56 protein-coding genes, 1 pseudogene and 1 riboswitch (2 of these 58 cut by a window edge) are annotated in these 55,835 nt (G+C 71.6%); of the genes and pseudogenes, 25 read left to right on the forward strand and 32 right to left on the reverse strand.

Features of this window, described 5'->3' with window-relative positions; all coding sequences use genetic code 11:
- The 3 genes in view from ACFZB3_RS11525 to ACFZB3_RS11535 are tightly spaced (at most 30 nt apart) and all read right to left on the reverse strand, a layout consistent with a single transcriptional unit that may run on beyond the window.
- Positions 1-464: the beginning of an AMP-binding protein gene (locus tag ACFZB3_RS11525; protein ID WP_391373223.1), read on the reverse strand. 1,045 nt of this gene lie to the left of the window's left edge; only the first 464 of its 1,509 coding nucleotides appear in the window; its start codon is at positions 462-464; its stop codon lies beyond the left edge, outside the window.
- Entirely contained in the window at positions 461-2,800 is a 2,340-nt protein-coding gene (gene pabB, locus ACFZB3_RS11530) for an aminodeoxychorismate synthase component I (RefSeq protein WP_391373226.1), read from the reverse strand. The genes ACFZB3_RS11525 and pabB overlap by 4 nt, the downstream gene beginning before the upstream one ends.
- A 30-nt stretch (positions 2,801-2,830) precedes the next feature.
- Positions 2,831-3,418: a hypothetical protein gene (locus tag ACFZB3_RS11535; RefSeq protein ID WP_391373229.1), complete on the reverse strand. Its 588-nt coding sequence runs from the start codon at positions 3,416-3,418 to the stop codon at positions 2,831-2,833.
- A 296-nt stretch (positions 3,419-3,714) separates the two neighbouring features.
- Between ACFZB3_RS11535 and ACFZB3_RS11540 the strand changes: the two genes are divergently transcribed.
- A complete protein-coding gene (locus ACFZB3_RS11540) occupies positions 3,715-4,416 on the forward strand; it encodes a DUF3050 domain-containing protein (protein WP_391373232.1) in 702 nt (233 codons plus the stop codon).
- A gap of 70 nt (positions 4,417-4,486) precedes the next feature.
- Here the strand turns inward: ACFZB3_RS11540 and ACFZB3_RS11545 are convergent, their stop codons facing one another.
- Positions 4,487-5,356, reverse strand: a complete 870-nt coding sequence (locus ACFZB3_RS11545; RefSeq protein WP_391373235.1) for an alpha/beta fold hydrolase — start codon at positions 5,354-5,356, stop codon at positions 4,487-4,489.
- Positions 5,357-5,501: 145 nt separating this feature from the next.
- On the opposite strand from ACFZB3_RS11545, the gene ACFZB3_RS11550 reads away from it, so the two are divergent.
- On the forward strand, positions 5,502-6,017 hold the full coding sequence (locus tag ACFZB3_RS11550) for a CGNR zinc finger domain-containing protein (RefSeq protein WP_391373238.1): 516 nt from the start codon (positions 5,502-5,504) through the stop codon (positions 6,015-6,017).
- Positions 6,018-6,189: 172 nt separating this feature from the next.
- Here the strand turns inward: ACFZB3_RS11550 and ACFZB3_RS11555 are convergent, their stop codons facing one another.
- Both ACFZB3_RS11555 and ACFZB3_RS11560 read right to left on the reverse strand, forming a co-directional pair.
- Positions 6,190-7,017, reverse strand: a complete 828-nt coding sequence (locus ACFZB3_RS11555) for a DMT family transporter (RefSeq protein ID WP_391374034.1) — start codon at positions 7,015-7,017, stop codon at positions 6,190-6,192.
- Positions 7,018-7,150: 133 nt separating this feature from the next.
- Positions 7,151-8,089, reverse strand: a pseudogene (locus ACFZB3_RS11560) (hydrolase); the annotation flags it as partial.
- A gap of 310 nt (positions 8,090-8,399) precedes the next feature.
- On the opposite strand from ACFZB3_RS11560, the gene ACFZB3_RS11565 reads away from it, so the two are divergent.
- Complete coding sequence (locus ACFZB3_RS11565) at positions 8,400-8,744, forward strand: hypothetical protein (protein WP_391373240.1); 345 nt, start codon at positions 8,400-8,402, stop codon at positions 8,742-8,744.
- 7 nt (positions 8,745-8,751) lie between these two features.
- Positions 8,752-9,936 carry a glutathionylspermidine synthase family protein gene (locus tag ACFZB3_RS11570; RefSeq protein ID WP_391373242.1) on the forward strand — a complete coding sequence of 395 codons (1,185 nt, stop codon included), beginning with the start codon at positions 8,752-8,754 and terminating at the stop codon, positions 9,934-9,936.
- Positions 9,937-9,958: 22 nt separating this feature from the next.
- On the opposite strand, the gene rocD is transcribed toward ACFZB3_RS11570, so the two are convergent.
- Positions 9,959-11,164, reverse strand: coding sequence for an ornithine--oxo-acid transaminase (rocD, locus tag ACFZB3_RS11575; RefSeq protein ID WP_391373244.1), 1,206 nt, complete (start codon positions 11,162-11,164; stop codon positions 9,959-9,961).
- 104 nt (positions 11,165-11,268) lie between these two features.
- Positions 11,269-11,359, forward strand: a riboswitch (ZMP/ZTP riboswitch).
- A 32-nt stretch (positions 11,360-11,391) separates the two neighbouring features.
- On the opposite strand from rocD, the gene ACFZB3_RS11580 reads away from it, so the two are divergent.
- From ACFZB3_RS11580 to ACFZB3_RS11590, 3 genes are all read left to right on the forward strand, one after another.
- Entirely contained in the window at positions 11,392-12,846 is a 1,455-nt protein-coding gene (locus ACFZB3_RS11580; protein ID WP_391373247.1) for a glycine hydroxymethyltransferase, read from the forward strand.
- 118 nt (positions 12,847-12,964) lie between these two features.
- Positions 12,965-13,978 carry a tryptophan--tRNA ligase gene (gene trpS, locus ACFZB3_RS11585; RefSeq protein WP_391373249.1) on the forward strand — a complete coding sequence of 338 codons (1,014 nt, stop codon included), beginning with the start codon at positions 12,965-12,967 and terminating at the stop codon, positions 13,976-13,978.
- 140 nt (positions 13,979-14,118) lie between these two features.
- Entirely contained in the window at positions 14,119-14,697 is a 579-nt protein-coding gene (locus ACFZB3_RS11590; RefSeq protein WP_391373252.1) for a 2'-5' RNA ligase family protein, read from the forward strand.
- Positions 14,698-14,705: 8 nt separating this feature from the next.
- Here ACFZB3_RS11590 and ACFZB3_RS11595 read toward each other — a convergent pair whose 3' ends face one another.
- Positions 14,706-15,461, reverse strand: a complete 756-nt coding sequence (locus tag ACFZB3_RS11595; protein WP_391373255.1) for a decaprenylphospho-beta-D-erythro-pentofuranosid-2-ulose 2-reductase — start codon at positions 15,459-15,461, stop codon at positions 14,706-14,708.
- A 16-nt stretch (positions 15,462-15,477) separates the two neighbouring features.
- Positions 15,478-16,869: an FAD-binding protein gene (locus tag ACFZB3_RS11600; RefSeq protein WP_391373258.1), complete on the reverse strand. Its 1,392-nt coding sequence runs from the start codon at positions 16,867-16,869 to the stop codon at positions 15,478-15,480.
- Positions 16,870-17,019: 150 nt separating this feature from the next.
- Here ACFZB3_RS11600 and ACFZB3_RS11605 point away from each other — a divergent pair, with 150 nt between their 5' ends.
- The 4 genes from ACFZB3_RS11605 (at position 17,020) to ACFZB3_RS11620 (ending at position 19,857) form a co-directional block, all read left to right on the forward strand.
- Entirely contained in the window at positions 17,020-17,517 is a 498-nt protein-coding gene (locus ACFZB3_RS11605; protein ID WP_391373260.1) for a phosphatase PAP2 family protein, read from the forward strand.
- 80 nt (positions 17,518-17,597) lie between these two features.
- Positions 17,598-18,542, forward strand: coding sequence for a decaprenyl-phosphate phosphoribosyltransferase (locus ACFZB3_RS11610; protein ID WP_391374037.1), 945 nt, complete (start codon positions 17,598-17,600; stop codon positions 18,540-18,542).
- On the forward strand, positions 18,539-18,964 hold the full coding sequence (locus ACFZB3_RS11615) for a GtrA family protein (protein WP_391373263.1): 426 nt from the start codon (positions 18,539-18,541) through the stop codon (positions 18,962-18,964). Before ACFZB3_RS11610 ends, ACFZB3_RS11615 begins: the two co-directional genes overlap by 4 nt.
- Positions 18,952-19,857 carry a YhjD/YihY/BrkB family envelope integrity protein gene (locus tag ACFZB3_RS11620; protein ID WP_391373265.1) on the forward strand — a complete coding sequence of 302 codons (906 nt, stop codon included), beginning with the start codon at positions 18,952-18,954 and terminating at the stop codon, positions 19,855-19,857. The genes ACFZB3_RS11615 and ACFZB3_RS11620 overlap by 13 nt, the downstream gene beginning before the upstream one ends.
- Here the strand turns inward: ACFZB3_RS11620 and ACFZB3_RS11625 are convergent.
- On the reverse strand, positions 19,805-21,067 hold the full coding sequence (locus ACFZB3_RS11625; protein ID WP_391373268.1) for a D-alanyl-D-alanine carboxypeptidase family protein: 1,263 nt from the start codon (positions 21,065-21,067) through the stop codon (positions 19,805-19,807). The genes ACFZB3_RS11620 and ACFZB3_RS11625 overlap by 53 nt on opposite strands.
- A 91-nt stretch (positions 21,068-21,158) precedes the next feature.
- Here ACFZB3_RS11625 and ACFZB3_RS11630 point away from each other — a divergent pair, with 91 nt between their 5' ends.
- The 4 genes from ACFZB3_RS11630 to ACFZB3_RS11645 all read left to right on the forward strand — a co-directional run bounded on the left by ACFZB3_RS11630 (position 21,159) and on the right by ACFZB3_RS11645 (position 24,947).
- A complete protein-coding gene (locus ACFZB3_RS11630) occupies positions 21,159-21,398 on the forward strand; it encodes an SCO4848 family membrane protein (RefSeq protein WP_391373271.1) in 240 nt (79 codons plus the stop codon).
- Between the two features lie 28 nt (positions 21,399-21,426).
- Entirely contained in the window at positions 21,427-22,719 is a 1,293-nt protein-coding gene (locus ACFZB3_RS11635) for a metallophosphoesterase (protein WP_391373274.1), read from the forward strand.
- Between the two features lie 210 nt (positions 22,720-22,929).
- Positions 22,930-24,486 carry an ABC transporter substrate-binding protein gene (locus ACFZB3_RS11640; RefSeq protein ID WP_391373276.1) on the forward strand — a complete coding sequence of 519 codons (1,557 nt, stop codon included), beginning with the start codon at positions 22,930-22,932 and terminating at the stop codon, positions 24,484-24,486.
- Between the two features lie 59 nt (positions 24,487-24,545).
- On the forward strand, positions 24,546-24,947 hold the full coding sequence (locus ACFZB3_RS11645; RefSeq protein WP_391373279.1) for an ATP-binding protein: 402 nt from the start codon (positions 24,546-24,548) through the stop codon (positions 24,945-24,947).
- Between the two features lie 130 nt (positions 24,948-25,077).
- On the opposite strand, the gene ACFZB3_RS11650 is transcribed toward ACFZB3_RS11645, so the two are convergent.
- Together ACFZB3_RS11650 and ACFZB3_RS11655 are read right to left on the reverse strand one after the other, a co-directional pair.
- On the reverse strand, positions 25,078-26,511 hold the full coding sequence (locus ACFZB3_RS11650; protein ID WP_391373281.1) for an ATP-binding protein: 1,434 nt from the start codon (positions 26,509-26,511) through the stop codon (positions 25,078-25,080).
- Positions 26,508-27,197 (reverse strand): winged helix-turn-helix domain-containing protein, encoded by a 690-nt coding sequence (locus ACFZB3_RS11655; protein ID WP_391373284.1) that lies wholly within the window; start codon positions 27,195-27,197, stop codon positions 26,508-26,510. Before ACFZB3_RS11655 ends, ACFZB3_RS11650 begins: the two co-directional genes overlap by 4 nt.
- 175 nt (positions 27,198-27,372) lie before the next feature.
- Here ACFZB3_RS11655 and ACFZB3_RS11660 point away from each other — a divergent pair, with 175 nt between their 5' ends.
- The gene (locus ACFZB3_RS11660) at positions 27,373-29,784 is read left to right on the forward strand and encodes an MMPL family transporter (protein WP_391374040.1); all 2,412 of its coding nucleotides are present in this window, start codon (positions 27,373-27,375) and stop codon (positions 29,782-29,784) included.
- Here the strand turns inward: ACFZB3_RS11660 and ACFZB3_RS11665 are convergent.
- The 5 genes from ACFZB3_RS11665 to ACFZB3_RS11685 all read right to left on the reverse strand — a co-directional run bounded on the left by ACFZB3_RS11665 (position 29,777) and on the right by ACFZB3_RS11685 (position 32,638).
- Complete coding sequence (locus ACFZB3_RS11665; RefSeq protein WP_391373286.1) at positions 29,777-30,391, reverse strand: Uma2 family endonuclease; 615 nt, start codon at positions 30,389-30,391, stop codon at positions 29,777-29,779. The genes ACFZB3_RS11660 and ACFZB3_RS11665 overlap by 8 nt on opposite strands.
- A gap of 90 nt (positions 30,392-30,481) precedes the next feature.
- The gene (locus ACFZB3_RS11670) at positions 30,482-31,225 is read right to left on the reverse strand and encodes a TetR family transcriptional regulator (protein WP_391373289.1); all 744 of its coding nucleotides are present in this window, start codon (positions 31,223-31,225) and stop codon (positions 30,482-30,484) included.
- A 9-nt stretch (positions 31,226-31,234) separates the two neighbouring features.
- A complete protein-coding gene (locus ACFZB3_RS11675; protein ID WP_391373292.1) occupies positions 31,235-31,729 on the reverse strand; it encodes a DCC1-like thiol-disulfide oxidoreductase family protein in 495 nt (164 codons plus the stop codon).
- Positions 31,726-32,133, reverse strand: coding sequence for a hypothetical protein (locus ACFZB3_RS11680; RefSeq protein WP_384029594.1), 408 nt, complete (start codon positions 32,131-32,133; stop codon positions 31,726-31,728). The genes ACFZB3_RS11675 and ACFZB3_RS11680 overlap by 4 nt, the downstream gene beginning before the upstream one ends.
- 94 nt (positions 32,134-32,227) lie before the next feature.
- Positions 32,228-32,638 (reverse strand): VOC family protein, encoded by a 411-nt coding sequence (locus ACFZB3_RS11685; protein ID WP_351714978.1) that lies wholly within the window; start codon positions 32,636-32,638, stop codon positions 32,228-32,230.
- A 131-nt stretch (positions 32,639-32,769) separates the two neighbouring features.
- On the opposite strand from ACFZB3_RS11685, the gene ACFZB3_RS11690 reads away from it, so the two are divergent.
- Positions 32,770-33,210, forward strand: a complete 441-nt coding sequence (locus tag ACFZB3_RS11690) for a hypothetical protein (RefSeq protein ID WP_391373296.1) — start codon at positions 32,770-32,772, stop codon at positions 33,208-33,210.
- A 63-nt stretch (positions 33,211-33,273) separates the two neighbouring features.
- Complete coding sequence (locus tag ACFZB3_RS11695) at positions 33,274-34,176, forward strand: hypothetical protein (protein WP_391373298.1); 903 nt, start codon at positions 33,274-33,276, stop codon at positions 34,174-34,176.
- Here the strand turns inward: ACFZB3_RS11695 and ACFZB3_RS11700 are convergent.
- From ACFZB3_RS11700 to ACFZB3_RS11735, 8 genes are all read right to left on the reverse strand, one after another.
- Entirely contained in the window at positions 34,138-34,773 is a 636-nt protein-coding gene (locus ACFZB3_RS11700; RefSeq protein WP_391373301.1) for a hypothetical protein, read from the reverse strand. The two genes, ACFZB3_RS11695 and ACFZB3_RS11700, sit on opposite strands and share 39 nt — an antisense overlap.
- A 147-nt stretch (positions 34,774-34,920) precedes the next feature.
- Positions 34,921-35,232: a hypothetical protein gene (locus ACFZB3_RS11705; protein WP_391373304.1), complete on the reverse strand. Its 312-nt coding sequence runs from the start codon at positions 35,230-35,232 to the stop codon at positions 34,921-34,923.
- Complete coding sequence (locus ACFZB3_RS11710; protein ID WP_391373307.1) at positions 35,229-35,858, reverse strand: hypothetical protein; 630 nt, start codon at positions 35,856-35,858, stop codon at positions 35,229-35,231. The genes ACFZB3_RS11705 and ACFZB3_RS11710 overlap by 4 nt, the downstream gene beginning before the upstream one ends.
- A gap of 208 nt (positions 35,859-36,066) precedes the next feature.
- Positions 36,067-36,831 (reverse strand): succinate dehydrogenase iron-sulfur subunit, encoded by a 765-nt coding sequence (locus ACFZB3_RS11715; protein ID WP_361283262.1) that lies wholly within the window; start codon positions 36,829-36,831, stop codon positions 36,067-36,069.
- The gene (gene sdhA, locus ACFZB3_RS11720) at positions 36,831-38,585 is read right to left on the reverse strand and encodes a succinate dehydrogenase flavoprotein subunit (protein WP_391373310.1); all 1,755 of its coding nucleotides are present in this window, start codon (positions 38,583-38,585) and stop codon (positions 36,831-36,833) included. The genes ACFZB3_RS11715 and sdhA overlap by 1 nt, the downstream gene beginning before the upstream one ends.
- A 19-nt stretch (positions 38,586-38,604) precedes the next feature.
- Entirely contained in the window at positions 38,605-39,084 is a 480-nt protein-coding gene (locus ACFZB3_RS11725) for a succinate dehydrogenase hydrophobic membrane anchor subunit (protein ID WP_351714984.1), read from the reverse strand.
- 5 nt (positions 39,085-39,089) lie between these two features.
- Entirely contained in the window at positions 39,090-39,470 is a 381-nt protein-coding gene (sdhC, locus tag ACFZB3_RS11730; protein WP_071659649.1) for a succinate dehydrogenase, cytochrome b556 subunit, read from the reverse strand.
- A 193-nt stretch (positions 39,471-39,663) separates the two neighbouring features.
- Positions 39,664-40,212, reverse strand: a complete 549-nt coding sequence (locus ACFZB3_RS11735) for a 2-oxo-4-hydroxy-4-carboxy-5-ureidoimidazoline decarboxylase (RefSeq protein WP_391373315.1) — start codon at positions 40,210-40,212, stop codon at positions 39,664-39,666.
- Positions 40,213-40,376: 164 nt separating this feature from the next.
- Here ACFZB3_RS11735 and ACFZB3_RS11740 point away from each other — a divergent pair, with 164 nt between their 5' ends.
- The 5 genes from ACFZB3_RS11740 (at position 40,377) to ACFZB3_RS11760 (ending at position 45,795) form a co-directional block, all read left to right on the forward strand.
- Complete coding sequence (locus tag ACFZB3_RS11740) at positions 40,377-42,050, forward strand: family 20 glycosylhydrolase (RefSeq protein ID WP_391373318.1); 1,674 nt, start codon at positions 40,377-40,379, stop codon at positions 42,048-42,050.
- A gap of 126 nt (positions 42,051-42,176) precedes the next feature.
- Entirely contained in the window at positions 42,177-42,944 is a 768-nt protein-coding gene (locus ACFZB3_RS11745; RefSeq protein ID WP_391373321.1) for a DUF4328 domain-containing protein, read from the forward strand.
- Between the two features lie 166 nt (positions 42,945-43,110).
- Entirely contained in the window at positions 43,111-43,680 is a 570-nt protein-coding gene (locus ACFZB3_RS11750) for a hypothetical protein (protein WP_391373324.1), read from the forward strand.
- A 221-nt stretch (positions 43,681-43,901) separates the two neighbouring features.
- Positions 43,902-44,210 carry a hypothetical protein gene (locus ACFZB3_RS11755; protein WP_391374043.1) on the forward strand — a complete coding sequence of 103 codons (309 nt, stop codon included), beginning with the start codon at positions 43,902-43,904 and terminating at the stop codon, positions 44,208-44,210.
- Positions 44,211-44,322: 112 nt separating this feature from the next.
- On the forward strand, positions 44,323-45,795 hold the full coding sequence (locus tag ACFZB3_RS11760) for a DHA2 family efflux MFS transporter permease subunit (protein ID WP_391373327.1): 1,473 nt from the start codon (positions 44,323-44,325) through the stop codon (positions 45,793-45,795).
- Positions 45,796-45,852: 57 nt separating this feature from the next.
- Here the strand turns inward: ACFZB3_RS11760 and ACFZB3_RS11765 are convergent, their stop codons facing one another.
- On the reverse strand, positions 45,853-46,794 hold the full coding sequence (locus tag ACFZB3_RS11765) for a LysR substrate-binding domain-containing protein (protein WP_391373330.1): 942 nt from the start codon (positions 46,792-46,794) through the stop codon (positions 45,853-45,855).
- A gap of 72 nt (positions 46,795-46,866) precedes the next feature.
- Between ACFZB3_RS11765 and ACFZB3_RS11770 the strand changes: the two genes are divergently transcribed.
- Positions 46,867-47,808, forward strand: a complete 942-nt coding sequence (locus ACFZB3_RS11770; protein WP_391373333.1) for an EamA family transporter — start codon at positions 46,867-46,869, stop codon at positions 47,806-47,808.
- 18 nt (positions 47,809-47,826) lie between these two features.
- On the opposite strand, the gene ACFZB3_RS11775 is transcribed toward ACFZB3_RS11770, so the two are convergent.
- Positions 47,827-48,438, reverse strand: coding sequence for an LmbU family transcriptional regulator (locus ACFZB3_RS11775; protein WP_391373336.1), 612 nt, complete (start codon positions 48,436-48,438; stop codon positions 47,827-47,829).
- 660 nt (positions 48,439-49,098) lie between these two features.
- On the opposite strand from ACFZB3_RS11775, the gene ACFZB3_RS11780 reads away from it, so the two are divergent.
- Positions 49,099-49,857, forward strand: coding sequence for a LuxR C-terminal-related transcriptional regulator (locus ACFZB3_RS11780; protein ID WP_391373339.1), 759 nt, complete (start codon positions 49,099-49,101; stop codon positions 49,855-49,857).
- Between the two features lie 49 nt (positions 49,858-49,906).
- Here ACFZB3_RS11780 and ACFZB3_RS11785 read toward each other — a convergent pair whose 3' ends face one another.
- The 5 genes from ACFZB3_RS11785 to ACFZB3_RS11805 all read right to left on the reverse strand — a co-directional run.
- A complete protein-coding gene (locus ACFZB3_RS11785; protein WP_391373342.1) occupies positions 49,907-51,217 on the reverse strand; it encodes an ATP-grasp domain-containing protein in 1,311 nt (436 codons plus the stop codon).
- A gap of 10 nt (positions 51,218-51,227) precedes the next feature.
- The gene (locus ACFZB3_RS11790) at positions 51,228-52,550 is read right to left on the reverse strand and encodes an MFS transporter (RefSeq protein ID WP_391373345.1); all 1,323 of its coding nucleotides are present in this window, start codon (positions 52,548-52,550) and stop codon (positions 51,228-51,230) included.
- Complete coding sequence (locus ACFZB3_RS11795; protein ID WP_391373348.1) at positions 52,547-53,647, reverse strand: GNAT family N-acetyltransferase; 1,101 nt, start codon at positions 53,645-53,647, stop codon at positions 52,547-52,549. The genes ACFZB3_RS11790 and ACFZB3_RS11795 overlap by 4 nt, the downstream gene beginning before the upstream one ends.
- Positions 53,648-53,718: 71 nt before the next feature.
- Positions 53,719-54,693 (reverse strand): aspartyl/asparaginyl beta-hydroxylase domain-containing protein, encoded by a 975-nt coding sequence (locus ACFZB3_RS11800; RefSeq protein WP_391373351.1) that lies wholly within the window; start codon positions 54,691-54,693, stop codon positions 53,719-53,721.
- Positions 54,690-55,835, reverse strand: the 3' portion of a protein-coding gene (locus tag ACFZB3_RS11805; RefSeq protein WP_391373354.1) for a diaminopimelate decarboxylase. It continues 183 nt past the right edge of the window; the window shows 1,146 of its 1,329 coding nt (coding positions 184-1,329); the start codon falls outside the window, past its right edge; it ends in the stop codon at positions 54,690-54,692. Before ACFZB3_RS11805 ends, ACFZB3_RS11800 begins: the two co-directional genes overlap by 4 nt.

The following is a 55,835-nucleotide window of genomic DNA, read 5'->3' on the forward strand; positions in this document are numbered from 1 at the left end:
GGGCTGTCCGCGTCCACCGGGTGGGCGGGGGCCGGTGCGGCGGCGGGGGCGAGCGCGAGCAGCTGGTCGGCGCCGAGGCGGACCTGTCTGGCGAAGCGGTCCTCCAGACCGGGGCCGGTCAGGCACAGCACCGCCTCCGTGTCGGAGGCCATGAACGCGTGGTCGGCCGTGGGGAGTTCCGGGTTGACCGGGACGGCCACCGCGCCGAGCCGGGCGAGGGCGAGAAAGGCCACCACCCAGGCGATCGAGTCGGGCAGCGCGAGCACCACCCGGTCGCCGGGGCCGACGCCGTGCCCGGCGAGGACCGTCGCGGTCCGTGCCCCGAGGTCGTGCACCTCGCCGTGGGTCCAGGCACGGTGGCCCTGGTGGAAGGCGGGGCGGTCGTGCCAGCCCTGCCGCTCGGCGAGGCCGGCGAGACGGGACGCGAGGTTCTCGGTCGCCGTGACGGCGGGGGCCTGGGTCATCGGGCGGCCTCCTCGACGGCGTCCGCCGCGGCCGGCGCCGTGTGCTCCCGCAGCGCCCGCATCTGCGCGGCCGTCTTCAGGAGCATCTCGTCGTACTCGGCGGCCGGGTCGGAGTCCAGGACGATCGCCCCGCCCGCGCCCAGCCGCATCCGGCCGCCCGCCATCACGGCCGTGCGGATGACGATGTTCAGGTCCGCGCCGCCGCTGCACCCGAGGTAGCCGAGCGCCCCCGAGTAGACGCCCCGGGCCTCGGTCTCCAGACCGTCGATGATCTCCATCGTGCGCAGCTTCGGCGCGCCGGTCATCGACCCGCCCGGGAAGCAGGCCCGCACGCAGTCCACGGCGTCCGTCCCGGCCCGCAGCCGCCCGGTCACGGTGGAGACCAGCTGGTGCACGGTCGCGTACGACTCGGTGGCCATCAGGCGGGGGACCCGGACGGTTCCGGTACGGCAGACCTTGCCCAGGTCGTTGCGGAGCAGGTCGACGATCATCAGGTTCTCGGCGCGGGTCTTGGCGTCCGCCGCCAGCGCGTCCCGCAGCCGGTCGTCCTCGAAGGGGGTCGCCCCGCGCGGCGCGGTCCCCTTGATGGGTTTCGCCTCGGCCACCCCGTCCCGGGTGATCCGCAGGAACCGCTCCGGGGAGGAACCGGCCACGTCCAGGTCGCCGAAGCGCAGGAAGGCCGCGTACGGCGCCGGGTTGACGCGGCGCAGCTCCCGGTAGAAGGCGTACGGGTCGGGCGGGGCGGGCAGCCGGGCCGCGTCGGTCAGGCAGATCTCGTAGCTGGTGCCGGCCCGCAACTCCCGTTGGCAGGCCTCGATGTCGGCGAGGTAGGCGGCCCGGTCGCGCACCAGCCAGGGCTCGGCGGCCGTCAGGTCCGGCCCCGCGCTGGCGGGCGGGGCCGGCCGGGGCGCGGCCGGGGCCAGGAAGCTGAGCTGGGCCAGCGTGTCCGTCAGCCACTCCTCGGCGGCCCGCGCGGCCTGCGGGGAGTTCTCCGCCAGGCAGACCGCGTAGGTGGCGTCCGCCTCGTGGTCCACGGCGATCAGCCGGTCCGCGAACAGCCAGCAGGCGTCCGGGGTGTCGGCCCGGTGCCGGTTCGGGGAACCGCAGTCGGCCTTGGCCTCGTAGCCGAAGTAGCCGACATAGCCGCCGGTGAAGTCGAAGGGCAGCCCGTCGGCGTCCACCCGGCGGCTGCTCAACTGCCGCTTCAGGTAGTCGAAGACGCTCGCGGACACCTTCCGCGGCGGCCGTCCGGCCCGCTCGACCGCACACCGGCCGGCCGTCACGTCGTACCGCACGAACTCGGCGAGCGGGCCGCTGTCGTCGCCCAGGAAGGAGAAGCGCGCGCGGCCCTCCTCGACGAGCGAGCTGTCCAGCCAGAACGCGCGGGGCGAGGCGGCGAAGAGGCGGGTGAAGGCGGCCTCCGTGTCGACGGCGCCGGCGATCTGGCGGGTGTGCAGGCGGTAGCCGGGCACGTCGCCGGAGCGGGGGCGGGGGACGGCCGTGCGGGACCCGGGCGTGGACCCGGACCCGGGCGTGGACCCCGACCCGGGCGTGGACCCCGGCGTGGACCCGGACCGGGCCTGCGCCGTCCGCGCGGCGTGCCTCGAACGGGAGGCGACGGCCGGGAGGGCGAACCCCGCCGTGCCCGCCGCCTCCGCACCGGCGGTGCCCGCCGCGCCCGCCGCACCCGTCGCGGCCCGCGGCCGGGGGATCGCCGCCTCGGTCGGCGGGACGGCGGTGTTCTTGGTACGCGCTCTGCGGGCCCGGCGGGCGGTCAGGTTGCGGAAGTTCACGAGCATGCGGTGGCCGTACTCGGTGAGCACCGACTCCGGGTGGAACTGCACGCCCCACAACGGCCGTTCGCGGTGCCGCAGCCCCATCAGGACGCCGTCCTCGGCCCAGGCGGTGGCCTCCAGGGCGGCGGGCAGCGGCTCGTGCACCGCGAGGGAGTGGTAGCGGACGGCGGTGAAGCCCTGGGTCAGCCCCTCGAAGAGGTCCCGCCCGTCGTGCCGCACCCGGGTCAGGTGCCCGTGCCGGGGCTGCGGGGCGGGTGCCACCCGGGCCCGCTCCCCGAGCGCGATGCCCTGGTGGCCCAGGCACACCCCGAGCACGGGGACCGTGGCCTCGGCGATCAGCCGGGCGCTGATGCCGAAGTCACGGCCGTCGCCCGGGTGTCCGGGCCCCGGCGACACCACCACGTTGTCGAACTCCGCGAGAGCGGGCGGCGCCGGCTCGTCATTGCGGATCACCACCGGTTCCTCGCCGTTGACCTCGGCGATCAGCTGGAACAGGTTGTAGGTGTACGAGTCGTAATTGTCGATGAGCAGGGTCTTCACCCGCCCACCTCCCTCGGGTCGTTCCCGGGCCTATGCGGCCCGTCGTTTGTGCCGCCCGCGCAGCGCCTGGAGCGGGGGATACAGCCATTTCTTGAAGAAACGCTGAAGTCGCGGCATGAGAATCCACGTGACAAGCGCTGTCACGCAGAGGCAGAGCACCAGAGTGCGAATGAGCGGATTGACGCCGCCGAGATAGGGCAGCACGACGATGTTGAACAGCAGGACCGGCGGAAACACCGCGCTCATGTTGATGAACCACAGTTTCCATTTCGCCGGCGGGGCGGGTGGCGGCGTTGCGGGCGACGGCCCGGTCAGCGAGTCGAACCACTCCTTCGACCCCCGTACGCTACGCCGCCCGGTGGGCCGGGCGATGCCGTCCGCGCGGGTCTCCCACTCGCCGCGGTCTGAGGAGTTCTCCCAGGCCAGCGCCGAGTCCTCGGTGGCGAAGCGATACACGACATGCCATTCCGTCTCCTGGTCGACTAGGACGCCACCGCCGAGGAACCCCGGCCGGCGGGCGCTCGCGCCCAGCATGGCCCACCCCCACGAGTGGAAGTCGGCCTCGCGACCCGGCATCACGTGATAGGCCACGGTGACGGTGACGGGATTACTGGTCACGGTGTCCTTTACGGAACGGACACAACTCGCGTTCAAAGATTCAACGAGTTTTTTGGTTGTCCGGATCGTAACTTTTTATAGCGCTTTCTGTGCGCTTGCTGTGTTCTGCCGCCCGCTACTTCTGGTAACTCCACCGTAATTCTGGAAAGTGCTTGCCCGCCCGGCTGTGAAAGTTGCACGATCGCCGTCCCAGAACGAAGGAGGACGCCATGTCGAGGTACGTCTGGAATTTGACCGAAGAGGGTCGACAGGCAATCGATCAGGCGCGTTCCGTGATCGAACCGGCGCGAAAAGAAGTGACCGCGCACCCGCTTTACCAGCGCATATCCGACCGGGCGCACCTGGCCGCCTTCATGGCCCACCACGTGTTCGCCGTCTGGGACTTCATGTCCCTGCTCAAGTCGCTCCAGCAGGAGCTGACCTGCGTCGACGTCCCCTGGGTGCCGCGCGGTTCCGCGGTGGCCCGCAGGCTCGTCAACGACATCGTGCTGGTCGAGGAGAGCGACGCCCTGAACGGCGGCTTCACCAGCCACTTCGAGCTGTACCGCGCCGCCATGACGGAGGCGGACGCCGACACCGCCCCCGTCGACACCTTCGTCGCCCTCCTCGCCGAGGGCCACGACGTGCCGGCGGCCCTGCGGGTGGCGCAGGTCCCCGCCCCGGCCGCCGAGTTCGTGCGCACCACCTTCGGCATCATCACCGACCGCCCGCTGCACTGCCGGGCCGCCGCCTTCGCCTTCTCCCGCGAGGACCTGATCCCGGACATGTTCGACCAGGTCCTCAGGGAGGAGGGCACCGGCGGTTTCCCGCTCTTCCGGGACTACCTCGCCCGGCACATCGAGGTCGACGGCGAGGAGCACACCCCCATGGCCCTCCAGATGGTCGCCGACCTGTGCGGCACCGACGACGCCCGCTGGCACGAGGCCACCGAGACCGTTCTCGTCGCGCTGGAGGCCAGGTCCCGGCTGTGGGACGGGATCACGGCCGCGATGGGGTGAGCGCGTCGGCGGGGCGCGTCAGCCGGGCGGGTCGGTCGAGCGCGTCGGCCGGCCGTGTCGGCCGGGCGGGTCAGCCGAAGGTGCGGCCGAGGAAGCCGCGGATGTGCTCGGTGATGACGCCGAGGTGGCTCTCCAGGGCGAAGTGGCCGGCGTCGAGGAGGTGGATCTCGGCGTCGGGCAGGTCCTGGCGGAACGCCTCCGCGCCCGCGGGGCCGAAGATCTCGTCGCCCGCGCCCCAGACCGCCAGCAGCGGGACCCGTGAGTCGCGGAAGTACTCGTGCACCTTCGGGTAGAGGTCCACGTTGGTGGGGTAGTCGCGGAAGAGCCGGAGCTGGATCTCGTCGTTGCCCGGCCGGTCGAGGAGCGCCTGGTCGTGGACCCAGTTGTCGGGGCTGACCAGGCTCGGGTCGGCGACCCCGTTGAGGTACTGCCAGCGGGTGCTCTCCAGGGTCAGCGCGCCCCGCATCGGGGCCTCCGTGTCCGGCCCCGGATGGGTGGCGTAGGCGAAGACGCCGTCCCAGAACGGCTTCACGAAGCCCTCTTCGTAGGCGTTGCCGTTCTGGGTGATGATCGCGCCGACCCGGTCCGGCTCCCGGAGGGCGAGCCGCCAGCCGATGGGGGCGCCGTAGTCCTGGACGTACATCGCGAACCGGGCGACGCCCAGGTGCCGGAGCAGGCCCGAGGTGATGTCGGTGAGGGCGTCGAAGGTGTAGGGGAAGTCCGCCGGGGCGGGCATCGCCGACTGGCCGAACCCGATGTGGTCGGGGGCGATCACGCGGTAGCGGTCGGCGAGCGCCGGGACGAGGTTGCGGAACATGTGCGAGCTGGTCGGGAAGCCGTGCAGCAGGACGACCGTGGGTGCCTCCGGGTCGCCGGCCTCCCGGTAGAAGACCTCAAGGCCGTCGACGGTGGCGGTGCGGTGGTGGACTGCGGGTGCCATCTCCCTAACCCTTCTGCCGAACTTGAGTGGTTACCCGGCCAGTCGAGCACGGGCTGTCTAACCTGTCAAGCTGAATGAGGCGGTTAGGTGTACGCGTCGCTCGGGTAACCTGTCCAATGCGTCGATTCGGTTAGGAGGGGTGGCGGTGGCGGACCGGGAACAGCAGGAGGCGCTGCTGCTGGAGCTCCTCAACAGCACACCCGTGGTCAACGGGGTCGCCCAGGACCTGCTGGCGGACCCGGAGGCGGCGCGGTCCTGGCAGCGGGCGCACGGCGGCAGCGGAACCGCGGCCGAACTGCGCGGTCTCGTGGCGGCCCGCGACGCCCTTCAGGAGGTGGTGCGCGGCAGCCGGCCCGCCACCTCGCTGGCCCCGCTCCTGGCGGACGTCACCTCCAGCCCTCGGCTCTCGCCCGCGGGTGTGTCGTGGCAGCTGGACGCCCCCGCGGAGCGCCGGATGGCGGCGGAGGCGGTCATGGCGTGGAGCGGCGTGCAGCAGACGCTGCCCGGCCGGCTGCGGCCGTGCGCCAACCCGGACTGCCGGCTGTTCCTCATCGACCGCAGCAGGACCAACAAGGCCCGCTGGTGCTCGATGGCCGTGTGCGGCAACCGGATGAAGGCGCGACGCCACTACCAGCGCACCCGCGACGCCGTGACCGAATGACGGCGGGCGCCCGCGGGCGGGCGGATGCCAGCGTGCGGATGACGGCGTGCGGACGGCTGCCGGCGGGCGGGCGGAGGCCGGCGGGCGGGCGGATGCCAGCGTGCGGGCGGATGCCAGCGGGCGGAGGCCGGCGTGCGGACGGCTGTCGGCGGGCGGACGCCGCCGGGCGGGCTCACCCCTCCTCGGCCGTGACTGGCGCCTCCCCGAACCGGCCCAGTGCCAGCGCCCCCGCCACGGCCACCGCGAAGCCGAGCACCGCGAGCCAGGCCAGCCCGTCCCGCGTGCGGTCCCCGAGCCACACCACCCCCACCGTCGCCGGGCCGATCGTCTCCCCGATGACCATGCCGGCCGTCGCCGTGGTCACCGAGCCGCGCTGCAGGGCGGAGGTCAGCAGCATGAAGGCGCCGCCGCCCCCGACCAGCAGCGCGTAGGTCGCGGGGTTGGTGAGCAGCCCGGCCGGCCGCAGGGTGTCGATCAGCCGTACCGACACCTCCACCACCCCGAACCCGAACCCGGCCCCGAGGCCGAGGACCAGCGCCCGCCCCCGCCCGGTCAGCCGCCCGCCGGCCAGGCCGAGCAGCAGCACCCCCACCGCGGTCCCGAGCATCACCCACTTCAACGCCGTGGACCCGGCCCGGTCCCCCTCCGGCCCCGACGCCAGCCCCAGCATCGCGAGCCCGGCGCACACCACCGCCACCGCGGCCCACTCCACCCCGCTCAACCGCACCCGCAGCAGCCGCGCCGCGACCACCGCGGTCACCGCGAGCGACGACGCCAGGGCCGCGCTCACCGCGTAGATGGGGAGCGCGCGCAGCGCCAGGATCTGGAACACGAACCCGAGCCCGTCCAGCCCCAGTCCGACGACGTACCGCCACTGCCGCACCGCCCGCAGCAGCAGCGCGGCCTCGCCGCCGGCACCGTCACCGGCCGCCCGCGCGGCCATCGCCTGCAGGACCGTCGCCGTACCGAAGCAGATCGCCGCCGCGAGGGCACACACCATTCCGAAGAGCACAAAGGGACTGTAGGGGAACCGCGGGAGAGGGGAGCGCGCGGTGATCGGGAGGAGAGTAAGAAGCGGGAGGAGCGGGCCCGGGTGCCCCCGGACCCGCTCCTTTCCTGTCCGTGCGGCGTCAGCTGGCGCCGGCCAGCCAGGCGGTGGCGTTGAGGGCGAGGGCGGCGTTGGTGGCGCCGGTGTCGTTCCAGCCGTCGTACAGCGTGTTGCCGGACTGGCCGGTGCCGTCGTCGATCGGGGAGCTGTCGCCCCAGAAGGCGACCCGGCCGCTGCCGAAGGTGCTGGTGGCGAAGAACGCGCCGGTGTTGCCGGAGTAACCGCTGCGGTACACCAGGCCCTTGACGTTGGAGTTGTCGGAGGGCTTGAGGGTCGCCGTCGTCCCGTCGGCGATCAGGCTCTTGGTGACCGTGCCGAAGTCGCCGTTCAGGACGGCGTTGCTGCTGTCGCTGATGGCCTTCGGGTAGCCGGAGCCGATGTCGAGGGAGTCGATGGAGAAGCCGAACGGGTCGGTCGAGTCCACGCTGTTGTTGGTCATCAGGTCGTTGAGGATCTCGACCGCGTCGTAGCCGTCGCTGTTGCGGTCGGCGCCGGTGTGGTCGGAGATCATGAACAGCCCGCCGCCGGCCTTCACGAAGTTCATGATCGCCGTCTTCTCGGCGGTGGTGAACTTGGTGTTGGGCTCGGGCAGCACCAGCGCGTTGAACTTCGACAGGTCGGTCGTCGACGAACCCCCGTACGTGAGGGCGCTCGTCGCGGTCTTCAGGCTGTAGTCGCCGGTCTTCTGCAGGGCGATGCCCCACGACGACAACGCGCCCGTCCAGTCCTTGTCGGAGGACGGGGAGGAGTCCTGGGCGAGCGGGTCGGGCTTGCTGGTGGAGATGATCCAGTCCGCGTTGCCGGCCTCCTCGGCGTGGCCGTCGTCGAACAGGACCTTGTAGGTGGTGGCCGCGTGGGCGGGGGTCGCGGCGCTGGTGGCCTGGACGGCGGCACCGGCGGTGAGCAGGCCGAGCACGGCCAGGGCCGTGGTCAGTTTGCGGCGCGGGATGGCGAAGCCGGGCATCTGTCATTCCTCCATCGGTGGGGGTGCGAGAGGGATGGCGGTGCGGGTGGTGCGTCACGAGTCGTTCTGCGCGCGTAGAGAGAACCGCGGTTCCGGGGGCGGGACCTGGTCTGCGCGCGTAGAGTCCGAAGTTGATCGTTCACCTAGGGACAGCTGGACGGTACCGGCGGGGCGTGGCGCGCCGACAGGGGGCCGGCCACTTCACATGATTTTCTTACCTGTGCATGACAAGTCTGCGCGCTCCGGCGATGGCCGGAAACCGCTCGTCTAAGCTGTCGCCGAACATCGCATCGCACGGGGGAGCACGAACATGGCAGACGCGCGCCGGCAACTGCGCTCGGGCACGGTCGTCCTCGGCGGCATGGGCCTGCTGGCCGCCGCCCTGACCGCCTGCTCCTCCGACCCCGACAAGCGCTGCGTCGACCGCGACAGCTACACCGCGGCCAAGGGCTACCGGGTCGTCTCCGACAAGAACTGCTCCTCCGCCAAGTCCGCGGTCGGCGCGGGCTACTACTACGGCGGCAAGAAGAAGGGCGGCTGGGTCAGCGGCGGCTCCTTCACCAGGCCGCGCGGCGGTTCGGGCGGCTCCTCCGGCGGTGGCCACAGCGTCGAGCGGGGCGGCTTCGGCAGCGGCCACGGCAGCTCCGGCGGCTGACCCCGCCGTGGAACGCCGTACGACCGAACCCCGCCCCGGCTGGCAGCGCACCGTCGAGGAACAGGGGCTGATCTACCCCCTCACCCGGCACCCCGACGGCACCCTGCGCCCGTACGGGGACGAGAGTGCCTACTACGCCTTCACCCTCGACGAGGTGGAGGCGCTGGAGGAGGCCGTCGAGGAACTGCACGCGATGTGCCTGGCGGCGGCGGACCGCATCGTCGCGGAGAAACGCTTCGCCGACCTGGGCATCACCGACCCGCGGGTGGTGGCGGCCGTCACCGAGTCCTGGCACCGCCGCGCCGAACTCCCCTCCCTCTACGGCCGCTTCGACCTCCGCTACGACGGCACGGGCCCGGCGAAACTCCTGGAGTACAACGCCGACACCCCCACCTCCCTGGTGGAGGCCGCCTCGGCGCAGTGGTTCTGGATGGCGGACCGCTTCCCGGGCGCCGACCAGTGGAACAGCCTCCACGAACGCCTGGTCGCCGCCTGGCGGAGACAGGCCCCCCTCCTGCCGCCCGGCGCCCCGCTGCACTTCGCCCACTCGTCCGCCGACGAACTCGGCGAGGACCTGATGACGGTCGCGTACCTCAAGGAGACGGCGGAGCAGGCGGGCCTCGCCACCGACTGGATCCCCATGGAGGAGATCGGCTGGGACACCCTCTCCGGCCGCTTCGTCGACAACCGGCTCCGGTTCATCCGCAGCTGCTTCAAGCTCTACCCGTGGGAGTGGCTCACCACCGACGCCTTCGCCGGCCACGTCCTCGACACCCTGGACAACGGCGGCGGCACCGGCACCACCATGTGGGTGGAGCCCGCCTGGAAGATGCTGCTCAGCAACAAGGCCCTGCTGGCGATCCTGTGGGAGCTGTATCCCGGCCACCCGAACCTCCTCCCGGCCTACGTCGACGGACCGCGCGAACTCGCGACCGGACGCGGGTACGTCAGCAAGCCCCTGCTGGGCCGGGAGGGCGCGGGCGTCCTCGTCCACCCGCCGGGCGCGGAACCCGTCGTCCGCGAAGAGCCCTGCTGCTACCAGGAACTGGCCCCGCTCCCCGACTTCGACGGCAACCACGTGGTGCTGGGCGCCTGGGTGGTGGGAGAGGAGGCGGCGGGCCTGGGCCTCCGCGAGTCACAGGGCCTGGTGACGGACGACTACGCCCGCTTCCTGCCGCACGTGATCCTCTGAACGCCCCGCACCGGTCCGCCCGCTACGCACTCAGCACCTCCCACAACTGCTCCACCCCCCACTCCAGGTCCTCCTCCGCCACCACCAGCGGCGGGGCCACCCGCACCGTCACCCCGTGCGTGTCCTTCACCAGTACCCCCCGCTCCATCAGCCGCTCCGACACCAGCCGTCCCGAGCCCACCGCCGGGTCCACGTCCACCCCGGCCCACAGCCCCCGCCCCCGTACGGCCGTCACCCGCCCGCTTCCGGTCATCTCCGCCAGCCGCCGGTGCAGCAGTTCCCCCAGCTCGGCCGCCCGCTCCTGGAACTCGCCGGTCCGCAGCATCGCGATCACCTCCAGCGCCACCGCGCAGGCCAGCGGGTTGCCCCCGAAGGTCGACCCGTGCTCGCCGGGCCGGAACACCCCGAGCACCTCCGCGTTCGCCACCACCGCGGACACCGGCAGCACCCCGCCGCCCAGCGCCTTCCCGAGGACGTACACATCCGGTACGACCCCCTCGTGCTCGCACGCGAACGTGCGCCCGGTCCGCCCCAGCCCCGACTGGATCTCGTCCGCGACGAACAGCACGTCCCGCTCCCGGGTCAGCTCCCGCACCCCGGTCAGATAGCCCTCCGGCGGCACGATCACCCCGGACTCGCCCTGGACCGGCTCCAGCAGCACCGCGACCGTGTTCTCGGTCACCGCGGCCCGCATCGCGGTCAGGTCGCCGTACGGCACGATCTCGAAGCCCGGGGTGTACGGCCCGTAGTCCGCCCGGGCCTCCGGATCCGTGGAGAAGCTGATCACGGTCGTCGTACGGCCGTGGAAGTTCCCGCCCGCCACCACGATCTTCGCCCTCCCGGCCGGCACGCCCTTGACCCGGTACCCCCACTTCCGGGCGGTCTTCAGCGCCGTCTCCACGGCCTCCACGCCCGTGTTCATCGGCAGCACCGTCTCCATCCCGCACAGCTCGGCCAGCTGGGTGCAGAATGCGGCGAACCGGTCGTGGTGGAACGCCCGCGACGTCAGCGTCACCCGCTCCAGCTGGGCCTTCGCCGCCGCGACCAGGCGCGGATGGCCGTGCCCGAAGTTCAGCGCCGAGTACCCGGCCAGGAAGTCCAGGTACCGGCGCCCCTCGACGTCCGTCATCCAGGCGCCGTCGGCCGTCGCGATCACCACCGGCAGCGGGTCGTAGTTGTGCGCGCTGTGCGCGTCGGCGGCGGCGACGAGGGCTTCCGTAGTGGTCACGGCGACTCCAGAGGGCGCGGCGGGATTGCCCCCTTTCCTACCCTCTGCCCCTGCCCGACTGGTGGACGCCACGGCCCCCGGGCCCGGCGTGCCCGGTAATGTGATCCACGGGCCGTGACTGGCGCGCTGGGATGGGACCGACCATCGGGGAGCGGCCCGCATCGTGACCGAGTGCCGTGCGCCTGGGCCGAACCGTGAATGCCGAACGCCATCTCCGGAGGTCCCGAATGTCCGACCCGTCCGCGCCCCTGTCCACCGAGTCCAAGGCCTACCGCGCCGCCCTCGACGTGATCCGCGCGGTCGAGCCGCGGGTCGCGGACGCCATCGGGCAGGAGGTCGCCGACCAGCGCGAGATGCTCAAGCTGATCGCCTCCGAGAACTACGCCTCCCCGGCCACCCTGCTCGCGATGGGCAACTGGTTCAGCGACAAGTACGCCGAGGGCACCGTCGGCCGCCGCTTCTACGCCGGCTGCCGCAACGTCGACACCGTCGAGGCGCTCGCCGCCGAGCACGCCCGCGAGCTGTTCGGCGCCCGGCACGCCTACGTCCAGCCGCACTCCGGCATCGACGCCAACCTGGTCGCCTTCTGGGCCGTCCTCGCCGACCGCGTCGAGGTCCCCTTCCTCGCGAAGGCCGGCGCCCGCCAGGTCAACGACCTCTCCGAGGCCGACTGGGCCGAGCTGCGGCAGGCCTTCGGCAACCAGCGGATGCTCGGCATGTCCCTGGACGCGGGCGGCCACCTCACCCACGGCTTCCGCCCCAACATCTCCGGCAAGATGTTCGACCAGCGCTCCTACGGCACCGACCCGGCCACCGGCCTGATCGACTACGACGCGCTGCGCGCCCAGGCCCGTGACTTCAAGCCGCTGATCCTCGTCGCCGGCTACTCCGCGTACCCGCGCCTGGTGAACTTCCGGATCATGCGGGAGATCGCCGACGAGGTCGGCGCCACGCTGATGGTCGACATGGCGCACTTCGCCGGTCTGGTCGCCGGCAAGGTCCTGACCGGCGACTTCGACCCGGTCCCGCACGCCCAGATCGTGACCACGACCACCCACAAGTCGCTGCGCGGCCCGCGCGGCGGCATGGTCCTGTGCGACGACTCCCTCAAGGACCAGGTCGACCGCGGCTGCCCGATGGTCCTCGGCGGCCCCCTCCCGCACGTCATGGCCGCCAAGGCCGTCGCCCTCGCCGAGGCCCGGCAGCCGTCCTTCCGGGACTACGCCCAGCGCATCGTCGACAACTCGCGCGCTCTCGCCGAGGGCCTGATGCGCCGGGGTGCCACCCTGGTCACCGGCGGCACCGACAACCACCTCAACCTCATCGACGTCGAGACGTCGTACGGCCTCACCGGCCGCCAGGCCGAGTCCGCCCTGCTCGACTCCGGCATCGTCACCAACCGCAACGCGATCCCCGCCGACCCGAACGGCGCCTGGTACACCTCCGGCATCCGCATCGGCACCCCGGCACTCACCACGCGCGGCCTCGGCACCGCCGAGATGGACGAGGTCGCGGGCCTGATCGACCGCGTCCTGACCGCCACCGAACCGGGCACGACGAAGTCCGGCGCCCCGTCCAAGGCCTCCCACGTCCTCGACGAGAAGGTCTCCACGGAGATCGCCCAGCGCGCGACGGACCTGGTCGCGGGCTTCCCGCTGTACCCGGAGATCGACCTCGGCTGATCGACGTCCTCAGGGGCAGCGCCCCTGAAAGGGGCGCGGGGAACTGCGCGACCAGCCCCTACGGTCCGCGGTTCCCCACGCACCGAATCCACCCGAGCTCTCTGAGAGAATGGTGAGCATGGCCTCAGATCGACCTCGCGTGCTCTCCGGCATCCAGCCCACCGCCGGCTCGTTCCACCTGGGCAACTACCTCGGCGCCGTCCGCCAGTGGGTGGCCCTCCAGGAGACCCACGACGCCTTCTACATGGTCGTCGACCTGCACGCGATCACGGTCCCGCAGGACCCCGCCGACCTGCGCGCCAACACCCGGCTCGCCACCGCCCAGCTGCTCGCGGCCGGCCTGGACCCCGACCGCTGCACCCTCTTCGTGCAGAGCCACGTCCCCGAGCACGCCCAGCTCGCCTGGGTCATGAACTGCCTCACCGGCTTCGGCGAGGCCAGCCGGATGACCCAGTTCAAGGACAAGGCGGCCAAGCAGGGCACCGACCGCGCGAGCGTCGGCCTGTTCACGTACCCCATCCTCCAGGTCGCCGACATCCTGCTCTACCAGGCCAACGAGGTGCCGGTCGGCGAGGACCAGCGCCAGCACGTCGAGCTCACCCGCGACCTCGCCGAGCGCTTCAACGGCCGGTTCGGCGCGACCTTCACGATCCCGAAGCCGTACATCCTCAAGGAGACGGCGAAGATCTACGACCTCCAGGACCCGTCGATCAAGATGAGCAAGTCGGCGTCCACGCCGAAGGGCCTCATCAACCTCCTCGACGACCCGAAGGCGACCGCGAAGAAGGTCAAGAGCGCCGTCACCGACACGGACACGGTGATCCGCTACGACGCCGAGAACAAGCCGGGCGTCTCCAACCTGCTCACCATCCACTCCACCCTCACCGGCAGGTCGGTCGCCGAGCTGGAGCAGGAGTACGAGGGCAAGATGTACGGCGCCCTCAAGACGGACCTCGCCGAGATCATGGTCGACTTCGTCACCCCGTTCCGGGAGCGCACCCAGCAGTACCTGGACGACTCGGAGACCCTCGACTCGATCCTCGCCAAGGGCGCGGAGAAGGCCCGTGCCGTCGCGGCCGAGACCCTGGCCCAGGCCTACGACAGGGTCGGCTTCCTGCCCGCGAAGCACTGAGAAGCACCGAGCGAAGCGAAGCGCTGCACATCACTTCGGCCACGGCTGCCCGGGAGGCGGCCGTGGCCGTACAGTCGATAGCCGGACGCCCGGGTACGAACCCGACATGCGTCCGCCCACCACGACCGACGGGAGATGACGTGGGGACCGTAACGATCGGCGTGTCGATCGCGGTCCCGGAGCCTCACGGCAGCCTGCTCCAGGAGCGGCGCGCGGGCTTCGGCGACGCCGCGGCCCACGCCATCCCCACGCACGTGACCCTGCTGCCGCCGACGGAGGTGGACGCGGGGGCGCTGGCCGCGGTGGAGGCCCACCTGGGCGAGGTCGCCGCGGTGGGCCGGCCGTTTCCGATGCGGCTGTGCGGTACGGGTACGTTCCGGCCGCTGTCGCCGGTGGTGTACGTCCAGGTCGCCCAGGGGGCGGAGGCCTGTTCCTGGCTGCAGCAGCGGGTCCGGGACGCGTCCGGGCCGCTCGACCGCGAGCTGCAGTTCCCGTACCACCCGCATGTGACGGTCGCGCACGGGATCGACGAGGCGGCCATGGACCGGGCGTTCACCGAGCTCGCGGACTTCGAGGCCGCGTGGCCGTGCACGGGGTTCGCGTTGTACGAGCAGGGGGCGGACGGGGTGTGGCGGAAGCTGCGCGAGTACGCGTTCGGGGGGGCCGTTGTTCCGCCTCAGGTGGGGCATGCGGAGCGAGGGTCCATCGCCAGTCGGTAGCCTGCGGGCTAGATCGGCAGCCTTCTGAAGACCGACCGCGGCGCATGCCGCAGTGCCGACATCACCACCCGCAGCGCCCCCGGCACCCACACCACCTCCGAGCGTCTGCGCAGCCCCACCTCGATCGCCGTCGCGACCGCCTCCGGGGTGGTGGCGAGGGGGGCTTCCTCCAGGCCCCGGGTCATCTTCGTCCGGACGAACCCCGGCCGGACGACCATCACGTGCACGCCCGTCCCGTGCAGCGCGTCGCCCAGCCCCTGGGTGAACGCGTCCAGGCCCGCCTTGCTGGAGCCGTAGATGAAGTTGGAGCGGCGGGCGCGTTCCCCGGCGACCGAGGAGAGGACGACCAGGGAGCCGTGGCCCTGGGTCTGCAGGGCCCGTGCGGCGACCAGGCCCGCCGAGACGGCGCCCGTGTAGTTGGTCTGGGCGACGCGCACGGCGTTGACCGGTTCGCGTTCGTCGGTCGCCTGGTCGCCGAGGATGCCGAAGGCGAGCAGGACGAGGTCGATGTCGCCGTTGGCGAAGACCTTGCCGAGGGCCGTCTCGTGGGAGTCGGGGTCGAGTGCGTCGAAGGGGACGGTGTGGACGTCGGGGCCGAGGGCGCGCAGCTGCTCGGCGGCCCGTTCGAGCGCGGGGGAGGGGCGGCCGGCCAGCCAGACCGTGCGGGTGCGGCGGGCGATCAGCCGGCGCGCGGTGGCCAGCGCGATCTCCGACGTACCGCCGAGGACGAGCAGGGACTGGGGCATTCCGAAGGCGTCCTTCACTGCAACTCCTGAGGATTCAGAGACCGAGACGGCGGGACAGGTCGGAGACGAACACCTCGCGGGGGTCCAACTCGGCCCGCAGGGCGCGGAAGTCGGCGAGCCGCGGGTACATCGCGGCGAGCAGGTCGGGACGGAGCCGGGCGTCCTTGGCGAGGTAGACGCGGCCGCCGGCGCACGCGACCTCCTCGTCCAGTTCGTCGAGGAAGGTGCCGAGGCCGGGCAGCCCGGCGGGGATGTCGAGGGCGAGGGTCCAGCCGGGCACGGGGAAGGAGAGCCAGCCGGGGTCGGCCTCGCCGAAGCGCTTGAGGACGGCCAGGAAGGACGGGCAGCGGCGCTCGGAGATCCTGGCCACGATCCGTTGCAGGGCGGCCTCCTGGCCGTGTCCGACGGCGAACTGGTACTGGACGAAGCCGGCCCGGCCGTAGACGCGGTTCCAGTGCGGGACGCCGTCCAGCGGGTGGAAGAACGCGGAGATGCCCTGGAGCTGGCCGACCCGGGCACGGGGTGCCTTGCGGTACCAGAGTTCGTTGAAGAGGCCCACGGTGGCGCGGCCCAGGAGACCGTCGGGGACGAAGGCGGGGGCGGCCGGGAGGGTGCGGGGGCGGAAGGCGAGCGGCGCGCGCCCGGCGCGGGTGGCCTTGCCGAGCGCCTCCCTGGGCGCGTGGTCGCCGCGCGTGAGCACCGCCCGCCCGGTCGCCGCCCCGCGCGCGAGCAGGTCGATCCAGGCGACCGAGTAGCGGTAGCGGTGGTCGGTTCCGGTCAGCCGGGCCATCAGGTCGTCGAGGTCGGTGGCGCGTTCGGTGTCGACGGACATGTACGACGTCTCGACGGGGAGGAGGCGGACGGTCGCCGTGAGGATCACTCCGGTCAGACCCATGCCGCCGGCCGTCGCGTCGAACAGCGGGGTGCCGCGGCTCACCGTACGGACCTGGCCGTCGGCGGTGAGGAGTTCGAAGGACAGCACGTGACGGGAGAACGATCCCGAGACATGGTGGTTCTTGCCGTGGATGTCGGCGCCGATCGCGCCGCCCACCGTCACCTGGCGGGTCCCCGGGGTCACCGGGACGAACCAGCCGAGCGGCAGCAGCACCTCCATCAGGCGGTGCAACGAGACCCCGGCGTCGCACAGCACGGTGCCGCCGTCGGCGTCGATGGCATGGACGCGGTCCAGGCCCGTCATGTCGAGCACGGCACCGCCGGCGTTCTGCGCCGCGTCGCCGTAGGCCCGCCCCAGGCCCCGCGCGATACCGCCGCGCGCCCCGCAGGTGCGGATCGCGTCCGCCGCCTCCTGGTAGGTCCGGGGGCGGATCAGGCGGGCGGCGGTGGGGGCGGTGCGGCCCCAGCCGGTGACGGGGACGGTGGTCTCCGGCGCGGCGGGGCCTGCGGGCCCGTCAGGCGTTCCAGGCATGAGGACGACCGTATCGCTGCCGTATGGGTGTTATGTGAGCTATAGGGGGTTGGTTACGGAAGATCACCCGACTCCTCGAAACGGGTGATTATCCGAATGTCGCTCAATAGGGTCGTAGCTTTGGCGGGGTGAAGGTGAACAGTGAGTCCAATGGACGACATGGACCACCGGATCCTCTCCGCGCTGCACGCCTGCGGTGCCGATCCACGCGTCGCGTCGGCCGCGCGCGGTCTCTCCCTGGCCGGCGAGCACGGCGCGCTCTGGCTCGCGGCGGGCCTCGCCGGGGCCGCCGTGGACGGCGCGCGGCGCGGCGCCTGGCTGCGCGGCACGGCGCTTGTCGCGGTCGCACACCTCGGCAGCATGGGCGTCAAACGGGTCGTACGCCGGGCGCGCCCCGCGCATGTCCGGCCCCGGATGCACACCGCGGGCCGGCACTCCTTCCCCAGCTCGCACGCCACCTCCGCGGCGGCCGCCGCCGTCGCCTTCGGGGCGCTCGGCGTGCCCGCCCTCGCGCCCCTGGCGACCGCCATGTGCCTGTCCCGGCTGGTCGTCGGCGTGCACTTCCCGACGGACGTGGCGGCGGGCGCGGCCCTCGGGGCGCTCACGGCCCGCGCCGGGGCGCGCTGGATGAGCGGAGGCCCGGCGTGACCGAGACCGCCCACGCCGCCGGCGGCGTCACCGGGACGGCAGCGGAGAAGGCGCCGGCCGAGGGCGCTGCTGAAACGACTCTGCATGAGCAGCGCGCCCACTCCGCCCGGCCGTCCGCACCACCCCGGGCCCCCGTCACCCTGCGCGGCGTACTCCTCGGCCTGCTGCGCACCACCCGCCCCAAGCAGTGGGTCAAGAACACCCTCGTGGTCGCCGCCCCGGCCGCCGCCGGCCGGCTCTTCTCGGTGCCCGCGCTCGGCCGCCTCGCCCTGACCTTCGCCCTCTTCACGGCCTGCGCCGCCGCCGTCTACCTGATCAACGACGCCCGGGACGCCGAGGCCGACCGCGCCCACCCCGTCAAGTGCCGCCGCCCGGTCGCCGCCGGCCAGGTCCCGGTGCCCGTCGCCTACGCCGCCGGTGGCCTCCTGGCCGTCCTCGCCCCCCTGCTCGCGGCCCGGCTGACCCCACCCCTGGTCCCGGTCCTGCTGACCGCCTACCTGGGGATGCAACTGGCCTACTGCGTCGTCCTGAAGCACGTCCTGGTCGTCGACCTCGTGGTCGTCACCACCGGTTTCCTGATGCGGGCGATGATCGGCGGGGTCGCCCTCGGCATCCCGCTGTCCCGCTGGTTCCTGATCACCACCGGCTTCGGCGCGCTCTTCATGGTGTCCGCCAAGCGCTACTCCGAGGCCGTGCAGATGGCCGGGAAGGCCGGCGCCACGCGCGCGCTGCTCACCGAGTACACCACCGGCTACCTCCGCTTCGTCTGGCAGCTGGCCGCCGGCGTCGCCGTCCTCGCCTACTGCCTGTGGGCCCTGGAGGGCCGCGACGGGCCCGCCGCCGGCCTGCTGCCCTGGCGCCAGCTGTCCATGGTCGCCTTCATCCTGGCGATCCTGCGGTACGCCGTCTTCGCCGACCGCGGCACCGCGGGCGAACCCGAGGACGTCGTCCTGCGCGACCGCGCCCTCGCCCTGATCGGCCTGGCCTGGCTGGCCATGTACGGCCTCGCCGTGGCCCACTGGTGACCGCGCCCGCGCGCGAACTGATCGGCTTCGCGAGCGTCGGCCTGCTCGCCTACGCCGCAGACCTCGGCCTCTTCAGCCTGCTGCGCGGCCCGGCCGCCCTCGACCCGCTCACCGCCAAGTCCCTCTCCTTCGTGGCGGGTTGCACGGTCGCCTACCTCGGCAACGCCTGCGGCACCTACCGCCACACACGGGCGAGCGGGGTGCGCCCCTACGCCGTCTTCGTCGCCGTCAACCTCGCCGGCGCCCTGGTCCAGTTGCTCTGCCTCGCCGTCAGCCACTACGGTCTCGGCCTCACCTCACAGCGCGCCGACACCGTCTCCGGCGCGGTCGTCGGCATGGCGCTGGCCACGGTCCTGCGCTTCTGGGGTACCCGCACATTGGTGTTCCGCGGAGGGGGCAGAGTCGGATCATGGACTGGCTGAGAAGACTTCCCGTCGTCGGCCCCCTCGTGGGCTGGCTCATGACGACGCACGTGTGGCGGTCGTACGAGCGGCTCGACCGGGTGAAGTGGTCCCGGCTGGCCGCGGCCATGACCTTCATCAGCTTCGTCTCGATCTTCCCGCTGCTGACCGTGGGCGCCGCGATCGGCGCCGCCACGCTCAGCGAGTCCCGGCAGCAGGAGCTCCAGAACAAGATCGCCGACCAGGTGCCCGGCATCTCCGACCAGCTGGACATCCACTCCCTGGTCCAGAACGCCGGCACGGTCGGTCTGATCGCCGGTGCCGTCCTGCTGTTCACCGGCATCAACTGGGTCGGCCAGATGCGGGACTGCCTGCGTGCGGTGTGGGAGCTGCCCGACATGGACAAGAACCCGATCCTGGCCAAGGCCAAGGACGGGCTGATCCTGATCGGCTTCGGCGGTGCGGTGCTCGTCACGCTCGCCGTCTCCACCGTCGCCTCGGCGGCGGTCGGCTGGACGTCCCGGCAGCTCGGCATCGCCGAACACAGCTGGGGCAGCATCCTGCTCCGCACCGCCGCCTTCGCCGTCGCCGTGACGGCCGACTTCCTGCTGCTGCTCTACGTCCTCACCCTGCTGCCCGGCGTCGAGCCGCCGCGCCGCCGCCTGCTCATCGCGGCCCTGATCGGCGCGGTCGGCTTCGAACTCCTCAAGCTGCTGCTCAGCGGCTACATCCAGGGCGTCGCCGGAAAGAGCATGTACGGCGCGTTCGGCGTCCCGGTGGCCCTGCTGCTGTGGATCAACTTCACGGCCAGGATCGTCCTGTACTGCGCCGCCTGGACGGCGGAGGAGACCACCGCCGAGTTCAGGGACGAGTCCGCCGGCGCACCAGATCCGGCAGCGGCCAACGGCGGTTGACCAGGAACGCCGCGCCGACCAGCAGCACCACCGCCCCGCCCGCGATCCCCAGCGCCACCCCGACCCCGCGGGAGCTGTCGGCGGAGGCCGCGGCCACCGGCTTCGAGCTCGCGTCGTCGTCCTTGCCGGCGGCGGTGGCCGACGGCGCGGCACTGGAGGTCACGGCCCCCTTGGGCGGCACCAGCTCACCGACCGGAGTCACCTTGCCGGCCGCCTGGAAACCCCAGTCGAGCAGCTTGGCGGTCTCCTTGTAGACCTCGTTGTGCTCCTTGTTATCCGGGTTCATCACGGTGACCAGCAGCACCCGGCCGTTGCGCTCGGCGACCCCGGTGAAGGTGGCGCCCGCGTTGGTGGTGTTGCCGTTCTTCACCCCCGCGATGCCCTGGTACACCGGGACGTCGGTGTCCCCGCTCAGCAGCCGGTTGGTGTTCTGGATCTCGAAGGACCCGCGCACCGACTTGCCCTTCGCGTTCTTCGTCGTGTCGCCCGGGAAACTGGCCCGCACGGTCGAGCAGTACTCCCGGAAGTCCTTCTTCTGCAGCCCGGAGCGCGCGAACAGCGACAGGTCGTACGCCGACGACACCTGCCCCGGCTGGTCGTACCCGTCCGGACTCACCACATGGGTGTCCAGCGCCTGCAGTTCGTCGGCATGGTCCTGCATGTCCCGGACGGTCCGCTCGACCCCGCCGTTCATCGCGGACAGCACGTGCACGGCGTCGTTCCCGGAGCGCAGGAACACCCCGAGCCAGAGGTCGTGGACCGTGTAGGTCTGGCCCTCCTTTATCCCGACCATGCTGGAACCGGCGCCGATGCCCGCCAGGTCGGCCGGCACCACCTGGTGCGGGGTCGACTTCGGGAACCGGGGCAGCACCGTGTCCGCGAACAGCATCTTCAGGGTGCTCGCCGGGGGCAGCCGCCAGTGCGCGTTGTGCGCCGCGAGCACCTCGCCCGACTCGGCGTCGGAGACGATCCAGGAACGCCCCGTGATGTCCTTCGGCAGCGCCGGCACCCCGGCGGCCGGGTTCACCTGGGTACCGGGCTGCCCGAGCCGGGTACCGCCCACCGTGGACATGCCGGCCGGGGGAGTGGCCGACGGAGTCGTGGACGGGGTCGGCGCGGCGAGCGCGGCCGGCGCGGTGGACGACAGGGACAGCAGGGCGGCGGAGACGACCAGCAGCGCGCGGCCGGCCTTCGGCTTCGGAGCGGACACGGACGAGAACGTACCTGCCCGGGAGGCCGAAGTCCCATCACCGACCCCACCCCGGAATCGGAACCGGACACCGGCCGGAGATACTGAACCCATGAAGCTCAGCCGTCCGGTCTCCTGGTTCCTGCTCGTGTTCGGGGTGTGGAGCTGGTTCATCTGGATCACTTTCGTCAAGAACCTCGTCAAGGACGGCAGCGGACTCGCCTTCGACGACGGCCACCCCACGGCGTACTTCTGGATCCACCTGGCGCTGGCCGTCGTGTCCTTCGTATTGGGGACGGTCATCGGGGTCATCGGGTTGCGCGGAGTACGCGCACTGCGCCGCACGTCATAGCAACGGCACCGGGGAGAGGCACAGCAGGGTGATCATCGTCTTCGGGCTCCTCGCTCTGGCCGTGGTGACGGCCCTGTACTGGTACCTGTGGCGCCGCCTGGTGCGCGACACGACCACCGGGTGGGGTCTGCCGCGCCGACTGGGCACCACCCTGTTCGTCGTCGGCCCGGTCCTGATGTTCGCGGCCCTGTTCGCAGAGGTGGGCCACGCACCGTTCGTACTCCAGCGCGCCCTCGCCTGGCCCGGCTTCCTGTGGATGGTCCTGTCCCTGTACCTGCTGCTGGCGGTGGTGGCGGGGGAGGCGCTGAGGCCTCTACTGAGCCGTCTCATGAAGCGCCGTGACGACAAGCGCCCCCTCGGGGGCGCGGGGAACTGCGCGACCAGCCCCCACGACGCGCACGTGTTGACACCAACCGGTGGCCCCCATCAGGGGCGCGGGGAACTACGCGAAAACCCCCCACTCGCCCGCACCCGACATCCGACCCCCACCCCCACTCCAACCCGCCGCCTCTTCGTCTCCCGCGTCGTCGGCGGCGCAGCCGCCACCGCGGCGACGGCCACCGTCGGCTACGGCACCTACGGCGTCCTCCGCGGCCCCCGCGTGAAACGCGTCACCGTCCCCCTCGCCAAACTCCCCCGCGCCGCCCACGGCTACCGCATCGCCGTGGTGAGCGACATCCACCTCGGCCCGATCCTCGGCCGCGGCTTCGCGCAGCGGGTCGTGGACACGATCAACGCCACCCAGCCCGACCTGATCGCGGTCGTCGGCGACCTCGTCGACGGCAGCGTGAAGGACCTCGGCCCGGCGGCCGCCCCCCTGGCCCAGCTGTCCGCACGCCACGGCAGCTTCTTCGTCACGGGCAACCACGAGTACTTCTCCGGCGCCCGGCAGTGGGTCGAGGAGGTCCGCACCCTCGGCCTGCACCCCCTGGAGAACGCCCGCACCGGACTCGCCCACTTCGACCTCGCCGGAGTGAACGACCTCGCCGGCGAGAGCACCGGCCAGGGCCCCGACTTCGACCGCGCCCTGGCCGGTCGCGACCCGGCCCGCGCCTGCGTGCTCCTCGCCCACCAGCCCGTCCAGATCCACGAGGCCGTCCGGCACCACGTCGACCTGCAGCTCTCCGGCCACACCCACGGCGGCCAGCTCTGGCCGGGCAACTTCGTCGCGGCGGCGGCCAACCCGACCGTCGCCGGCCTGGACCGCTACGGCGACACCCAGCTGTACGTCTCCCGGGGCGCCGGCGCCTGGGGTCCGCCGACCCGCGTGGGCGCCCCGTCGGACATCACGGTCATCGAACTGGCGTCGAAGCAGGCCTGACCGAAACAGCCCCGCACACACTGTGGAAGAGCTGTGAAATCCGGCGGAAACAAGCCCTCGGTAAGTTCTTCCTCATCTAGTCAGATCACTCTTCCCCCACATGAAACACCTGTGATTAGGTGAGCCGCGTCACTTAGGGGAGTGGCATTTGCGGAGGGCCTGGGTAGGGCCTGGAGCGGACCCGCGCTGGTCCTGGGGAGGGCACCAACCATGCGATCTGTTCGCATGCGGATTCTCGTGACACTCGTCGTCCTGGCGGTCGTGGGGATCGGCGGCTGGCAGCTGCTGCCGTCGCAGGGGAACAAGAACAAGACGATCACCGTCGGCACGACCGACGCGGTCACCTCACTCGACCCGGCCGGCGCCTACGACGCCGGTTCCTGGGCGCTGTTCAACAACGTCTTCCAGACCCTGCTCACCTTCGAGCCCGACGGTGTCAAGCCGGTCCCGGACGCGGCGGAGAGCTGCCAGTTCACGGACACGGGCCTCAGGACGTACCGCTGCGTGGTGCGGGAGGGGATCACCTTCCCGAGCGGCCGGGAGATGACCGCGGAGGACGTGAAGTACTCCTTCGACCGGGTCAAGAAGATCAACTCCGATGTCGGACCGGCCTCCCTGCTCTCGACGCTGGACTCGGTGACCGCCTCCGGCAGGACCGTCACCTTCCACCTGTCGTCCCCGGACGCGACGTTCCCGTTCAAGCTGGCCACCGGCGCCGGCGCGATCGTCGACAAGGACAAGTACCCGGCGGACAAGCTGCGCACCGACAACTCGGTGGACGGCACGGGCCCGTACACCCTGACGTCGTACACGAAGGACAAGCAGGCGACCCTGCGGCCCAACGGCAGCTACAAGGGCGAGCTGAGCGGCACCGGCCGCCCGGTCGAGCTGCGCTACTACGCCGACTCGGCCAAGCTCGCCAGCGCGTACAAGGCCAAGCAGGTCGACGTGGCGACCCGGACGCTGCCGCCCGCCATGGTCTCCAAGCTCTCGCCGAGCGACCCCGACCAGCGCGTCCTGGAGTCGGACACCTCCGAGACCCGCAACCTGTACCTGAACACCCGCAAGAACTCCTCCCTGCACGACGTGCTGGTCCGCCGGGCCCTCGCCTGGCTGGTCAACCGGGAGGACCTGGCCGCGTCCGTGTACGACGGCACGGTGCAGCCGCTGTACTCGCTGATCCCGAGCGGCCTCACCGGCCACACCACGTCCTTCTTCGACACCTACCCGACCCAGAGCGTCGCCAAGGCGAAGGCGCTCCTGGAGCAGGCCGGCGTCAGCACGCCCGTCGAGTTCTCCTTCGGCTACGGCATCGGCCACGGCGCGGGAGCCGAGGAGGCCGCCGCGCTGAAGAAGCAGCTGGAGAAGGGCGGCCTGTTCAAGGTGGACGTCAAGGGTTACGAGTGGACCGACTTCCAGAAGTCGTGGGCCGAGGGGAAGATGGACGCCTGGGCGGTCGGCTGGGTCGCCGACTACCCCGACCCGGACACCTTCGGCGCCGCCCTCGTCGGCTCCGACTCCGTCATGAGCACCGGCTACAGCAACAAGGCCGTCGACGGCCTCCTCCAGGACAGCCAGCAGTACGCCGACCGCAGCCGGGCCGAGCAGGACTTCCGCACCGTCCAGACGGACGTGGCGAACGACGTCCCGCTGATCCCGCTGTGGCAGCGCACCGACTACGTCCTCAGCAGCGAGGACGTGGGCGGCGCCCAGTACCTCAACGACAGCTCGGGCATCTTCCGCCTGTGGAGTCTGAACTGGATCTGACGGGCTGACACCCGGCGCGGCACCGTGTGACGCGGGTGCGCGTGGGGTGAGGAGCAGACGTGCTGAGACGCAACGCCTTCCGGCTCCCCCGGCACCCGGCGTCCGTCGGCCTGGCCCGGCACCGGGTCCGGGACCACCTGGCCGCGTGGGGCCACGGCCCGGACACCCCCGCGGTCGGCGACGCCCTGCTCCTCGTCTCCGAACTCGCCACCAACGTCGTCCGCCACGGCCCCCTGCGCGAGCGGGAGTTCGAGGTCGCGGTGACCGCCCTGGCCGACGGGTCCTGCCTGATAGAGGTCTCGGACGAGGGCCGCGCGGAACCCCGCCTGCGCATCGTGCGGGAGGACGACGAGACGGGCCGGGGCCTGCACCTGGTGGAGACGGTCGCGGCGGCGTGGGGAGTGTGGAGCCGGGGAGTCCACGGCAAGACCGTCTGGGCGTTGATCTCGGTCGACCCGTAGCCATCGGCCGCGGCGCCGTCGTGGTTGCCCGCGCAGTTCCCCGCGCCCCTGAAGGGGCGCTCACCGCGACGCCCTGCTTTAGGGGCGCGGGGAACTGCGCGATCAGCCCCCACGCACCCGCACCCGAAACTCAGCTGCAACGCAACGTGACCGTCACCGCCAGCCCCTCCCCAGGCGCCGTCCGCACGGACACGTCACCCCCGTGCGCCTCCACCACCCCTTGCACGATCGCCATCCCCAACCCGCTCCCCTCCGCACTCCCCACCCGGAAGAACCGGTCGAAGATCCGCCCCGCGTCCTCCTCCTGCAGCCCCGGCCCCTCGTCGGCCACGCACACCCGCACCACCCCGTCCGCCCGCTCCACCCCCAGCCGCACGGCGGCGTCGGCAGGCGTGTGGACCCGCACGTTGGCCATCAGGTTCCCCAGCACCTGCCGCAGCCCCGACTCGTCCGCCCGCACCAGCACCGCCCCGTCGGCCTGCACGGCCACCGGCCGCCCCGGCTGCTGAGCCCGCAGGTCCTCCGCCGCGTCCCGCACCAGCCGGCTCACGTCGACGTTGCGGAACCTGATCTCCGGCCGCTGGTCGAGCCGGGCGAGCAGCAGCAGCTCGTCGACGAGGCGGCCCATCCGGTCCACCTCGCCGTGCATCCGGTCCCAGGCCCGGCGCCGCTCGCCGGGCTCCCTCAGCATCCCCTTGTCGTAGAGCTGGAGGTAGCCGCGGATGGCGGCGAGCGGGGTGCGCAGCTCGTGCGAGGCGTCGGCGACGAACCGGCGCAGCTGGGCCGCGCTGCGCTCGCGGGTCCGGTACGCCGTCTCCACCTGGTGCAGCATGGCGTTGAGGGCCAGCCGCAGCTGCTCGACCTCCTCGGTCGGGTGCTGGCTGGAGGGCACCCGACGGGTCAGGTCGCCCTCGGCGATCGCCGACGACGTCTCCACCATGTCCTCCAGCGGCAGCAGCCGTTGCCGCACGCTGTACATGGTCAGGCAGCACAGCAGCCCCAGCAGCAGCGAGCCGACCGCGAAGTCGAGCTTGAGCGCCTTGGCTATGCCCTTGTGCAGCAGCTCGGTCGACTGGGCCAGCAGGACGTAGGGGCCGTCGGCGAGCCGGGTCGCCGTCACCCGGTAGGTCGCGCCGTGCACCTCGATGTCGTGCGGGTCGGGCGCGGCGGCGAGGGAGCGCGGGTCGGACACGGCGGCGGCGAGGGCGCGCTGGGCCTCGGTCGGCTTCATGTCGAAGAGGGAGATCGCCTCGCCCTTGGCGTCGATGACCGCGAAGATCGAGTCCGGGGTCGGGTCGGACTCGGTGGGGATGATCCGGTCGCGGATCACACCGAGCGCGCTCAGCGAGTCGACCTGCCGCAGGGTCAGTCCCGAACCCCCCAGCGACGTACGCATCTTGAGCAGCTCGGAGTCCACCTGGTCGAGCAGGTACAGCCGCATGCCCATGATGCTGACGACGGCCGCCACCACGATGCCGACGGCGAGCAGCCCCACGTTGGCCAGGGTGAGCTTGCCGCGCAGCGAGTGCACTCCGTGCCGGTGCCGGCGCTTGCCGAGGCTCATGTCAGGCCGTACCCGACGCCGCGCCGGGTGGTGATCACCGGCGCTCCCAGGGCGTCGAGCTTGCGCCGGAGGTAGCTGATGTAGGTCTCCACGACGGTCGACTCGGACGGTATGTGCTCGTACTGCCAGACGTGCCTGAGCAACTGCTCCTTCGGCACGATCCGGCCGCCGTTGCGCACCAGGAAGCGCAGCAGCGCGTACTCGGTCGGGGTCAGCTCGACCGTGCGGCCGGCGCGGTGCACCGAGTACGTCGTCTCGTCCAGCTCCAGGTCGCCGTAGCGCAGCGGCGGGCGCTGCTGGATGACGTCCGCCGGGCGGGTGCGGCGCAGCACGGCGCCGATCCGGGCGACGACCTCGTCGATGTTGAAGGGCTTGGTGATGTAGTCGTCGCCGTAGCCGAGCGCCCCGACTATCTCGGCCGGGGCGTCCCGCGCGGTGAGGAACACCAGGGCCAGGTCAGGCTGCCGGGAGCGCAGTTCCCGCGCCAGCGCCCGTCCGTCGCCGTCCGGCAGCATCACGTCGAGCAGGGCCGCGTCCGGCCGGGTGCGCTCGGCCAGCGCGAGGGCGTCCCGGACCGTGCCGGCCGTCATCACCTCGAACCGGTGGTAGCGCAGGGCGATGGCGAGGACGTCCGCGATGCTCGGCTCGTCCTCCACGATCAGCACGGTGCTGCCTGGAGCCGTCATGCCCCCAGTATCGGCGCCGCCACCGACAGCCGGGGGCGCGCAGCTTTGGAGTTCCTTGAGAGTCATGCGCGCCCCGTGTCCCGGCGCCCGTCCCGCTGCCGATCCTGTTGCCCAGGACCTGGGGGACCAACCGACCGAAGTGATCTACGACAAGGAGCTGTTGAGCGTGACGGCATTGGCACGGTGGTGCTATCGGCACCGGCTGGTGGTCCTGTTGCTGTGGGTGGGGGCACTCGTCGGCGTGGGCTTCTCGGCCTCGGCGGCGGGCACGAACTACGCGAACGTGTTCTCCCTCCCCGACACGGACTCCAAGAGCGCGTACGACCTGATGGAGAAGGCCTTCCCGAACACCTCGGGCGACACGGACACCGTGGTGTGGAAGACCGACAGCGGTTCGGTGCGGGACAAGGCGGTGCAGGACCGGATCCGGCCGGCCCTCGACACGATCGCGAAGCTGCCCGGCGTGGGCGCGGTCACCAGCCCCTACGCCGGCGCCCGGGGATCCGCGCAGATCAGCAAGGACGGCACGATCGCCTACGCCCAGCTGACCTTCACCAAGCGGGCGAACGAAATCCCCAAGGAGCAGGTGCAGAAGGTCCTCGACACCGCGCAGGCCGCCGAACGCAGCGGCCTCCAGGTGGAGTTGGGCGGCCAGGCCATCCAGCGCGTCCAGGAGCCGCCGCAGGGCCTCTCCGAGATGGTCGGCATCATCGCGGCCGCCGTCGTGCTCTTCCTCGCCTTCGGTTCGTTCTTCGCGATGACCCTGCCCATCGCGATCGCGGTCTTCGGCGTCGGCATGGGCCTGTTCTCCACCCAGCTGCTCAGCCACGTCGTCGACATCCCCGACATCGCCCCGCTGCTGGCCTCCCTGATCGGCCTCGGCGTCGGCATCGACTACGCCCTGTTCATCGTCACCCGGCACCGGCGCGGCATCCTGCGCGGCATGGACCCGGAGGAGTCGGCGGTCACCGCCCTCAACACCTCGGGCCGGGCGGTGCTGTTCGCGGGCGGCACGGTCTGCATCGCGCTGGCCGGCATGCTGGTCACCCGGCTGCACTTCCTGGACGGCGTGGTCATCGGCACCTCGCTGACGGTCGTGCTCAGCGTCCTCGCGGCCACCACCCTCCTGCCCGCCCTGCTCGGCCTCCTCGGCCCGCGCGTCCTCAGCCGCCGCCAGCGCCGCCGGCTGGCCGCCGAGGGCCCGGAGCCGGAGAAGGCGAGCGGTCTCGCGGCCCGCTGGTCGGCGAGCGTGCAGAAGCGGCCGCGCCGCATCGCCGCGCTCGCGGTGGTCGTCATGGCCGTCCTGGCCATCCCGGTGTTCTCGCTCCGCCTCGGCGCCACCGACCAGGGCAACGACGACGCGTCCACGACCACCAGGAAGGCCTACGACCTGCTCGCCGAGGGCTTCGGCCCCGGCTTCAACGGCCCCCTCCAGGTGGTCAGCGCGGGCGGCGACACGGCGAAGCTGGTCCAGGGCCTGGAGTCGACGCCGGGCGTCGCCCAGGTGGCCGAGCTGCCCGCGTCCCAGGGCGTCACGGTCATCCAGGTCGTCCCGACCACCTCCCCGCAGTCCAAGGAGACGGACGACCTGATCGACACCCTGCGCGACAAGGTGATCCCGCAGGCGGGCGCGGAGGCGCACGTGGGCGGTGTGACGGCGGTGTCCAAGGACTTCGCCTCCGTCACCGGCGACCGCCTGCCCCTCTTCATCGCGACGATCATCACCCTGGGCTTCCTGCTGCTCCTGGTCGCCTTCCGCTCCCTGGTCGTCCCGCTGACGGCCGCCCTGATGAACCTGATCGCGGCGGCGGCCTCCTTCGGCGTGCTGGTCGCGGTCTTCCAGTGGGGCTGGGGCCTGGACCTGCTGGGCCTCGGCAAGGAGGGCCCGATCAACGCGTTCCTCCCGGTCATCATGCTCTCGCTCCTCTTCGGCCTCTCCATGGACTACCAGGTGTTCCTGGTGAGCCGGATGCACGAGGAGTGGGTGCACACGAAGGACAACGCGCGGGCGGTCCGGGTCGGCCTCGCGGAGACCAGCCGCGTGATCAACTCGGCGGCCCTGATCATGGTCTGCGTCTTCCTGGCCTTCGTCCTCAGCGGCGACTCGGGCGCGGCGACGGCGGGCGTGGGCCTCGCGGCGGCGGTCGCCCTGGACGCCTTCATCCTCCGTACGGCCCTGGTCCCGGCGGCGATGCACCTGCTGGGCAACTCCAACTGGTGGCTGCCGGCCTGGCTGGACAAGCGGCTCCCGCACCTGGCGGTGGAGCCCCAGGAGCCGACGGCGGCCCCGGAGCCGGCCGAGCCCACCGGCCCGGCCACGGCGATCCACGGCTTCGTCCGCACGGCGGACGGCGACCCGGTGGAGGAGGCGACGGTGACCCTGATGTCCAAGGGCGGCCGCCAGCTGGACCGCGTCACGTCCCTGGCGGACGGCTCCTACATCGTGTCGGTACCGGCGCCGGGCGCGTATCTGCTGGCGGTCACGTCGGCGTCGTACGGCTCGAAGGCCCGGCATGTGACGGTGGGGGAGGGGCCGGTGGTGTATGACGTGGAGCTGAGCGGGGACGAGGTGGACGCGGTCAACTAGCTTTCTTCTGAGCGGCCTTGAGGATCTGGTCCACGTCGAGGGCGACCTTGGCACCGATCGATTCGGGCAACGTGACGGTCTCGCCGGGGGAGTACGGGCGGTGATGCTCGTACTTCTCCCCGGTGGGATCGGTGAGCACGTGGAGACGTTGGTGCTTGCGGTCGACGATGACGTACACCGGGACTTTGGCCTGGGCGTAGGCGCCGGCCTTGGTCTTCAGATCGTCCTTCCAGTTGGTGGACGTGACCTCCAGGACGAGGCGGAAACAGATCGGTTCGTAGGCGTTGTTCTCGACGAGGTGGTCGTCGATGTCGGCGTCCACGACCACGAGGTCGGGGATGGCGTAGTCCTCGGCTCCGGTCGGCAGCCAGAGGCCGACGTTCTGGAGGACCTCGGTGTCTCCGTCGTCCAGCCCGGCAGCAATGAAGGGGCGCATGAGCTTCGTCAGAGCCCGTGCATGCGCGACATCCGGTGATGGGGTCACGAGGAGGTGGCCTCCGATGATCTCGACTCGGTAGCCCGGATGGCGCTCCATGATCTCGTCGGCGATGGCCGTGAGCGAGAACGGCTCGTCGTCGAAGGGGTGCTCGATGGCTGCGGCGGACATCGCGTGCCTCCCAGGGGCTGGTGTCGAGACCATCATCGTAGGCAGCTCAGCCCCTCACTGTCCCGTTCGACCCCCTTCACCCGAAAGCGATCACGCACCCTTCGCCCTGCCCCCCGGATCCGGCAGCACCCGGGTCATCCCCGGCAGGAAGTCCGTGAACAGCTCGTGCACCTCAAGGACCAGCGGCCGCAGCACCCGGAACCGCGCGAGGGACACCCCTCGCGCGGTCAGCCGGGCCCCCCGCTCGGCCAGCCGGTAGCTGCGCTCCCGCCCCTCGGTCCGGTCGAAGATCCAGTACAGGACCAGCCCCATCTGCGAGAGCCACATCAACTCGGGCAGCACGTCCCGCAGTTCAGGGGCCACCTTGGTCTTGGCGCCCGCCAGCACCTCCCGGTGCACGCTGATCGCCTCCACGCGCGCGTGCTCGCTCTCCGGGGAGAAGGGGCTGAGCGGGCTGTCGGGGTCGGCGGCGTTCTTGAAGAAGTGGACCGCGAACTCGTGGTACGGCCGGGCGATGTCCAGCCACACCTTGAGGACGCCGGCGAGGCGCGCCTCCAGGTCGGTCTCCTTGTCCAGCACCTCGCGGACCGCCACCCGGTGCTCGGCGGCGAGCTGGTCGTAGAAGCCCTGGATCAGGTGTTCCTTGCCGGCGAAGTAGTAGTACGCGTTGCCGACGGAGACCCCGGCCTCGGTGGCGATCGCCCGCATCGTGGTCTTCTCGTAGCCGCGTTCCCGGAACAGCCGCATCGCCGTCTCCAGGATCAGCGCACGGGTCTGCTCGGACTTGCTGCTCTGGGCACCGGTCTCGACGGGACCGTCGTTCTTCGCGGACACGGACAGAGCCTAACGAGTGGCGCAGGCGCCGCCGGCACAGCCCGGAGGGTCGTAGGTCCACCCGAGACCCGGGTCGTACGACCAGCCGTCCTCGCGCCGGTAGACCTTCCCGCCCCACTGCGCACCCCGCCAGCGGGCGGCGGCGAGCACCGCGCCCCGGGCCAGCCGGGCCCCGGCCGGTGTGCTCAGCCGGTGGGCGAGCGGCCGCTGCTCCCGCAGCGCCCACAGGACGACGATCCAGGCGGCGGTGGACCGGTAGACCTGCCCCGCGTCGCCGACGACGGTGACCTCGTCGAAGGTGGCCGAGTGGTCGAGGTCCGGGAACCGGGTCCTGGCCTCGGCCGAACCCGCCGGGACCAGCTCCAGCGGCACCAGCTGCGGCTGCCGGACGAGCCAGTCGCGCAGGTGGGTGCAGAGGGTGCACTCGGCGTCGTAGAGGACGGTGAGCCCGTGGACCGGGACGCGCACGGCGCCCCGGTCGTCGGTCGCGGTCACGGCGGTCACGCCCCGGCCGCCGGTGCGGTCCAGCCCTGCGGCGGGACCGGCGGGAACTGCTCCTTCTCCATGATTCCGCGGCGCCGTATCCGGTTGAGCACGTAGACGTTGCCGAGGTGCATCACGCCGAGCACCAGCAGCACCACCCCGAGCTTGGCGGACAGCGCCTCGAAGATGCCCCGGGTGTCCTCGACCGTGTCGCTGGTGTGCAGGTAGAGCGCGACGAAGCCCAGGTTGACGAGGTAGAAGCCGACGACCAGCAGGTGGTTGACGGCGTCGGCGAGCTGTTCGTTCCCGTGCAGGACGTCGGAGAGGAAGATCCGCCCGTTGTGGCTGAGCGTGCGGGCCACCCAGATGGTCAGACCGATGCTGACGAGCAGGTAGATGACGTAGGCGATGACCGTGCGGTCCATGCCCCACCCCTTCTTGAACGCGTTCAAAACGCTGACAGGGATGACTGTAGACCCGGTTTTGAACATGTTCAACTCAGTCGCGGGGTGACCCCGTTCACCCCCGCCGCGCCAGCTCCGGCCGCTTGCTGTAGTCCGTGAAGCCGAGGATGTTCCCCCAGGGGTCGGCGACCTCGACGGTCCAGCCGGTGGCCACGGAGAACGGCTCGTCGAGCACCGCGATCCCCGCCGCCTTGAACCGCCCGGCCGCGGCCCGCGCGTCCGGCACCTCCAGCCACACGCGCGGCGACGCCCACACCGCAGGCCGGTGCCCGAGGCCCTCCTCGGCCCGCAGCAGGATCCCCGGCGTCTCGCCCCCGACCTTCAGCAGGGCGATCCCGCCCTCGTCGAACCGGAACCCCACCGTGAACCCGGCCCGCTCGTAGAAGGCGACGGCGTCCGCGAGCCTTCCGACGGGCATCACCACGTTGTCGAACCCGAGCAGTTCGTACGACTCGTCATCTGACATGCGATCAGATTAGGAGCGTGGATGACGGTTGCCGGGCGGGCTGACCGTCGGGTCACTCAATGGGCCGAGAAGGGGGCGGTCACGTCGCTACGCTGAGCGGTCGTCGGTGCCGGACGAGCGAGGGGGCGGGGATGGCTCCGGGAACAGAGGCCTTCCACGGCGAGGCGCGGGCGGCGTTCGCCGAGGCCGCGCGGCGGCTGGGTCTTGACGGACCGGGCGGCGGGGAAGGGGACCGGCATCTCGCGGTCGCGACCTACGCCGGCTCGGGCGTGACCTACAAGGTGGTCCTCGGCCTGTGGCAGGGCGACGTCGAGATCCACGTCTGCCGCAGGACCGCACTGACCGAGTGCAAGGTCGGTATAGAGACGCTGGCCGTCACGGCAGGCGTGGTGGACCGCCGCGGCGCGGTCTCCTTCGGCGCCCGCAGCCTCCGCCAGCTCCGCAGGTCCCTGGCCGGCCAGGTCCGTTACGTCGAACTCGTGCACCCGCTGGTCTCCGGCGACCCGGACGCGGCCCTGACCCTGATGCGCGCGGCGGGCGCCCGGGAGTGGCGCAGGCCCGCCGTGGGGTGAGGCGGGGCCCGCCTCCATACTGAACACCGCTCAGGAGTGTGGTGTACGGGGAGGACGGGCGTCGTGCGACGAGTGCTGTCGGTGCACTTCGCGCCGTGCGCGCTGTTCGTCGCCGGGGTGCTCGCGCTGGTGCGGGCGGGGAGTTTTTCCGGACGCAGTGACTGGGCCGCGGTGTGGCCGGAGCGGCCGACGGCAGCGCTCGGCCTGATCGCGGTGGTCGCCGTCTGCGCCTCGTTGCTCGGCCTGCTGCTGCAGCCGTTCCAGGTGCGGGCGGTACGGGTGCTGGAGGGCTACTGGGACCGGTGGCCGGCTACTGCCAGGCTGGCGGGCGTGCTCGCCGAGGTGCAGCGTCGCCGGTACGTGAGCCTGCGTGAGAAGGCCGCCGGCATCGACCTCGTCGCCGTCGACGCGCGGCGCAGGCTCGCCGCACGTCCGTCCGTCGAGGTCCTGCTGCCCACGGCGCTGGGCAACGCCCTCCGCGCCGGAGAGCTGAGCGCGGGCGAGCGCTACGGCCTCACGACCCTGTCCTCCTGGCCGCGTATCCATATGCAGGTCTCCCCTCGCATGTCCGAGGCGCTGCGGTCCACCCGGGACGCTCTGGATACGGCCGTCAACCTGTGCTGGGCCTTTCTTGCTCTCACCGTTGTCCTCGTCCTTGCGCTCTGCGACGAACCGCGAGCGTTCTGGCTCCCGTTGGGATCACTCGTGCTGTCGGCTGTCGCCTACAAGGGTGCGGTCGTCGCGGCTCAGGCGTACTCCGGCCTGATGCACGTCGTCTTCGACCTGCACCGCTTCGATCTTCTGGAAGCCCTGCACCATCCGCTGCCCGCCGGGCGGGAGGACGAGCAGCACCTCTTCGAGCAGGTTTCGAGGCTCTTCGCCGGCTCCGCGACGTCCGACCTGCCGTATGAGCACGGCGGTGGCGTCTCACGCCCGGACGATGGAGACGGCGCCGCAGAGACCTAGCACGTGGACGGTCAGCCGAGCCTTTCCGCCGGGAGTCCACGGGGCGTTGTCACCACCGTCCGTCAGACGCGTCAGCGCCGCGCCGGTCCGGTGTACCGATACCGGCCGTTCCTTCGGCACGATCAGCCGCACATGCCCGCCGACCGCCGTCACATGCACCGTCGTCCGCCCCGCCCCGTCCTCCAGCCGGGTCAGGTCCGCCCGCAGGTCCCCGAGGACGGCCCGCACGGTGAGCAACGGCCCGGCATCCGCCGGCACCGTGATCCGTCCGGTCGACAGCACCCGGGACCACCGGGTGGTCGATGTGTCCGGAGCGGCCGACAGAACGAGGCCGATCCCGGCCAGAGCGAGACCGACGGGGATCCAGTCCTCCAGTGCCCGCCCGTCGACCTTCCGGGCCAGCACCAGTCCCGCCAGTGCGATTCCTCCGAGCGCCAGCGGACCTATCAGGGCCTCGGCCGACACGGCGGACCGCACCAGATTGACCAGTGCGAGTCCGAGCAGCGCCCACGGCCACCAGCGCTCCGCGAAGGCGACGGCTGCTCGGATGCGGTCCGCGGTGTCGCCGAGTGCGTAACAGCCAAGGGCGACGGCCACGATGCCCACCCGGGTCCGACCGCGGGGTGCGCGACCGCCGCTCCCGTCACCATCTGCCATCGCCGTTCGCCGCTCGCCGTCTCCGGATCCTGCGCGCCAGGAGGCGGCGCCGCGGCGCACATCGTACCCATGGACGTCGGTGCGCGATCAGTCGCGCTTCAGCAGATCGCTGAGCTCCTGGGCCCTCTCCATGGCCTCGCTGCCGTCGAGTTTGTGCAGGGCAGGGCCCGGCAGCGGTTTCGCCGGACACGGCCTGTCGCGCCAGGTGCCGTGTACGAAGATCTGGAGGTCCGCCAGCAAGTAGGAGGCAACGGCCGTCATGTCACCGGACGCCAGCAGCCTTTGCCACTTGCCGGGGTCGGCCACCGTGTAGGCCCTGTCCGGCTCGGGACAGGAACCGCACAGCGGGCACTGGATGAACAACGCCAAATGGCCCGGGAGTTCAACGTCGTACATCATGTCACCGTGCTCCTCTCCGGTAGGGAATCGCCCGTGTCCGGGGCCTTCTTTTCCTTTTTGCGTCGGGCCCACGCGATGAGACTGGGGAAGTAGGTCACCAGTGACCACGCGGTCTGGCCCACGGTCGCGGCGAGCGCCACCGCAATGGTTGCCCAGCGCAATGCCGTCAGCCCGTGCTGAGGGACGAGCACCAACGACACGCTCAGGAAGAGCAGCACCGTGCCGAAGTCGTACGTCACGCTCGCGAAGAGCGTCTGATCGAACCACTTGACGTAGTCCTTGTGCTGCGCTTTGACGAAGGCAGGTTCGGGCTTCTCGACGGCGAGCCAGTCCTTGAGGTCCTGGTAGGAGTAGAGCCGCTGCCGCGCCTGATAGCCGATCTGGATACTCGTCACCAGGGCGATCACGGTCAGGACCAGGAGGAGCAGCGAAGTCCCCGGCAGACGGAACTTGTCGGCGTCCGCGCTGACGACGCCGATCAGTGTCAGGGCTCCGGCGGTCAGCAGCGGTGCCGCGGTGAACAGTGCTGCTTCGGACGCGCCGGCCTGTCCGAGCGGCTTCGGATATCCGACGTGCAGTGAGGGGTCGAACTCCGGAAGAGCGGGGTTGAGCTCCTTGTCACCCATGCCACCCCCGTTGGTGAGGGACACCGAGGCTCGAAGTGTGGCAGACCTGCCTGTTTGTCGGTATACGGTCAAGTATGGAACAGGGGTGTCGCTTCTCGGCGTAGCTTGTAAAGAGCCGGGGCTGCTGATGTGCGCAACGTCGTGACGGACGAGGGCCCCGCTCCCTCCACAGGAGCGGGGCCCTCGGCGTCGGGCGGGACCGGGTAGGTCAGAAGCGGCGCGTGATCAGGGCGCGCTTGACTTCCTGGATCGCCTTGGTGACCTCGATGCCGCGCGGGCAGGCGTCCGTGCAGTTGAAGGTGGTGCGGCAGCGCCAGACGCCGTCGCGGTCGTTGAGGATCTCCAGGCGCTGCTCGCCGGCCTCGTCACGCGAGTCGAAGATGAAGCGGTGCGCGTTGACGATGGCCGCCGGGCCGAAGTACTGGCCGTCGTTCCAGAAGACCGGGCACGAGGAGGTGCAGGCCGCGCAGAGGATGCACTTCGTCGTGTCGTCGAAGCGCTCGCGATCCTCGGCCGACTGGAGCCGCTCACGCGTGGGCTCGTTCGTGTCCTTCGTGATGAGGAAGGGCATGACGTCGCGGTACGCCTGGAAGAACGGGTCCATGTCCACGACCAGGTCCTTCAGGACCGTGAGGCCCTTGATGGGCTCGACCGTGATCGGCTTCTCGGGGTTGATGTCCTTGATCAGCGTCTTGCAGGCGAGGCGGTTCTTGCCGTTGATGCGCATCGCGTCCGAACCGCAGATGCCGTGCGCGCAGGAGCGGCGGAAGGTCAGCGTGCCGTCGACGTCCCACTTGATCTTGTGGAGGCCGTCGAGGACGCGCTCCTTCGGGTCGATCTCCAGCTGGAAGTCTTCCCAGACGGCGTCCGCGGAGACCTCCGGGTTGAACCGGCGGACCCGGAAGGTGACCGTGATGAGGTGGTCCGAGGCCGCGGCCTCCGCCTCCACCTTGTCCAGAACGGGAGTTGCCATCAGTACTTACGCTCCATCGGCTGGTAGCGGGTCTGGACGACCGGCTTGTAATCGAGACGGATGGACTCCGTGCCGTCGTCGCCCACCTCGCGGTACGCCATGGTGTGGCGCATGAAGTTGACGTCGTCGCGGTTGGGGTAGTCCTCGCGGTAGTGACCGCCGCGGGACTCCTTGCGGGCGAGTGCGGAGACCGCCATGACCTCGGCGAGGTCGAGCAGGTTGCCGAGCTCGATCGCCTCGAGGAGGTCCGTGTTGAAGCGACGCCCCTTGTCCTGGATCGAGACGTTCTTGTAGCGCTCGCGCAGCTCCGCGATCTTCTCGACCGCCGTCTTGATCGTCTGCTCGGTGCGGAACACCATGACGTTGGCGTCCATGGTCTCCTGCAGCTCCTTGCGGAGCGTGGCGACCCGCTCGTTGCCCGTCGAGGAGCGCAGCTGCTCGATCTGGGAGACGACGAACTCGGCCGGGTTCTCCGGGAGTTCGACGTAGTCGACGGTGTGCGCGTACTCGGCGGCCGCGATGCCCGCCCGGCGGCCGAACACGTTGATGTCGAGGAGCGAGTTGGTGCCCAGGCGGTTGGCGCCGTGGACGGAGACGCAGGCGACCTCGCCGGCCGCGTACAGGCCCGGGACGACGGTGGTGTTGTCCGAGAGGACCTCACCCTCGACGTTGGTCGGGATGCCGCCCATCGCGTAGTGCGCGGTGGGCTGGATCGGGATCGGGTCCGTGTACGGCTCGATACCGAGGTAGGTGCGCGCGAACTCGGTGATGTCCGGGAGCTTGGCGTCCAGCTGCTCCGGCGGCAGGTGCGTGAGGTCGAGGTAGACGTGGTCGCCCTCGGGACCGCAGCCGCGGCCCTCACGGATCTCCGTGTAGATGGAGCGGGACACGACGTCACGGGACGCGAGGTCCTTCATGACCGGCGCGTACTTCTCCATGAAGCGCTCGCCGTCCTTGTTGCGGAGGATGCCGCCCTCACCGCGGGCGCCCTCCGTCAGCAGGATGCCCATGCGCCAGATGCCGGTCGGGTGGAACTGGAAGAACTCCATGTCCTCCAGCGGCAGCCCGCGGCGGTAGACCGCCGCCTGGCCGTCACCGGTCAGCGTGTGCGCGTTCGACGTCACCTTGAAGAACTTGCCGGTGCCGCCGGAGGCGTAGATGACGGCCTTCGCCTGGAAGATGTGGATCTCACCGGTGGCCAGCTCGTAGGCGACCACACCGGACGACTTCTGGACGCCGTCCTCCTCGGTGATCAGCTGGTCCAGGACGTAGAACTCGTTGAAGAACTCCACGCCCTCCTTGACGCAGTTCTGGTACAGCGTCTGGAGGATCATGTGGCCGGTGCGGTCGGCCGCGTAGCAGGACCGGCGGACCGGGGCCTCGCCGTGGTTGCGGGAGTGGCCGCCGAACCGGCGCTGGTCGATCGTCCCGTCGGGCGTCCGGTTGAACGGCAGGCCCATCTTCTCCAGGTCGAGGACGGCGTCGATGGCCTCCTTCGCCAGGATCTCGGCGGCGTCCTGGTCGACCAGGTAGTCACCGCCCTTGACCGTGTCGAAGGTGTGCCACTCCCAGTTGTCCTCCTCCACGTTGGCGAGCGCGGCGGCCATGCCGCCCTGCGCGGCGCCCGTGTGGGAGCGGGTGGGGTAGAGCTTGGTCAGGACCGCGGTGCGGCTGCGCTTCGTGGACTCGATGGCCGCGCGCATGCCCGCGCCACCGGCGCCGACGATGACGGTGTCGTACTTGTGGATCTTCATGATTCTCGCAGCCCCGTGCCTAGCGGATGTTCGGGTCGAAGGTGAAGATCACCAGCGAGCCCAGCAGGATGGTGAACACCGTGGCCGTGTAGAGCAGGCCCTTGAGCCACAGCCGGGTGTTCGCGCGCTCCGCGTAGTCGTTGATGATCGTGCGCAGGCCGTTCGCGCCGTGCAGCATCGCGAGCCACAGCATCAGCAGGTCCCAGACCTGCCAGAAGGGGCTCGCCCAGCGGCCGGCCACGAAGGCGAAGCCGATCTTCGACACGCCGCCGTCCAGCACCAGCTGGATCAGCAGGTGGCCGAGGACCAGGACGACCAGCACGACGCCGGACAGGCGCATGAACAGCCAGGCGGCCATCTCGAAGTTGCCGCGGGTGGAGCGCGGGGTCTTCTTGGTGCGCTTGCGCGGGGCCTCGATGAGGGGGGCCGGGTTGTCGACGTTGAAGAGGGGGGCGCCCTCGACGGGACCGACGCCGGCGGTGGTTTCAGTGGTCGACATCTGCGTCAGCTCCCGAACAGGACACGAGCGGCGTGGCCGAGAACGGGGTAAACGGCCCCGGCCATCAGGACGACCCAGACACCGACGACCGTCCAGAGCATCTGCTTCTGGTAGCGCGGGCCCTTCGACCAGAAGTCGACGGCGATGACACGCAGGCCGTTGAGCGCGTGGAAGAGGATGGCGGCCACGAGGCCGTACTCCAGCAGTGCGACGATCGGCGTCTTGTACGTGGCTACGACCTTGTCGTAGTCCTCGGGGGAGACGCGGACGAGAGCGGTGTCCAGCACGTGAACGAACAGGAAGAAGAAAATGAGGACGCCGGTGACTCGGTGAGCCACCCAGGACCACATTCCTTCCCGGCCGCGGTACAGCGTTCCAGCCGGCACGGAAGTCCCTCCGGGAGCGGGGTATCGGGGCCGCGCCGGCTTGTGGGTGTCGGTCGGGCCCGGCCGGGTACGGTCCACCGGCCCCCAGCATCGTAGCGAGGCGCTGCCGCTGGGCTTACGCCGGGCCTACCGGTGTGATCAAAGTGGCACGCGTATGGGTGAGCGCCGACGGGACCGGGGGTGGTCTGTGCGGTTATCTGCCGGGTGCGGCGCCGTTGGGGCTGGTCGCGCAGTTCCCCGCGCCCCTCAGGAGGGACTGCAGCCGTTCCCTGGCAAGGCGCCGGAGCTCCTCGGCCGCGATGACCCGTTCCTCCTCCGGATCGTTTGTCAAACGTGACCGGATGCCTGCCAGGACGTGGTCCAGGGATTCGGCGGGCGGTGTGTCGCCCAGGTAGACGACGAAGACGTGGCCGAATTTGGCCTCGTAGGCCGCGTGTGCCGCCGTCAGTGCGGTGTGGGCCGCCGAGTAGGTGTCCGCGGGCAGCTCCGGGAGGCTCTCGCCCGCCAGCGCCTCGGCGAGGTCCGCCGGCGACAGGTCGTACGCCGCCTCGTCCGCCGCGGCCAGCAGGGACTCCACGTCGGGGTAGGGACGGTGGTCGGCGATGCGGCGGGACCAGCGCAGGCTGTGCAGGCAGTGCAGGAGCAGCGCGTCGGCCTCGTCGTCGGGAGCGGCGTTGAAGGCGTCCAGCGGAGTGGGGAGATGGGGCAGGCGGTGGGCGGGCAGCGTGGGTCCTCGCGTCACATGCGATGTGGCAGGGGTGGCAGTGGATGCCGTGAGAGATGTGTCGTCGACGTTATCGAGGACGTTCACGGTGTGTCCGTTGGTTGCCTGAATTTCACCCGAACGGGAGAGTTTCAGATTGCGTCGGTGACGGCCGTGCGGTGGGTGCGTCGTAAGTTGTAGCCGTGAGCCAGCACAGGCGCAGGCCGTCGGCACGGCAGTTCACGCGGAGGCGGGCGGTGGTGGTCGCCGCGGCCTTCGCGGGGACCGTCGCGCTCGGCACGGGCATCGGGGTATGGGCCTCCTCGGGCGGCGGCGACGGCGGGAGCACCGCAGGAGCGGCCCGGCAGCCGTCCGGGAGCGACCGGGCGGCCTCGTCCGGGGCGCGCTCCGGGGCGGCGACCCCCACTCCCTCGCCCACCCGCAGCTACCCCCTCTCCCAGGCCCCCCGCACCATCCCCGCGGTCCGCTCCCACACCGCCGCCCGCGGCCCCGGCTGGCGCCCGCAGCGCGGCGGCCGGGTCGTGGTGAGCGACGCGGCACTGGCCGACGAGGGGCGCCTGACCGCGGGCGAGCTGGGGCTGTCGTACGCCGGGCAGAAGGGCGCGGACGACGATGTCAGGCCCGGGGACCTGCGGCTCGACCTCGGCGGCACGGGGGACCCGGAGTCGTACACCATGACCGTGCGCGGCGGGACGGTCCGGATCAGCGGGCCCGGGGACGCCGGCGTCTTCTACGGCACCCGGACGCTGAAGCAGGAGGTGCACGGCGGCGGTACGGCCCCTGAGGGGGTGGTGCGGGACCAGCCGGCCAAGCCGCAGCGCGGGTTCATGCTGGACATCGCGCGCAAGCCGTTCACCGCGGCCTGGATAGAGTCCCGGATACGAGAACTCGGCGACCTGAAGTTCAACCAGCTCGGGCTGCACTTCTCCGACGACCAGGGCTTCCGGATCGAGTCCGACAGCCACCCCGAGATCGTCTCCCGGGACCACCTGACCAAGGCGCAGGTGCGGGAGATCGTCGCGCTCGCCGCCGCCCGGCACATCCAGGTCGTACCGGAGATCGACTCGCCGGGCCACCTCGGCGCCGTCCTCGCCGCCCACCCGGAGCTGCAGCTGCGCAACGCGCAGGGCGTCGCCACCAGGGGTGCCGTCGACATCTCCAAGGACGCCTCGGCGAAGCTCGTCGACGATCTGCTGGACGAGTACGCCGACCTGTTCCCCGGCTCCTACTGGAACCTCGGCGGCGACGAGTACCAGGCCCTGACTGTCGCGAACCCGCAGGCCTCCTACCCGCAGCTGGCGACAGCCGCCGAGCAGGAGTACGGCGACGGGGCGACCGTCGCCGACCTCACCACCGGCTGGCTGAACGCCCGTGCCGACACCGTCCGCGCCCACGACCGCACCCTGCGGGCCTGGAACGACGGCTTCCTCCGGGGTGCCTCCGTGCAGCCCGCCGACGACCTCCAGGTCGCCTACTGGACCGGCAAGGAGATCGGCGCCCGGCAGCCCGTGGAGTACCTGAGGGCGGGCCGCAAGGTCCTCAACTACAACGACGAGTACCTCTACTACGTCCTCGGGGAGCCCAACACCTTCGTCTACCCGACCGGTCAGCGCATCTACGAGCAGTGGATCCCGCGCATGCTGCGCGGCACCTCGGCCGTGGCCGCGCGGTACGAACCCCAGGTCCTCGGCGGCTCCTTCGCCGTCTGGTGCGACCTCGCGGGCTCCCAGACCCAGGACCAGGTGGCGGCCGGCATCCGGATGCCGCTGCGGGCCACCATCCAGAAACTCTGGGACCCGGACCCCCCGACGATGTCCTGGACGGACTTCAGGGCCCTGGCGAACCGGCTGGGCTGACCCGCGGGGGACGCGGCGACCGCGGCAATACGGGTGGACGTACGGCGGTGACGGGCCGTATGTTCCGCATTCCGCGCGCGGGCCAGGGGAGGGTTCCGTGCACTGCCGCGTCCCGGGGGAACCGTCTTGATCTGCGCCCGCTGCCACCACTTCGCCGCCGCGCCCGGCGCCACCCTGTGCCACCGCTGTCTCGGCGACTCGCCCGAGCCGGCCCCGGCCTTCGGCAGCACGCCGGGGCTGTGGCTGCGCTCGCCGGTGGGTCTCGGCTGGGCCGCCGCCGTACTGCTCGGGGCGGTCGTCGCCGCCGACCTGTTCGCCGTCCTGGCGGACTACCTGCAGTACGACGCCACCGGCGCGCTGGCCGACGGCGAGACCGGCGCCGCCGCGTTCCGCCGGGCCGACCGCGCCGACGAGCTGCTGGGTGTCGCCGCCGGGGCCCAGGCCGTCTCGCTGGTCGCCTGCGTGATCGTCTACCTGTGCTGGTTCCAGCGGGTGCGGGCCAACGCCCAGGTCTTCAACCCGCTCGGGCACCGCAAGTCGCCGGGCTGGGCGATCGGGGGCTGGTTCGTGCCGGTTGTGAACCTCTGGTACCCGCGCCGGATCACCCTCGACATCTGGGACGCCAGCACCCCCTGGGGCACCACCCGTTCGCACACGCTGATCAACGCCTGGTGGACGCTGTGGCTGGCCTCGCTGCTCGCCGACCGCGCCGGGACGACCGGCTACGGCGACGACGCCGAGGGCGCCGCCCAAGTGCACGACGGCGCGCTGCGGTTGATCCTCTCGGACTCCCTCGACCTGGCCGCCGCCGTCCTCGCGATCGTCCTCGTCCTGCGGCTGACCCGCATGCAGCACGAGAAGGCGATGGCGGGCGCCGCTCCGGCCGGGCTCTGATCCACGGCCGCGTACCGCGCCGTTGGCCGAAAAGCCTTTCTTCGGACTCCTCCGGATCCCGGGTGCCCGACCCGTGTGACACTGCCGTACCGTCGCACGCAGTTAGGGAAAGTACGAGCTCCGTGCAAGTGGGGCCTTGGTATGTACCGTTTCTGGGAGGCGTGGGATGAGCCTGGTGGAGCTGATCGCTCAGGCCGATGAACGCGGACTGGCTGCCAGCGGGTTGGCCTGTTTGGATCGGTGCGTGCCGCTGCTCGGCGGGGACGACCTGGTGCTGCGGCCGCTGTGGGCGAGCCTCGCCGACGGCTCCGACTGGAGCGCGGGACTGGAGAAGGCGCGCGGCTCGCTCGGCGCCGGCGAGGAGACCGGCGCGGCGGCGGGCGGCCGGGCCGACGAGGCCGAGGCGCTCGCCCGCCGGATGCTCGACGCCGCGCCCGTGTCGCAGGAGGCCGCAGGCGTCCGCCTGTGGGCCGACGCCTGTTCGGTCGCCTCGCTGCAGATCCACCGGCTCCTCGACCCCGCCGAGGACGCGGCGCCCTCGGTCGACACCCGCCGCGAGGGCGGCACCGAGGGCATGTCCCCGCTGGTCGCCGCCGAACTGCGCCGCCAGGTCACGGTGCTCGAACTGCTCGCGGGGCACGGTGCGGCCGGGCTGCGCCGCGCGCTGGACGTCTCCACCGAGGGCCGCCGGGTGTTGCGCGCGGTGGTCTCGCGCCGGGCCCGCGGCCTCGGGTGAACCATTGGTGAGGGCGGTGCGGGGGTCCTGCGCCGGTTGCGGGAACAGCCACGGATCCGGGTGACGAATCCGCGGCCGGCCTCGCTCTTCCCTGTGTGACCTATGTGACCGGTGCGACAGCCCACCACGTGACACCCCGCCATGGGACGGCGCAGCAGCAGCAACAGACCAGGCCGCATGCCGCCGGCAGACCCGCCCGGTGGGCGGCGGACGCGGTGGCGATGATGCGCGAGGGCGCCCGGGTCCGGCTCGACTACTCGGCGCAGAGCCTGTGGCGGGTCGACCGGGTGATCGAGGAGATACGCCGGGAGGGCGCGCCGTACGACGCCGTGCGCGAGACGCTGCGCGGTCTCGGGGCCTACGCCGGCGAGGTGATCGCCCGTCACACCGGCGCCGAGTGGTGGGCGTCCGGCGGCGAGCACTGGATCCGCACCCCGGACGGCCGGCTCTGGGACCCGATCGAGGAGGCCCGGCGCTGCTACGGCGGCCACGGCTCGCTGCGGCTGCTGTGCCGGGACGCCCTGGGGTAACGGGAGGGGCTCGCGCGGCGCGCGGTTCGGGGCGGGCGCGCGGCTCGGCAAAAACACCGTAATAAGAGACGCGGGCGTTCCCAAGTGCGCGGTGGGGGAGCACGATTGGCCCATGGCCGACAACCGACGCTGGTGGGCCCTCGTCGTCATCGCACTGGCCCAGCTGATGGTCGTGCTCGACATGACCATCGTCAACATCGCGCTCCCCTCCGCCCAGGTCGCCCTGCACATGTCCGACGGCAACCGGCAATGGGTGATCACCTCCTACACCCTCGCCTTCGGCGGACTGCTGCTGCTCGGCGGCCGGATCGCCGACCTCGCCGGACGCAGGATCGCCTTCATGACCGGCCTGGTCGGCTTCGCGGCCGCCTCCGCGCTCGGCGGGGCCGCGGTCAACCAGGGGATGCTGTTCGGGGCGCGGGCGCTGCAGGGCGTGTTCGCCGCGCTGCTCGCGCCGGCCGCGCTGTCGCTGCTCGCGACGACGTTCACCGATCCGAAGGAACGCGGGAAGGCGTTCGGCATCTTCGGCGCCATCATCGGCGCGGGCGCCGCAGTGGGGCTGCTGGCGGGCGGCTTCCTCACCCAGTACCTGGACTGGCGCTGGTGCCTGTACGTCAACGTGCCGATCGCCCTGGCCGCGTTCGCCGGCGCCTGGGTCCTGCTGCCCGGCGGGGGCCGCCATCCCGACGCCCGCCTCGACGTCCCCGGCGCCCTGCTCGGCTCGGCGGGCATGCTCTCCCTGGTCTACGGCTTCTCCGAGGCGGAGTCCCGGAGCTGGACCGACGGCCTGGTCCTGACGCTGCTGTTCGGCGGGGTCGCGCTGCTCGGCCTCTTCGGGTACTGGCAGACGCGCGCCCCGGTGCCGCTGCTCCCGATGACCGTCGTACGGGACCGGCAGCGCATCGGCGCGTTCCTCACCGTGCTGCTGGTGACCATCGGCATGTTCGGCGTCTTCCTCTTCCTGACGTACTACATGCAGCGCGTCCTCGGCTACTCGCCCGTGAAGACCGGCGTCGCCTACCTCCCCATCACCGTCGGCATGGTCACCGGCTCCACCCAGATCGCCGCCCGGCTGCTGCACCGGGTCCCGCCGCGCGTGCTGATGGTGCCCGGACTGCTGGTGGCGGCCGGGGCGCTGGCCCTGATCGCCCAGGTCGGGGTGGAACCGGCGTACGCCTCGCACATCCTGCCCGGCATGCTGATGCTCGGCCTCGGCATGGGCACGGCGATGATGACCTCCGTCTCCCTGGCCACCGGCAACGTCGCCCCGCGCGACTCGGGCGCGGCCTCGGCCACCTTCAACACCGCCCAGCAGGTGGGCGGTTCGATCGGTACGGCCCTCCTCAACACCATCGCCGCGAGCGTCACCACCCGGTACGCCACCGCGCACGCCGCGACCGTCCCGGACCGGACGCTGCTGGCGGCGAAGGCCGCGGTGCACGGCTTCAACGTGGCCACCTGGTGGGCGATGGCCGCGCTGCTGCTGGGCGCCCTGATCGCCGGCGTGGTCGTGAACGCGGACCGGGCCCCCACCCCGCAGGCCGCGCCGGAGCGGACCCCGGAACCGGTGGACTCGGCCACCTGAACCGCGCGGACGGCAGCCGGGGTACGACGGCGGGCCGGGCCCGGCCGGTCGTGGGGATCACGGGCGGCCGGTGGGGGCCGGCACCTGCGAGTCCGCCGCCGAGGCCAGCATGTCGAGCGTGCCGCAGATGTCGGGGCGCCGGCCCGTCCCCGTGTGGTAGACGGCCTGGACGCTGCGGTGCACCGGGGTGGTCAGCATGTGCACACTCAGCTCCGGAGAGGGCGACGGCAGCGCCAGCCGGGGGATGAGGGCTACCCCGGCACGGCGGCTGATCAGTGCCGTCAGCACCGTGAAGTCGTTCGCCACGGCCACCGGTTGGGGCACGAATCCGGCTGCTCCGCAGGCACGTTGGGTCATCTCGTGGCAGGCCGTCTCGGGGCCGGGCAGCAGCCAGGGGGCGTCGGCGAAGTCCTTGAGCTCGGCGGGGGCACCCGCGGCCAGGCCGTGGCGGGCGGCGTCGGCCGGATGGAGGACGAGCAGCACGGGCTCCTCGAACAGTGCGCGCTGCTCGCAGCCCGGGGGCAGCGGGCGGGGCACCAGGCTGTAGGTGTGCGTGACGGCGATGTCGACCTGGTGCCTGCCCAGCGCGGCCTCGGCGGCGTGCGGTTCCTGCTCGAAGACGTGGATGACCGGGGCGTCGGGCGCCGGTGCCTGGCCGGGGTCGGGCCAGAGCCGGGGGAGCAGCGCGCGGGCGGCGGTGGGGAACGCCGCGATGCGCACGCTGCCGCGCTCACCGCGCCGCATCGCGGCCAGCTCGGACTCGGCGGCGGCCAGGTTGCCCAGGACCACATGGGCGTGATCGATGAGCCGCTGTCCGGCGGCCGTCAGCTCCAGCCTGCGGCCGCGCTTGAGCAGCAGCGGTACGCCGGCCTCCTTCTCCAGGGCGGCCAGCTGCTGGGACACCGCCGAGCCGGTGAGATGCAGCGCCTCTGCGGTCGCCGCCACCGTGCCCTGCGCGGCGAACTCGGCGAGCAGACGCAGCCGGCGTACGTCCAACAAGTAGCCCACCTACCGATCGACGCAAGAAAACCTAACTGGACCTGAACGATCGTAGACGGCACAGTCGATGGCGTGAAGCCCGACAAGACCCTGCTCGCGCTCGCCGCCACCGTGGTGCTGTGGGCCTCCGCGTTCCCGGCGATCCGGGTGGCCCTGGAGGGATACGGGCCGGGGCCGCTGTCCCTGCTCCGCCTCCTGGTGGCCACCGCGACCCTCGCCGCCGTGCTGCCCTGGGTGACGGTACGGCTGCCCGGCCGCCGGGACCTGCCGCGCATCGTGGCCGTCGGCGCCGCCGGGATGAGCGCCTACCAACTCCTGCTGAACTGGGGCGAGGTGCATGTACCCGCGGGCACCGCCGCCCTGATCGTCGCCACCGTCCCGGCGATCAGCGCACTGCTGGCCGCGGCCTTCCTCGGCGAGCGGCTCGGCCCGGCCAAGGTCGGCGGATCCCTCTGTGCCCTCGCCGGTACGGCCCTCATCGCCGTGACGGGCGGCCGGACCGGCTACACCGCGGCGGCCTGGACCGTCCTCGCGGCCGCGGTCGCGCAGGCCGTGTACCACTTCGCCATCAAGCCGCTGCTGCGCGACTACAGCGGCTTCGAGGTCGCCGTCTACGCGATGGTGGCGGGCACCGTCCTGCTGCTCCCGCTCGCTCCCGCCACGGTGCGTGCGGTGGCGGACGCCCCGGCCGGCGCCACCCTGGCGGCGCTCTACCTCGGGGTCCTGCCGTCGGCCGCCGGATTCGTGGTCTGGGGCTACGCCGTCGCCCGGCTCACGGTCACCGCCGCGACCGCGGCGCTGTACCTCGTGCCCGTGACCGCCCTCGTCGTCGCCTACGTGTGGCTCGGCGAGAAGCCGGGACTCGTGGAGTGCCTCGGCGGAGTCGTCACCCTCGCCGGCGTCGCGCTGCTCAACAGGAGACCCCGCCCCGGCGGGCCCGGTGGCGACCGGACCGCCGGGGACGCCCCGGGCGGGGTGCCGGCGCGGAGTCCGGCCGGCCCGTCGGGCCGCTGACACGTGTACGGCCGGTCGTCAGTGCGCCGGGGTGTCCTCCTCGCTCGCCGCCCGGTCGAGGCAGAGCACGATCCAGTCCGCGAGGTTACGGCCGTGGCGCTCGGCGGCGGTGGCCCACCTGCCCTCCTGTTCGCTGCTGACGTGCACCTGGACGCGGATGCGCTGGTCGTTCTCCTCCGGCTGGGCCGACAGTGCGAGGCGCACCTGCTGGCGGAGCATGTTTCTCGACCAGCCCTCCTGGGCGGCGCGTTCCAGCCACACCGTGCGTGCGGCGGGATCCAGCGAGGCGACCTCCGCGTGGTGCTGGAAGCTGACCTTCGGATGCCGCTCGGACGCCGGGTAACGCCGGGCGATCCAGGCGTAATTGCGCAGCGTCTTGTAGTCCAGTCCGGTTTCCTCCGTCGCCTTGCGGTATCGGTTCGGATACTTCTCCTGGCCGTAAACAAGCCAGTCGCCGAGCCACCAGCAGGACGAGTCAGATATCAGGAATAAATGCCTGCCGAATCGCTGCCACTCCGTCAGCGAGAAGTCCGGGGGCAGGCAGAGACTGGTACGGCGAGTGAGAGCCCGAGGGCTCAGTGGAGATGCGGGGGTACCTCGAAGATCGGCCAGGGTGGCGGATTTCTCCATGCAGATCTCATCCTTGGTCAAGGGTGACTGATGGTTCCATGCGGGAATGAGGTGTTCCGGCGCATGCGTAAGCGGCGCAGCACCCCGGAGGCAGGTGTGTGCCAGATTTTCCCGGTCTTGAAACCCCTAGAACCGTGCGGTGGTCGCGGTGCCAAGACCCCGACCGGCCGACTGATATGCCAGGTGTGGACAGGTAGGACGACAGCCCGGGCGAATGTTGCTATCGCTGCGGTTCGACAACTCGTCCTCTTCCGTGTCGTGGGAGGCTGCGTGTCAAGGGCCCCTGGCCGCTGTGCCATTGAAACGGCAAGACCCTGTTCCTGGCGGTGAGAACATTGTGACATCGCATTCGAGCCGTGGTCCAGATCAGTTCGCTGTCACTAATCGGCCTGGCCGCCGGAGGCCACTGTGCGGCGTCGACCCGCGACGATCACCCGGGTCAACGCCACTGTATAATGGGAGTTTTGGTCATAACCCCAGATGATCTTGGTACGCTGCGCCCGATGTTCGAAGGAGGGGGAGATGGGTTTGCGAACCGGTTCGAGCGGTGTGGCACGCGTGGGTTCCCTCGGTGCGAGCCTCTCGAAGGGTGACCGCGACACCGGGAATTCCCCATCCACCGGCCACGCACAGCCACTTGGGCCGGAACCCGAGGCGGAAGTGCGGCGCCTCGTCGAGCGCACCGCCCTGGTACTGCGCGACCTGGCCGGGGAGTTCGTCCACCTCGGCGAGTCCCTCGGCCGTGCGGCGGCCCGGCCCGGTACCGGCGTGTGGCCCGACGGCGTGTCCTACACGCTGCACCGCCTGACGGAACCGGCGGAGATCACGGAGGCGTTGTTCGACACCACCACCGTCGCGGTCGACGAGATCATCAGCACCCACCCCGGTCCGGTACCAGCGGACGGCACCCTCGGTGAGGAGCTGGAACGTACGCGCTACGCGCGTCGCCGCGGGGTGGTCGTACGTAGTCTGTACGGCGAGTGCTACTTCAAATCGCCCAACGGGGCCAAGCACCTGCGTAGTCTTTCCGCCCTCGGGGTCGGCGTCAGGCTGATGGGCTCGGTCCCGCTCAGGATCATCGTCAGCGACAGCCTGGTCATGTTCTCGGTACCGGAGGACGACGGCCTGGTCGTCCTGCGGCCGGCCGTGATCACCGATGCCGCGCGCCGCGTCCTGGAACACTGGTGGATCACCGCCACCCCGCTCGACGACCTGGTGCGGCTGCCGGACGCGCCCACCCCGCAGGAGCAGGCGATCCTGCGGCTGATGGCGGCAGGCGTCCGGGACGACGTCATCGCGCGGGAGATCGGGGTCTCCATCCGTACCCTGCGCCGTTCGCTCACGGCCCTCCTGGACAAGCTCGGCGCGGAGAACCGGTTCCAGGCCGGCATCAAAGCGGTGACCAGGGGCTGGCTGTAGCGGGCGGAGCCGTCCGGCGACGGGCCGGACGGCCCGGGCGGCGAGGCGGTCACCCCGCCGCGGACGTCTCGCCGACGGCGACGCGCACCGCCGACACCCACTGCCGGCTCAGCGCGTCGAGGTCGGCGTCGAGCGGTCCGTCGCCGACGACCGACAGCGAGCGGGCCCCGGAGTCCGCCTGCTCGCCGAGGAGTTCACCGGACTCCCGGGCCACCAGCACGGCCGTGCACCGCGCCGGTGCCTGCGCGTCCGCCGGCGTCGCGGCCGGCCACAGGCCGTCCCGCTTGATCCAGGACACCCCGGCCTCCGCACCGTCGAGGCCGACATCGCCCAACTGGCCGCTCCCGTGGTCGAGATAGCGCTGGACGGCGCGGCGGGCCGGCCGGGGGTAGTCCGGCTTCACACCCAGGGCCAGGTCGACGATCGCCGGTTCCATCGGGACCCCGGTCGCCAGATGCCACAGCATCGTGATCGCGTCGCCGGGCAGCCGCGCGGCCACCTCCATCAGCACCGCCTCGCCCCGGGACAGCCGGAACTCCGCGTGCGTGATGCCGTACCGGAAACCGATCCCGGCCAGCACCCCCGCGTTCGCCGAGAGCAGCGCCTCCTCCTCGTCCCCGGTGAGGCCGGGGGCCGGACTGGTGTGGCCCATCTCGGTGAAGAAGCGTCCGCCGTCCTCGTTGGTGCGCTTGGCGGTGATGCCGGACCACAGCACCTCTCCGTCGAAGACCAGGGCCTCCACGGAGAACTCCGGCCCCTCCACCAGCTCTTCGAGCAGCACCGACTCCTCGGGACCGTACCCTTCCAGGGCGGCGCGCAGGGCCTGGGCGTCGTCCACCCGGCGCACCCCCGAGCTGTACATGCGGCCGGCGGGCTTGACGACGGCCGGATAGCCGGGCGGCTCCGCCTCGGCGCGGCCGCTCGGAGCGACCGCCCGCCAGCGCGGGCCGAAGGCGTCCAGCGCGGTCCGCTGCATGATCTTGTCCCGGCACACCCGGGCCGCCCAGCCGCCGGGGCCGGGCAGCCCCAGCAGTTCGCCGAGCGCTCCGGCAGGGTCCACGAAGACCTCGCCGCAGCAGATCGACGCCTTGACGTCGTACTCCCGTACCCAGTCCTGCACCGCCGCCAGCACCGTGTCCACCGAGGAGTCGGGGACCCGCACCAGCTCGTCCATCAGCGACAGCGGGTGCGCCGGGTCGGCCATGTGGGCGCGCAGCCGGTCCATCGGCGTGTCCGGTCCGACGAGGACCAGCGGCACCAGGTCCCGCGCGACGATCTCCTCGATCAGCCGGGTCTGGCGGGCGAGAACGACCAGGTCACTCATCACGACCACGGCAGGCTTGCGGTTGTCCGGGTACACGGGCGTCACCTCACGAGGGGTTTGCGGGGGAGACCGGGGCGGAATCCAGCGGCTCTGCCGGGCCGGTGCCCGGCGCGTCGGCGTGCTCGCTCGGCAGCACCGCGGTGATCGCCGCGCGCAGCCGCAGCACCTCGACGGCGAAGACGGTGAAGCTCACGGCGAGCAGGGCGACGAAGACGGTCATCGAGGCACGCAGCCCCAGGAAGCCGCCGGCCCAGCCGCCGAGCAGGGCGCCGAGTCCGATCGGCCCGAAGGCGAAGAACCGGTAGGCCGCCGAGACGCTGCCCAGCCGCTCGGCCGGGGTGAGGACCTGGCGCAGCGAGACGGCGTGCACGTTGTACACCGTCATGCCGAAGCCGTAGACCAGGAACGCGACGCTCGCCGTCGTCATCAGCACCGGGCGCGGGCCGGCGGCGAACACCAGCAGCGTCGGGGTGAGCGAGGCGAGCCCCATGCCGACCACCAGGGCCCGCACCGTGGACATCCGGCCGCCCCGGCCGCTCGCCACGACGGCGCCGAAGATGGTGCCGAAGCCGCCCACCGTGATCGTCAGCCCGACCTGGGCGGGGGAGAGATGCCAGACCCGCACGGCGAGCAGCAGATAGATCGTCAGGACCGCCTGTTCGAGGAAGTTGAACATCCCCGCCTGCGCGGTCGTCACCCGCAGAATGGGGTGCCGCAGCAGGAAGCCCATGCCGGACACGGTCGCCGCCCAGGCCCGCGGCCGGTCCTCGGTCCTCGACTGCGGGCGGCGCGGGATCCGCAGCCCCAGGCTCAGCAGGCCGGCCGCCAGGCACATCGCGCTGATCACCACGAGACCGGGACCCGTGCCGGTCCGGTCGTAGAGCAGGCCGGCCGCGCCGGGGGCGCCGACCAGGCACATCGAGTAGACGAACTCCAGCCGCCCGTTGGCCGCGACCAGCCGGTCCGGCGGCACCAGGTCCGGCGGCACGGTCTGCGCGCACATGTCGGAGAACGCCACCAGGCAGCCCATGACCGTGCAGACGCCGATCAGCACCAGCACGCGGTGCGCCCCGTCGCCGTAGAGCGGCACCATCAGCAGCGCGGCGCTGTTGCCCAGGAACGCGACGGCGAAGCAGGTACGGCGGTCCCAGCGGTCGAAGGCGCTGCCGAAGAGCAGGGCGACCGCCAGCACCGGGAAGTACTGGAGGGCGTTGAGGAAGCCCACGACCGCCGGGCTCACCCCGTAGCCGCTGATCGCGATCAGCGGCAGGAACAGCAGCGCCACCTTGGCGCCCACCTGGGCGCAGATCTGGATCAGCCAGAACCTGAGGAAGGGGCCGGTCAGCACCCGCCGCCCGGACCCGTTCACAGCAGCTCCGCGAGGGCCGGGTCGGCGAGGGCACCCGCCACCGTCCGCGACTCGCCGACCAGCGTGCGCAGGGTCTGCGCGTTGGCCGCGGCCACCTCCTCGTCCCGCCCAGCGAGGACGCTCCGCTCACTGAGGTCGAGCAGCCACAGGGCGTTCAGCCGGCCGCCGCGCAGCGCCTTGGCCTCGTACGCCTCGATGCCCGCGTGCATCCGGCGCACCCCGCGCCCGGAGGCCTGCTGCAGCGGCAGGTAGTAGACGACGTTGAAGTACTCGGCCGCACCGGTCAGGGCCTCGTAGTCGAAGCCCGCCGCGCGCAGGTACAGCGAGTCGCCCCACACGTAGTACAGACAGAAGCCGACCGGCCGGCCCTCGGCGGTGCGGGCCAGGAAGACCTCGGTGCGGCCCCGCATGGCGCGGGCCTGGTCCTCGAAGGACGCCGCGAACGCCTTGGCGTCGGCCGCGTGGCCGTAGCGGCGCTGGGTGCAGGCGAGCAGATGGCCCGCCTCCTCGCAGCACTCGTCCAGGGTCAGCTGCTCGACGCGGTATCCGGCCTCCTCGAACCGCCGGCGGTCGCGGCGCACCCGCACGGAACGCTTGTAGCCGAGGCTGTCCAGATAGCCCTCCCAGCCGCCGTCCGGCACCGGGATCCAGGCCTCCAGCTGCAGCAGGACCGGCGGCGCGGTCACCCCGGCCCGCCGGAACGCGGCGACGGTCCGGTCGTCCAGGTACATCGCCATGCAGGGCACCGGGTCCCGGTCCTCGATCCCGGCGAGCTCCCGGGTCACCGGGGCGTCGGCCTGCCGGCGCAGCTCGGGCAGGAGAGCGGCGGCGGCCTCGTCGAGCGTGAGCGCCGGGTGGTGCAGCACCTGCGTGTGGTAGCCCCAGTGCTGACCGGTCATCAGTCCCCGGGGGCCGGGGCTCGGTAAGCCCCGGGAGGTGAGCAGCTCGTCCCACCGGTAGAAGGAGTTGCCCATGCTCCGCACCGCCGTCACCGGGACCCCGGCCTCGGGCCGGGCCGGGGAGCCGGTGTACACCGCGCCGACCCGGCCCGGCTGGTCCGCATGACAGAAGTCGAGCCAGCCGGACGACTGGTACATGTGGGGACCGACCAGGCGGTCCCAGCCACCGGGAGCGGTGCCCCCGGTAGCTGTGACGAAGGGGTTCATCCTTACCTCGGGTCGTGGAGCAGCGGCAGGGGCAGACTGCGCACCGTACTGCCAACGCGACTGCGTAGTACAACTTCCCTGTGTTCGCGGCGCAGTTGGACCGTGCGCTCCTCCGACCAGCCCGCGTACCGGAACTCCCCGTCCTCGATGTGGACGAGCCGGACCGGAGACGCTCCCTCGAAGGTGAGGAGCAGGTGGTCGTCCTCGGCGTGCACCGTGGCGCGGCGCCGCGCCACCGCGGGGTCGAGGAACGCGCCGTCCTCCTCCTCCCAGTCGGTGAAGGTCTCCGGCACCTCGAAGGCGCACTCCCATTCCTTCGGCGCGCCCGGCAGCCGCGTGGCCGGCCGGTTGAGCACCGCACCGCCGGCCAGCAGGAACTCCCGCCAGGAGTCGGGGAAGATCTCCGCCAGCTCCGGCACCACCAGGGTGTCGATGACCAGGTGGACCCGGGGCTCCGTGCCGTCGTTGCCGACCTGGTGGTTGCGGCTGAAGTCGCCGAACCAGAACTCGCCGGGCTGCCAGCGGTGGTCCTCTTCGTCCAGGGTCAGTACGGCGTCCGGGTTCGTGGTGACCGGCACGTGCAGCCGGGCCACTCCCCACGAGGGGCCGTACTTGGTGTCGAAGTGGAGATGGCTGTGGGTGCCCGGGCCGAGCGCCATGTAGCGCACGGCACGCAGCGGCGCCGGGATGGAGCCGAGCACCGCACGGGCGCGCGGGGCGCGGTCCAGCCACGCGGTGTCGGCGAAGTCGACCGGCCCCGGACCGCCGGGGTCGGTACGGTCGCCGTCGCCGCCGGGGCTGCGCAGGGCCAGGCAGGTCCAGTCGACCTTCGACTCCCAGCCGATCTCGTCGCCGTAGACCCGCTGGCGCTGCCACGCGTGCCGGCGCAGCTCCGTCAGTTCCTCGGCGAGGGCGGCCCCGTCGAAGGTCGCGTTCAGCCGGGCCGTGGCGGCCGGCTGCTGCACGGCGGTCGTCACACCGCCTCCGTCGTCAGGTCGTCGGGGACGATCTCGTTGGCCGTCACCTGGTCGATGGTCTGCCGGGCGCGGATGACGGTGAAGGTTCCGTCCGGGCGGCGCAGCACCTCGGGCGCCTCCGGGTAGGAGTTGAAGTTCTTCATCGACATGCTCGCGCAGTAGCCGCCGGCCCGTTCGACGACGAGGTAGTCGCCGGGCGTCACGGCGCCGAGCCGGACCGGGTTGAGCTCCTCGACCGAGCCGGACCGGGTGGTGAGCACGTCACCGGCGATGCAGCAGTGGCCGGCCACGTCGGTCGCCGGGCCCTCGGGCGGCAGTTCGCCGTCCCGGGTCACGGCCACCAGCGGGTGCGGGGCGCCGTAGTAGGACGGCCGCAGGATCTCGGTGAGGCCCGCGTTGATCTTCACGAACCGCCGTCCCTCGTCGCCGGTGGTCACCACGTCGATGACCTTGGCGACGATCGACCCGGCGTTGGCGACGAGGAAGGTGCCGGGCTCCATCTCCATGTGCAGCCCGCGGCCCGTCGCCTCGGCGAACTCCCGCAGGTCGGAGGCGAGTTCCTCGGCCCATTCGGAGTGGTCGTAGACGGGGTCGTCGGCCATCACGGTCAGGCGGTAGCCGCCGCCGAGGTCGACGGCGGTGACGTCGGCGAAGTCCTGGGCGATCTCCAGGACGCGCCGCGCGGCCGGCAGCAGGACGTCGGCGTGGTGGCCGGAGCCGATGTGCACGTGCAGCCGCACCACGGTGAGGTCGTAGCGCTCGGCGATGGCCTTCACCTCGGCGACCTGCTCGTGCCAGATGCCGAAGCTGGAGTCCGGGCCGCCCGAGGTCAGCCGGCGGACCAGGCCCGAGCCGAAGCCGGGGTTGATGCGCACCGACACCTCGGTGCCGGGGAAGGCCTCGCCGTACTCGGTGAGCTGGTGGAGGGAGCCGGCGTCGAACTTCAGCCCCCGCCGGATGAGGCCGGGCAGCTCGGGCGAGCCGAAGTCGGCCTCCTGGGCGGTCATCAGGATCTTCTCCGGTGCCACCCCGGCCCGGACCGCGCGGACGACCTCCCACACGGAACTGGCGTCGAAGTGGACGCCCAGCGTGTCGAAGAGCCGGATCACGGCGGCGCTGGGCGACGCCTTGAGGGAGTAGCG

It is taken from the genome of Streptomyces sp. NPDC008092, from assembly GCF_042957285.1.
Lineage (GTDB): Bacteria > Actinomycetota > Actinomycetes > Streptomycetales > Streptomycetaceae > Streptomyces.

Coding starts and splice junctions, on each gene's coding strand:
- ACFZB3_RS11640 (WP_391373276.1), top strand. CDS start 22,930: ATGCGATCTGTTCGCATGCGGATTCTCGTGACACTCGTCGTCCTGGCG.
- ACFZB3_RS11755 (WP_391374043.1), top strand. CDS start 43,902: ATGATGCGCGAGGGCGCCCGGGTCCGGCTCGACTACTCGGCGCAGAGC.
- ACFZB3_RS11580 (WP_391373247.1), top strand. CDS start 11,392: ATGTCCGACCCGTCCGCGCCCCTGTCCACCGAGTCCAAGGCCTACCGC.
- ACFZB3_RS11680 (WP_384029594.1), bottom strand. CDS start 32,133: ATGGACCGCACGGTCATCGCCTACGTCATCTACCTGCTCGTCAGCATC.
- trpS (WP_391373249.1), top strand. CDS start 12,965: ATGGCCTCAGATCGACCTCGCGTGCTCTCCGGCATCCAGCCCACCGCC.
- ACFZB3_RS11555 (WP_391374034.1), bottom strand. CDS start 7,017: ATGGTGTGTGCCCTCGCGGCGGCGATCTGCTTCGGTACGGCGACGGTC.
- ACFZB3_RS11545 (WP_391373235.1), bottom strand. CDS start 5,356: ATGGCACCCGCAGTCCACCACCGCACCGCCACCGTCGACGGCCTTGAG.
- ACFZB3_RS11795 (WP_391373348.1), bottom strand. CDS start 53,647: ATGTACCAGTCGTCCGGCTGGCTCGACTTCTGTCATGCGGACCAGCCG.
- ACFZB3_RS11605 (WP_391373260.1), top strand. CDS start 17,020: ATGGACGACATGGACCACCGGATCCTCTCCGCGCTGCACGCCTGCGGT.
- ACFZB3_RS11665 (WP_391373286.1), bottom strand. CDS start 30,391: ATGTCCGCCGCAGCCATCGAGCACCCCTTCGACGACGAGCCGTTCTCG.
- ACFZB3_RS11725 (WP_351714984.1), bottom strand. CDS start 39,084: ATGTCGACCACTGAAACCACCGCCGGCGTCGGTCCCGTCGAGGGCGCC.
- ACFZB3_RS11715 (WP_361283262.1), bottom strand. CDS start 36,831: ATGGCAACTCCCGTTCTGGACAAGGTGGAGGCGGAGGCCGCGGCCTCG.
- ACFZB3_RS11690 (WP_391373296.1), top strand. CDS start 32,770: ATGGCTCCGGGAACAGAGGCCTTCCACGGCGAGGCGCGGGCGGCGTTC.
- ACFZB3_RS11710 (WP_391373307.1), bottom strand. CDS start 35,858: ATGGGTGACAAGGAGCTCAACCCCGCTCTTCCGGAGTTCGACCCCTCA.
- ACFZB3_RS11650 (WP_391373281.1), bottom strand. CDS start 26,511: ATGAGCCTCGGCAAGCGCCGGCACCGGCACGGAGTGCACTCGCTGCGC.
- ACFZB3_RS11705 (WP_391373304.1), bottom strand. CDS start 35,232: ATGATGTACGACGTTGAACTCCCGGGCCATTTGGCGTTGTTCATCCAG.
- ACFZB3_RS11655 (WP_391373284.1), bottom strand. CDS start 27,197: ATGACGGCTCCAGGCAGCACCGTGCTGATCGTGGAGGACGAGCCGAGC.
- ACFZB3_RS11620 (WP_391373265.1), top strand. CDS start 18,952: ATGGACTGGCTGAGAAGACTTCCCGTCGTCGGCCCCCTCGTGGGCTGG.
- ACFZB3_RS11760 (WP_391373327.1), top strand. CDS start 44,323: ATGGCCGACAACCGACGCTGGTGGGCCCTCGTCGTCATCGCACTGGCC.
- ACFZB3_RS11775 (WP_391373336.1), bottom strand. CDS start 48,438: ATGGAGAAATCCGCCACCCTGGCCGATCTTCGAGGTACCCCCGCATCT.
- ACFZB3_RS11565 (WP_391373240.1), top strand. CDS start 8,400: ATGGCAGACGCGCGCCGGCAACTGCGCTCGGGCACGGTCGTCCTCGGC.
- sdhA (WP_391373310.1), bottom strand. CDS start 38,585: ATGAAGATCCACAAGTACGACACCGTCATCGTCGGCGCCGGTGGCGCG.
- ACFZB3_RS11630 (WP_391373271.1), top strand. CDS start 21,159: ATGAAGCTCAGCCGTCCGGTCTCCTGGTTCCTGCTCGTGTTCGGGGTG.
- ACFZB3_RS11600 (WP_391373258.1), bottom strand. CDS start 16,869: ATGCCTGGAACGCCTGACGGGCCCGCAGGCCCCGCCGCGCCGGAGACC.
- ACFZB3_RS11685 (WP_351714978.1), bottom strand. CDS start 32,638: ATGTCAGATGACGAGTCGTACGAACTGCTCGGGTTCGACAACGTGGTG.
- ACFZB3_RS11750 (WP_391373324.1), top strand. CDS start 43,111: ATGAGCCTGGTGGAGCTGATCGCTCAGGCCGATGAACGCGGACTGGCT.